Source organism: Neohoeflea coraliihabitans (assembly GCF_019334345.1).
GTDB classification, from domain to species: domain Bacteria; phylum Pseudomonadota; class Alphaproteobacteria; order Rhizobiales; family Rhizobiaceae; genus Pseudohoeflea; species Pseudohoeflea coraliihabitans.
This window is the reverse complement of the sequence record NZ_JAHWQX010000003.1, coordinates 1-57671: the sequence shown is the minus strand read 5'-3', so window position 1 is coordinate 57671 and position 57671 is coordinate 1. Positions and strand designations below refer to the sequence as shown.

Here is a 57671-nt window from a genome sequence, read left to right as displayed (position 1 = left end):
GATCGGCCTCCTTGTAGGCCAGCAGTTCCTCGGCCGTGAAGCGCTCATGCACCTCGCAATGCCCTTTCCATGTGAGGATCTTCTTGTCTGTCTGCTTGGCGACATTCAGCGCCAGGAATTCATCGGGAATGCACAGCACCGTGTCCGAATCAAAGCTCTCGACGACCGCCACCGCATTTGACGAGGTGCAGCAGATATCGGTCTCCGCTTTCACATCGGCCGACGTGTTGACATAGGTCACCACCGGCACGCCCGGATACCGCTCCTTGAGCAGCCGCACATCTGCTCCGGTGATCGATTCCGACAGCGAACACCCGGCCCGCATATCCGGAATCAGAACGGTCTTGTCAGGATTGAGCAGCTTCGAGGTCTCGGCCATGAAGTGCACGCCGCACTGCACGATGATCTCCGAATCAACCAAAGTCGCCTCGCGTGCCAACTGCAGCGAATCGCCGACAATATCGGCCACGCAGTGGAAGATCTCCGGCGTCTGGTAATTATGCGCGAGGATCACCGCCCCGCGCTCTTTCTTCAGGCGGTTGATCGCGTGCACATAGGGCGCATAGACCGGCCATTCGAACTCGGGAATGTGGGAGCGGACCCGCTCGTAAAGATGCGCGGTCTCGCGCGCCACCTGCGGCGTATAGCTCAGGTCGGGGCGGGCGAGAACGCCAAAGCGCTGCGCAGCCGATGCCGGTGCGCCGGTGTCTGCAGCGGGTGTGACCCTGTGTTCCATCAACGCCATGCCGCCCCTCCTGTCTGTCTGGCTCTCACCCATTTTGCTCAAACTGAGCATAATGGGTGGCAAAAGAAACCGGCCAGTGCCGGTGCGGCAATGAGATAGGCATTTTCACGGGCGATTTCAAGTGGGGTGAGGCCCCGCGGCCTCGTCTGTCGCCGAACCGGCCTGGCCCTCGATCTGTCTCCGGCGCGGAATGCGCTTCAATCGGCAGCGATGCCGCCGGACTTGTCCGGCTGTCCGCCGCTTCGCCCCGGGCCCCGCCCCTGTCGCAGGAGGATCTTCTGGTAGAAGCGGCCGATCGCCAGGAGCGCCAGTCCGAGACCGATGAATGACAGGGCCCGCAGCGCGCCATCCAGCGCCGCCATGTCGAACAAGAACACCTTGAGCACCGTGATCAGCAGAATCACCCCGGAGGCGATACGCAACGGCAAGGACCGCCTGATCAGACCGGCGCTCAGCAGCACCGCACCGAGCGCCAGCCAGACCAGGGAGTAAGTCCACAATTCCGCGTCGCTGGAGCCGCCAAGCAAGCTCATCCTCTCCCCGACAAAGCCGTGCCGCACCATCAGCGTCGCATAAAGAAAGATGAGCAGCCCCGCGGCAGATCCATACCCGATGCGGTACCACCACGGGCGCACGCCCCGCGACGCCAGAGCAACGCCCCCTGCCAGCAGGCCAGTAACCAGATAGGCCGGCAGCAAAAGGTTGAACACGGCGCCCTCGCCGACCGGGGCGCCGGTCAGCACCGGGTTGTAGCGGAAGGCCAGACCGCCGATCAGCATGACAAAACCAAGCCCGCCGGCGATCAGCGCCGCCCGGTCATATACCGCGGCGCCGCTGCGCATCGCGGTGAACTGCAAGCCGAGCGCGAAACCCAGGGCGGCGATCGACTGCACCGCCATGTCGGCAAGCCCGAACGGCGCGAAAAGCACATTGCCGTCAGCTATGAAATGCCGCAGTTGCAACGCCACGAACAGCGCCAGGAAGGCGAGCCCGATGGCCGTCTCGCCCGATGCCCAGCGCCGCAGCCGGAGACTTGTTGCGCCCCGGCGAAAGACTTCACCGGCCCACAGGATCATCAGCGACGGCAGTCCGGCAATCAGCAGCAGCCAGTTGAAGAACGGCAATGCGCCGATCGCTTCCGCTTCGAATGGCGCATTGAAATAGATGCCGGAAAAGGACAGCGCTGCGAGCACGACGGCGACCATCGGCATGGCTGGGAAGGGACGCCATTTATAGATCCAGGCCACACCGGCGCTGGTCACCGCCATCGCCAGCGGCAACCAGTATCGGCTCAGCGCAAAGCCGAGCGCCAGCGACAGAAGTGCAACGGCGGCGATAGCAAGGGCGGCCGGCGCCGGCGCCCTGTAGTCGCGCGGTGCTTGCCGCAGAAACGCTTCCGCAAGCAGCACCGCAGCGGCGGCCAGGATCAGTCCGCCCGCAGCCAGCGGTGTGCCGATCTCCAGATCGGTGCCGCGCAGATAAGCACCGCTCAGCCCGAGAACGGCAATCAGGGCTGCAGCGATGGCAAGCTGCCCTGCTCGCCGCGGAGCCAGACGCACCACGCTCCAGGCCAGGGCCACAGCCGCAATCAGCAAGGGCACCAGACCCGACGCCAGCCATGCGAGATAGCCAGAGATGTCGGCGCTTCGCTCGCCCGCCAGCGCATCGCCGCCGAGCGCCGGCGAGATCGCCGGATACACCGGCAGCGAAAGCGCCAGTCCGAGCACCGGCAACCCGATCAGCGGCGCAGCGCGACACAGCGTCGGATAGAGCCGGCCCAGCGCCAGGAGGAGCGCACCGAAACCGAGCGCCAGCACCATGGCCAGTTGCGGCGATGCCGTATCGAACGAAACGGTGGCGATCACGGTGAGAATGGCAAATGCGGCAAAAGCCGGCCGGTCCTGGCGCAGCGTCTCCGTCTCCTCCACCTGCCAGGAGGGTGCTCCGCCGAACCCGAGCGCGTAGAGAACACCGAGTCCGATGAGCAGCAGGACCACGGGAGTCATCGGCGCGCTGCCGATCGTGGCAAAAAAGACAAGCACCAACCAGACCAGCGAACCCACCACACCGCCGTGAAGCAGCCAGCGCCACTGCCGGATCCGCGCCGTGGCCGTCACCGCCGCCGTCACGCCCAGCACGTGGATCAACGAATAGGGCAGATTCGGATCGATGGCATCGAGAACAATCGGTGCGCCATATCCGCCCAGCAAGCCGATGGCTGCCAGCTTCGGACCATGCAGCGAAGCAAGAACAAGACAGAGGATTGCAATGGCCAGCATGCACAGCGTCGCCGGCCCGGGAGCGATGAAACCGTAGATGGCCTGCGCCGCATACAGCGTTCCGAACGCCGCGATCGCACCGGCGCCGGTCAGCGCGCCGGGAATGTCGGCGCTGAAAAATGGCGGCAGGGATGCGCGCCGGTCCCGCCGCCTTAGCCCTTCGCCGCCGGCAAGCAATGCTGCGCTGAGCAGCACGCCGGCGACGATGCGTGCTTGCGGTCCGAGCAGCCCAGCCTCGATGGTGTAGCGAACCAGGAACAGCGCACCCAGCGCCACTGCCACGCCGCCAAGCAGCACGGTCCAGCGCCCGCCGATCAGTTCCTCCAGATCAACGCGCCGCAGATCGTCCCACCGGCGGCTAACGGCGCTTGCAAGCGCCGGCCTGTCAGCCGGTCGGGGCGCGTGCGCCGATATATTTCCGCCCGCCGGCAGCGGCGGTGGTTCGCTCGCTCCGGTTTGCGTTGCCACGATGTCCGGGTCCGGCGGCGACGCTTCGGTGGCTGCCGGATCAGGAGCGGGGAGCCGGGCGTTTAACTCGCTGACTGCGCGCTCCAGGCGTCCGATCCGCTGCCACGACACAAGCGCCAGCCCGCAGAAGGACACGCCGAGGAGCAGCAAGAGGACATACAGGATCATCACATTCCGCCGAAACTGTCGTCCGGGACGAAGACTGCCGGACGCGTCTTGCACATTTGCGCGCTTGCGCCGCCGCACGCAACCGCGCGGCGGCGAGAAACGCATCCATCAACGCGATTGAACTTTCAATGCAACAATTCGACTTGAGTTTGCCATGGCAAATCCTAAAGTGACGCCGCTTTCCGCCATTCAGGAGCCGACAATGTCCACCGCCGCCCCCACCACGCCCGTTGCCCCGCAGGCGGGCCCATCGGCATTGCCCTGGCTGATCATCATCGCCGGCAGCCTCGTCGCGCTGCTGACCTTCGGGCCGCGTTCGGCAATGGGCTTCTTTCAGCTGCCGATGCTCGCCGAAAAGGGCTGGGACCGCACCACTTTCGGCCTGGCGATGGCCATCCAGAATCTCGCCTGGGGCTTCGGTCAGCCGCTGTTCGGGGCACTTGCCGACAAATACGGCACCGGCCGGGTGATCGCGCTGTCCGGGCTGATGTATGCCGCGGGACTGATTCTCATGGCTTTTTCGCCATCGGTCATGTGGTTGCATATCGGTGGCGGCATGCTGGTCGGCCTCGGTGTCGCCGCCGGCTCCTTCGGCATCATTCTTGCCGCTTTCGCCCGCAATGTCGCGCCTGAGCAGCGCTCGCTGGCTTTCGGCATCGGCACCGCCGCCGGCTCCGCCGGAATGTTCGTCTTCGCACCGCTCGGCCAGGGGCTCATCGAGACCTTTGGCTGGTCGGAAGCCCTGCTGTGGATGGCGGCTCTGATGATGCTGTTGCCGTTTCTGGCCATCCCGCTGCGCGGCAATGCCGCCTCGGGCCGCCAGTCGCGCGACGAAGTGGCCCAGAGCGCCGCTGCTGCCCTGCGCGAGGCGGTCGGCCACAAGAGCTACCTGTTGCTGGTCTCGGGATTCTTCGTCTGCGGCTTCCAGGTTGCGTTCATCACCGCGCATTTTCCCGCCTATCTCGGCGATATCGGCATCGATGCCTCCTATGCGGTGATCGCCCTGGCGTTGATCGGCTTCTTCAACATCATCGGCTCCCTGGCCTCCGGCTTTATCGGCCAGCGCGTTTCCAAGCCCTACTTCCTGGCCGTCATCTATCTCGCCCGTTCGGCGCTGGTCACCGCGTTCCTGCTGCTGCCGCAGACCGGGCTGTCGGTGACCGTCTTTGCCATCCTGATGGGTCTTTTATGGCTATCGACCGTGCCCCCGACCAATGCGCTGGTGGCCATCATGTTCGGCACCCGCCACCTCGGCATGCTCGGCGGTCTTGTTTTTCTCAACCACCAGATCGGCTCGTTCCTCGGCGTCTGGCTCGGCGGCTATCTGTATGACCGCTTCGGCTCCTATGACCCGGTCTGGTGGCTCGGCGTCGCTCTCGGGCTGTTCGCCGCGCTTGTGCACTGGCCGATTCGCGAAGCGCCGATCGAGCGGGATGCCCCTGCCTTACCCGCCGGGTGACGCGGCCTGTGCTCTCGTGCCACCGGGAGCCGGGAACGGCGCTGCAGACAACAAAAAACCCCGCTTGTCAGCGGGGTTTCTGCAAGGAGGTGGCACCTCCTGAAATCTGTCAGATCCCGATCAGAGACCAAGGCCCTCGAAGCGCTTCTTGAACTTCGAAAGGCGACCGCCACGGTCCATCAGCTGCTGGTTGCCACCAGTCCAGGCCGGGTGCGAGGTCGGATCGATTTCAAGATTCATGGTGTCGCCTTCGGCGCCCCATGTCGAACGCGTCTGGTATTCGGTGCCGTCGGTCATGACCACCTTGATCATGTGATAATCCGGATGAATGTCGTTCTTCATCGCCTTGTCCTGACATTGTCTCTCGGCCAGATCCGGCATCGGATGTGGGAAATGGGCCGGTTGCTTGTGTGGAGCGGCACAGGAGAAGGGCCGCAGCTTCCAAATTCGATGGCGAGCCTATACATGATGGACTGCCGTGATACAAGGCCCGCGATCGGCGAATTTGCCTCGCCATTGCCGCGACAGGAGACCCCGTGAGTAAGATGCAGCCCGGCCGTGCCTCCGGCGGCGTGTTCCGCCGCCAGTCCCCCGCTTCCGCCACACCGGCCGCTGCCACTCCGAATCCGGACGCCGCGGACGCGCGCGCACCGCGTTCAGTGCGGCCGCTGGCCCGGCTGTTCCCCTATATTCGCCGCTATCCGCATCTGGTCGCCGGGGCCGTGGTGTTCCTGGCGCTTGCCGCCCTGACCACGCTGACATTGCCCATCGCCGTGCGCCGCATGATCGACCATGGCTTTTCCGCCAGCGATGCCGGCTTCATCAACACCTATTTCACGATGTTGCTGGTCATCGCCGCCGTGCTGGCGCTCGCTTCCGCCTGCCGCTACTATTTCGTCATCACGCTTGGCGAGCGCGTCGTGGCCGATATCCGCCGCGATGTCTTTGCGCATGTCACCGCCCTTTCCGCTGCCTTCTACGACGTCAATCGCTCCGGCGAGATCGTCTCGCGGCTGACCGCTGACACCACGCAGATCAAGTCGACGGTCGGCGCCACCGCTTCGGTCGCCCTGCGCAACATCATCCTGTGCGCCGGCGCCATCGTCATGATGTTCATCACATCGCCGCGCCTGTCGGCGCTGGCGCTTGCCGCCATTCCGCTGATCGTCTTCCCGATCGTCGGCTTCGGCCGCCGTGTCCGGCGCCGCTCGCGCATCGCTCAGGACACCCTGGCCGATGCCATGACGCTCGCCGGCGAGGCGATCGGCGCCACCCGCACCTTGCAGGCCTTCAACGCCGAGGACGAGGCGCGAAGACGCTTTGCCGGCGCCGTCGACGCCGCCTTTGCCGCCGCCCGCAGCGCCATCAGGGCGCGCTCCATTCTCACCGGATTTGCCATCGCCATCGCTTTCGGCTCCGTGGTTGGCGTCTTGTGGTATGGCGCGCAGTCCGTGCTGGCGGGTGAACTGACCCCCGGCCGCCTTGGTCAGTTTCTGCTTTATTCCCTGTTCGCCGCCGGCGCACTCGGCTCCCTCTCCGAGGTCTGGGGCGAAGTCTCGCAAGCCGCCGGCGCTGCGGAACGCCTCGGCGAACTGCTCGACGAACACCCGGCCATCACCGCCCCGGCTGATCCGCAACAGATGCCTGAGCCGGCCCGCGGCGAGGTCGAATTCGACAATGTCGGTTTTGCCTATCCGGCGCGCCCTGACCTGCCCACCCTCGACGGGATCAGCTTCACCGTCGCCCCCGGCGAAACCGTCGCCATCGTCGGCGCCTCCGGGGCCGGCAAGAGCACGGTCTTTTCCCTGCTGTTGCGCTATTACGACGTCGCCACCGGCAGTGTGAAGATCGATGGTGTCGATCTGCGCCGCGCCGACCCGAAGCCGCTGCGCGACCGCATCGCGCTTGTGCCGCAGGATGTGACAATTTTCGCCAGCACCGTTGCCGAGAACATCGCCATCGGCCAGGACGGAGCCGACAGGGCAGCGATAATAGCGGCCGCGCGCGCCGCGCAGGCGCATGACTTCATTCAGAATCTGCAGAATGGTTACGACACGCCGCTTGGGGAACGCGGCATCACGCTGTCGGGCGGACAGCGCCAGCGGATCGCCATTGCCCGCGCCATCCTGCGCGACGCACCGGTGCTGCTGCTCGATGAAGCCACCTCGGCGCTCGATGCCGAAAGCGAGAAACTCGTGCAGGTGGCTCTCGAGGAGTTGATGCAGAACCGCACCACGCTTGTCATTGCGCACCGTCTCGCCACGGTGCTGAAGGCCGACCGCATCCTCGTCATGGACAAGGGCCGTATCGTTGAACAGGGCACCCACGAAACATTGGTCGCCCGCAACGGTCTGTACGCCCGCCTCGCCCGCCTGCAATTCGAAAGTGGCGCCGAGGCGATCGCCGCCGCCAAATAGCTGCGGGGCAATTTACCGTTCGGTCAATTTCAGCTCGATGCGCCGGTTGGTCGCCCGCGCCTCGGGTGCATCGCCCTCGGCGATCGGCTGGAATTCACCGAAGCCCGCAGCCACCAGCCGGCGCGCCGGCACGCCTTGTGAAATCAGGAACTTGACCACCGATGTGGCGCGCGCCGACGACAATTCCCAGTTGTCGGCGTACTGCCCGGTACCCGACAGCGGCACATTGTCCGTGTGCCCGTCCACCCGCAGCACCCAGTTGATCTCCTCGGGAATCTCCTCGGCCAGTTCGAGGATCGCCTCGGCAAGCTGCGCCATGGCCGCCTGCCCCTGCGGGTTCAGATCGGCCCCCCCCGAGGGAAACAGCACTTCCGACTGGAACACGAACCGGTCGCCGACCACCCGCACATCCTCGCGCCCGGCAAGAATTTCACGCAGCCGTCCGAAAAAGTCCGAGCGGTAGCGGTTTAGCTCCTGCACCCGCTGCGCCAGCGCCACGTTCAGCCGCTTGCCGAGATCGGCAATTTTTGTCTGCGAGGCTGCATCTTTCGCCTCGGATGCTTCCAGCGCATCCTCCAGTGCCGCCAGCTGGCTGCGCAGCGCGGCGATCTGCTGATTGAGCAATTCGACCTGGCTCAGAGCCCGTTGCGAAACCTGCCTCTCTTCATCGAGCGAGGCGCTCAGACGTCCGATTTTCTGCTCCGCGGCCGATACGGCGCCGCTCCCCGAATCCAGCAATTGCTGCAGCCGGCTGCGTTCGCTCTCGGCCGCTGAGAGCGACGCCTGGACATTGGCAAGCGCATCCTCGAGATCCTGGCTGGATGAGCGCTCCAGCGCCAGCAGCTCGGTCAGCTCGGCGATCTGGCTGTTAAGCCGGTTGAGCACCTGATCCTGCCCGGATATTTCCCGGCTGAGGAAGAACTGCGCCAGCACGAACACGACGAGCAGGAACATGATCGCCAGCAACAGGGTTGCCAGCGCATCGACAAAACCCGGCCAGTAGTCGATACCCCGCTCACGGCGGCGGTTGCGCGCTAGCGCCATCGGCTAGTCCCTCTCAACCTTGTCGGCCAGCCGATCGAGCGTCTCGCGCATTTTCACGGATTCCTGCTGCTGTGCCTCGATCCAGTCGCGCAACATCTGCTGTTCGCTGCGCATGTTCTTGACCAGACCCTGGATTCCTTCCGCCAGGCTGGCCATTGCCGCAGTCGTGCGCCGGCTCGACCCGCCCTCCTGCGCCAGTTCCTGAACCCGTTCGGACAATTGTTTGATATCGTTGCCCTTGCCGTCTCCGGTCACCGGCACCGGCCCATCGAAATCCAGATCGGTCAGGCTCGACAGCCAGTTCTCGAGTTCCGTGTAGAACCGGTTCTGGGCCCGTCCGGCCTGCAAATCGAGAAAGCCGAGGATGAGCGATGCGGACAGACCGAACAGCGACGAGGAAAACGCCGTACCCATGCCGCCGAGCGGCGCTGAAAGGCCGCTCTTGAGGGTCTGCAGAACGTCGCTGGTGCCGCCGCTGCCGGGATCGAGGGACTGGATCACCTGATTGATCGAGCCGATCGTGCCGAGCAGACCCCAGAACGTGCCGAGAAGGCCGAGAAACACCAGAAGCCCGATGAGATAGCGCGAGATGTCGCGTGATTCGTCGAGCCGCGTCGCGATCGAATCGAGAATGGAACGCAGCGATGTCGGCGACAGCGCCATTTCCTGCCGGCGTCCCATCAGGGCCCGCATCGGTGCCAGAAGCACCGGCTCGCGACCGACCTTGTCGGCACTGCCGGCCGCACGGAACGAGTTCACCCACCGCACCTCGGGCCGCAATCGCAGAACGTGGATGAAGACGAGAAAGACGCCGACCGCCAGAACGCCGAGGATCAGGCCATTCAGGCCGGGATTGGACATGAAGGCCGTCTGGACCTGGCGATACAGGATGGCAGCAACGAAACCGGTGAGGATCAGAAAGATCACCATGCTCCAGAAGAACACCATCGGACTTGAGAGCTTGTGCGGATCCGCACCGCCGCCATCATCCGAAATGCCCCAGCCCGAAAGCGAAAATTTCTCCATGCCGGTTCCGATCCCCATTCCCGCAACCCTTGCGGCTGCCATGACTTTTCGCAAATGAAGTCAGCCCGCTGCCGCCGGCCTATTCGCAGCGGAGCCTAACCGATATTGTGGCGCGAATGGAAGCACCTGGCATGCGATAAGCCGCGCTTTGGGCGCGATAACCCCCGCTTTGGGCGCAGATGCACACTCAGCTGGTCGGAACGGGCCGCTTGAGAATTTCCAGCAGGCTCTTGTGGATATGCTCGTTGCCGGCCACGATCCCGCCGCTCCCGAATATATCGCGACCGCCGCGCTTGTCGCTGACAAAACCGCCGGCTTCGCGGATCATCAGGATACCGGCCGCCATGTCCCACGGGGCCAGGGCATCTTCCCAGAATCCGTCAAACCGGCCTGCTGCGACATAGGCGAGGTCAAGAGCAGCGGATCCGACCCGGCGAATACCTGCCGCCTCCCCCATGACATGCCGCAGTTCCACCAGATACTTGCCATGGTGGCCGCGACCGAGATGCGGAACGCCGGTGCCGATGACGCAATCACTCATCGACTTGCGCGCCGCAACGCGCAGCCGCCGGTCATTGGCAAAGGCGCCACCGCCGCGCTCGGCGGTGAACAACTCGTCCACCGCCGGATTGTAGATCACCCCGGCGACGATGTCGTCATTGCGCTCAAGCGCGATCGACACAGAGAACATCGGGATTCCGTGCAGGAAATTCGTCGTGCCGTCGAGCGGGTCGACAATCCAGCGATGCGCGCCGTCGCTGCCCTTTTCCTCTTCGCTCTCCTCGCCGAGAAACCCGTAGGTGGGACGCGCCCGCATCAGCGCCGTATGGATGATCTCCTCGGCCTTGCGATCGGCCTGGCTGACATAATCGGCCGGGCCTTTCATCGACACCTGCAGGTTCTGCACTTCGCCGAAATCGCGCGCCAGAGACCGCCCGGCCTTGATCGCCGCCTGTACCATTACGTTGAGAAGGGCCGAACGCGCCATGCAAATTGTCCTTGGAAGAACGGGTCAGAAAAGGTCGGATGCCGCTCAGTCGGCGCGGCGCAGATAGGTCAGTTCATTGGTATCGACGACAATCTTCTCGCCTGATGAGATGAACGGCGGCACCATCACGCGAACACCGTTTTCCAGAACCGCCGGCTTGTAGGACGACGTCGCCGTCTGTCCCTTGACCACCGGATCGGCTTCGGCAATGGCGAGCGTCACCTGATCGGGCAGCGTCACGCCGATCGGCTTTTCCTCGTAGAGTTCGACCGTCACCATCATGCCGTCCTGCAGGAAGGCGCGCCGGTCGCCGACGAATTCTTTCTGCAGTTCCAGCTGATCGTAAGTCTCGGTGTTCATGAACACCAGCGCATCGCCTTCCTCATAGAGAAACTGGAAATCCTTCTGCTCAAGACGCACCCGCTCGACCGTCTCGGACGCGCGGAACCGCTCATTGAGTTTCGTCCCGTCGATCAGGTTCTTCATCTCCACTTGATTGAAGGCGCCACCCTTGCCCGGCTTGACCGCCTGGGTCTTGACCACGGCCCACAGCCCGCCATTGTGTTCGAGCACGTTGCCCGGTCGAATTTCATTGCCGTTGATTTTCATGAGCCTGTCCGCGATTGAAGTTGCCGCCTGTGTCCGGCACCGGAAGATGCGGAACGGGAGTGTGCGGCACAAAGCCACGCACCAGCGGGTGGAATGACGGCTTCAAGACCACAAAAGCCGCCGCTTTTCAAGCCTGCCTGCGCATTGCAGGATCTGTCCCGGCACTAGCGGCGGGCAAACCGGTTGGCCCGGTCGAGCGCCGCCTTCTGTTCCTCGGCGGTGAGCCCGAGGTAAAAGTCCTCAAGCTCCGGATCCGTATAGCCGGCCCGTTTCGACAGGATGTACCACTTGGCAGCTTCAATCGGGTCGGGGCGCGTGCCGATCGCATGGATGTACAGAACCGACAACCGGTTCTGCGCCGCCACATTGCCGCGCAGCGCCGCGGTCTGCATCCAGCGGAACCCGCGCTCGTAATCCTTTTCCCCGCCCACGCCATCAATCAGCCAGATCGCCAGATCGAGCTGCGCCGTATCGTAGCCGCCCTGCGCTGCCTTGCGCATCCAGCTGCGTGCCTGGGCTCGCTTTTCCTCCGGGATCCCAAGCGCGTTCATGTAGCTGCGGGCCAGCGCATATTGTGCATCCGGCACGCCCTGCGCCGCGGCTTTCTCGAAATAGGGCAAGGCCCGTTTCAAGCCGACGTCGCCCGGATGCTGCGCCAGGAGGCTCTGGGCATGGTTGAATTGCGCGAAGGGATTGCCGGAATCGGCCGCCTGTTTCATCAGGGTGCGCGACCGCTCGGCATCTAGCGGCACATGCTTGCCCTCAAGCAGCATGATCGCCAGCTTGAACTGCGCCGCGGCATCCCCGCCCTTGGCGGCCTGCTCGTACCAGAACGCCGCATCGTCCATGCTTCGCGCCACGCCGAACCCTTCGGCGAACAGTTCCGCAATCAGTGTCTGCGCCGCCGGATCGCCCAGTTGCGCGCGCGGTACGGCAAGATCCATCGCCGTCAGGTAAAAGCCGCGCTGATAGGCGCTGTAGGCGCGCTTGGTGGCGTCGATCCTATCATCCAACAGGGCCAGAGCCGGATCGTCGGTCGGGGCCACCAGCACCGGCCCGCGGCTCGCCGCCACCCCCGAACCGTCCGCATCACCCTCATTTTCCGGCCCTACGAACCGGGCCGAGATCGCCTCGCTTTCCGCGTCCTCGGCCTCTGGTGCCCCGAGCCGGTCGGACTTCAGGGCTTGCGGTGGACCGAGCCGCTGCGACAGGGAGCGAAAATCAGGCCGGATGTCGTTCTCACCATCGGAACCGGGAGAACCGGCGCGTTCCGACTTGCCGATCTCCGGGCCAAATCGTCCCGCTAAGGGACTGTCGGCAGTCTGCGCAAAAGCGAAATCACCGCGCAGGCTGAACAGCGGCACGAGCAGTGCGACAACAAGGATTCGATCTCGGATCATGAAAACCCACTAATCGTCAAACCGTGGCGCTTTTTCGTCAAGCATGCGATTGATCAGCGTCACCTGGCTGCCGGCGGGCGTATCGGCAGCAAACACAGCCTTGCCGAACGCGATGAATTCCGCTCCGGTCGCTGCCATCTCCTCGCCATGCTCGATGCTGTTGCCTCCCATGAGGATGCAGGGAATATCAACCATCGACGCCCACCATTCAGCCAGATCGACATTCTTGCGATGCGGCTCGGGCTTGATATCGCCGTCCGGCCGGCCGAAAAACAGGAAATCCGGTTCCAGATCACCCATCGACAGCGCCTGATGCCGGTCGCGCGCATTGCCACCGCCGACGATCATCGCCGGCGTGTGTTTCTCCACCGCCGCCGCCAGATCGTCAAAGCCGCCGGCGATGAACAGACCGTCGGCCCTCACCCGTCCCGCGATGCGGCTGTCTCCGTCAATCAGCGCCGCCGCTCCCGCCGCCTGGATCACCGGCACCGCCGCGGCACACAAGTCCTGGAACAGCCCTTCTTCGATTGCCCGTTGCGGCACGATCACCGAAGCCACATCACCTCCGGAAAGCGCATCTTGCAACTGGCTTGCCAGCTCTTGCGGCTCAAGCGTTTCCGGGGCCACAAGGACAAGACGACATCGGTTCTGGATATCGGTCATGGTCGGGCAGGTCCTCATAACGGGGGCGGAAAAATCAAACTGGCGCCGCTTCCGGTGCTGGCAAAACAGTCGGCTTGGGGATAAACCGGCAGCCGGCAACTTACAAGCAGGCGCATGATCTCCGACCCCGTCTTTTATCTCTATGCCGTGCCGGCGGTGTTTCTCGTTGGCCTCTCTAAGGGCGGACTCGGCGGCGCCATGGCGCTGATCGGCGTGCCGCTGATGGCGCTTGCCATATCGCCGGTGCAGGCCGCCGCCATCATGCTGCCGATTCTCATTCTCATGGACATCATCTCGCTGTGGATCTGGCGCCGCCACAATGAGGCGACCACCTTGCGGATCATGCTGCCCGGCGCCGCTCTCGGCATTCTTATTGCCTGGCTGACCGCCGCCTGGGTCACCGAGGATGCCATCCGTCTGATCGTCGGCGGCGTCGCGCTGATCTTCTCGGCGCAGTATTTCTGGCGCCGGTATCAGGATCGCCGCGCCGACAGGACCGTGCCGACCGGGCCCCGCCCGCACCGGCCGCTTTACGGCGCCTTCTGCGGCACGCTTGCCGGCTTCACCAGCTTTGTCTCGCACGCCGGTGGCCCGCCCTACCAGCTTTACACCCTGCCGCTGCGTCATGAACCAAAGGCCTTTATCGGCGCTTCGGTGCGCTTTTTCGCGGTCGTCAACGCCCTCAAGGTCGTGCCCTATTTTGCCCTCGGTGAATTCGATGCCACCAATCTCAAGACCGCAGCGGTTCTGCTGCCGCTGGCCGTCGGCGCCACCGTTCTCGGCGCCGTGGTTGTCCGCCGCATCCGCGCCGAACATTTCTATCCTCTGATGTATGCGATGGTGCTGGTGACGGCCTTCAAGCTGATTTATGACGGACTGGGCGGCTTGTGAGGACAGATCGCGTCTGACCGGAGGAGCGCCGCTGGCCGAAGCAAGGGAAGGGAAACCCGTGTCCAATCCGTTTGAAACCGATCTCGATCGCAACCCGGCCAACTACCAGCCGCTCAGCCCGCTGACCCATCTCGAACGCGCCGCGCTGGTCTTTCCCGATCACACCGCCATGATTCACGGCACGCTGCGGCGCAGCTATCGCGCCTTCTTCGCCCGCTGCAAGCAACTCGCCAGCGCGCTGGCCGATGAGGGCATCGGCCGCGGCTCTACGGTCTCCGTGATGTTGTCCAACACCCCGGCAATGCTCGAGGTGCACCATGCCGTGCCGATGACCGGGGCCGTGCTGCACGCCCTCAACACCAGGCTCGATGCCACCATCCTCGCCTTCCAGCTCGACCATGCCGATTGCAAGGTGCTTATCGTCGATCGGGAGTTCTCGGAACTGGTGCGCAACGCGCTGGCCCAGGCGAAGGTCAAGCCGCTGGTGATCGACTATGACGACCCCGACTTTCCCGAGGACGCGCCTTTTGCCAAGGGTCCGTGCATCGGCACCCGTGACTACGAGGAGTTCCTCGCTGGCGGCAGCGAGGATTTCGAGCGACGCGCCCCGGTGGATGAATGGGACTCGATCTCGCTGAATTACACCTCCGGCACCACCGGCAATCCGAAGGGCGTTGTCTATCACCATCGCGGTGCCGCCCTGATGGGCTACGCCAATATCATTGCCTCCGGCATGGCCCGCCACCCGGTCTATCTCTGGACCCTGCCGATGTTCCACTGCAATGGCTGGTGCTTTCCCTGGACGCTGGCGGTGCTCGGCGGCACCCATGTCTGCCTCAGATGGGTGCGCGCCAAGGCGATGTACGACGCCATTGCCGATCATCGCGTGACGCATCTGTGCGGCGCACCCATCGTCATGTCGACGCTGATCAACGCACCGGATGCGGAAAAGCGCGACTTCTCCCACACGGTCAGCTTCAACACCGCCGCCGCACCGCCCCCCGAATCGGTACTCTCACAGATGGCCGATGCAGGTTTTGAGGTCGTCCATCTCTACGGCCTGACGGAGACCTACGGTCCGGCGGTCGTCAATGAATGGAAAGCCGCATGGGACGAGCTCGACCCGGCGGCCCGCACCCGCATGAAAGCGCGGCAGGGCGTGCGCTACCCGGCCCTCGAGGACCTCTCCGTGCGAGATCCGGAAACCATGCAGCCGGTGCCCTCCGACGGCGAGACCATCGGCGAGGTGATGTTCCGCGGCAACATCGTCATGAAGGGCTATCTGAAGAACCCGGACGCCAGCGCCGAGGCCTTTGCCGGCGGCTGGTTTCATTCCGGCGATCTCGGCGTCATGCATCCCGACGGCTATATCCAGCTCAAGGACCGCTCGAAGGACATCATCATTTCCGGCGGCGAGAACATCTCATCGATCGAGGTCGAGGACGCGCTCTATAAGCATCCGGCCATCCAGTCCTGCGCCGTCGTCGCCCGGCCCGACGAAAAATGGGGCGAGACCCCCTGCGCCTTCGTGGAATTGAAACCCGGCGCGGCGCTCAGCGCCGACGAGGTGATCGCCCATTGCCGCAGCCTGCTGGCGCGCTTCAAATGCCCGCGCACGGTCGTTTTCCAGGCGGTACCGAAGACTTCGACCGGCAAGATCCAGAAATACATTCTGCGTCAGCAGGCGCGCGAGGGCCTGTGAGCACCGCTTTCACCCGCTTTGCAGAGCATCACACCGGTTCATTTCGCAGTGCACAAAAAAGCTTGTCGCGGCACGATGAATCTCCTAGCCTGCGGGCATGGGAACAGATGCATTTGCGGCCATAGCGGACCCCAATCGACGCCACCTCCTCGAGGAGTTGCGCCGCCGCCCCTGCACGGTCAATGAGCTGGCCAGAGGGCTGCCGATCAGCCGGCCGGCCGTCTCCCAGCATCTCAAGACATTGCTCGACAACCGCCTTGTCACGGTGCATGCCAACGGCACCCGGCGCGTCTATGCGATCAACGAGGACGGGTTCCTGCATCTCAATATCTGGCTTGACCAGTTCTGGACCTGACGGCGGGATATGGCCGGCAAAAAACCGCCCGCTGATGGCGGGCGGCTGGCATAGTTGTGCGGGGGACGCGGAACTTGAAAGAGTGTTGCACTTCGACCGATAGCGGTCATATGCCTGTCGTGAAGCGGAACTAGTGTTGGGTTGTTCCAGACTTCAACCGGACGATTTCGTCCTTAATGCGCAATTTGTCACGTTTAAGAGCGACGATTGTCGTATCGGCCGCAGACGGACTGCTCAGCTCACTGCGCAGTTTCTCATCCAGTTGGCCGTGTTTTTCCTCAAGCGTTTCAAGATGCGCTTCGATTGACATAGGCAACTCCCTTGTAGGTCGCGCCGGTCCGAAACCAGCGCAACTGGTTGATGGGCAGGATCAGTTTGCCACCAAAAACTTCTGTTGTCGAAGGCGAAATCTCGCCTGCTGGATAACTTCCCGTTAAAACTGTTTCATGATAGGTGCAGCTCAGTTTTGTCGCCTTTGATGCGATGCCGTCAGGGCGTCGGCTTTCCATTGGCGACCGTAAGACAGGGTGCGGGATCTATGTCCGATCAGGAACAGGCGGAACTGAGAATGATGGTGGCGCGGTTGCGCCACGAGCATGAAGACTACGACGCCGCAATCAACGCCATGCTCAAGGTCGGATGCGACCAGTTGCGCATCCAGCGCATGAAAAAGAAGAAGCTGGTCATCAAGGACAAGCTCTCGCAACTTGAAGATCAGATCATCCCTGACATCATCGCCTGAAGGTCGAGGCTCAGCACGGCTTGCATTTGCCGTGCTGATCGTCAAGAAAGCCGTCACCATCGCTTCCGTCGCACAATGCGGGTGATCGGCAGCAGTCCCGCGGCAAACGATGGCGCGGTGCAAGCAACGAGGATCCGGTGAAAAGATGACCGCCCTAAACGCCCCCCCGGTCGCCATCATCATGGGAAGCCAGTCCGACTGGCCAACCATGAAACATGCCGCCACGACGCTCGACCAGCTGGACATTGCCTATGCGCCGCGCATTGTCTCGGCGCACCGCACGCCCGAGCGCATGTATGATTTCGCCCGCACGGCGCGCGACCAGGGATTCAAGGTGATCATCGCCGGAGCCGGTGGCGCCGCGCATCTGCCCGGCATGACGGCGGCTCTCACGCCGCTGCCGGTGTTCGGTGTTCCCGTGCAATCGCGCGCCCTGTCCGGCGAGGACAGTCTGCTGTCGATCGTTCAGATGCCCGCCGGCATTCCGGTCGGCACCCTGGCCATCGGCAATGCCGGCGCCACCAATGCCGCCCTTCTCGCTGCTGCCGTGCTTGCCCTGTCCGACCCGGCCCTGGCTGACCGCCTCGATGCCTGGCGCGCCGCGCGCACCGCCGCTGTCGCCGATCATCCGGTGGACGAGGCCTAGATGGACGCGCTTCGGCCCGGCGCCACGATCGGCATTCTCGGCGGAGGCCAGCTCGGCCGCATGCTGGCCATGGCCGCCGCGCGCTTCAGCTACCGCACCATCATCTTCGATCCCGATGCCGCCGCCCCGGCAGCGCAACTTGCCTCCGCGCATATCTGCGCCGGTTACGACGACCAATCCGCCCTCGACCGCCTTGCCGAGGCGTGCGACGTCGTGACCTATGAATTCGAGAACGTCCCGGTCGAGACGGTGCGGCATCTGGCTGGAAAAGTGCCGGTGCGCCCCGGCGCGCGCGCCCTCGAGACGGCGCAGCACCGCATCCTCGAAAAGGAAATGGCCCGGCGGCTCGGCGCCGAGACGGCAGCCTTTGCGCCTGTCCAAAACCGTGCCGATCTTGATGCGGCGATCGCCAGCCTCGGTCTCCCGGCCATTCTGAAAACCACCCGCTTCGGCTATGATGGCAAGGGGCAGGCGCGCCTGACCTCCCGCGAGGATGCGGCCGCCGCTCTTGAGGCCATGGCTGGGGGCCCGGCCATCCTTGAATCCTTTGTGCCGTTTGACCGCGAAGTGTCGCTGATTGCAGCGCGCGGGATCGATGGCACGGTCACGGCCTTCGACCTTGTGGAAAATGAGCACCGCAATCACATCCTGCATCGCTCCACGGTGCCGGCCAGCATTGATGCGGCGGCGCGCCAGGAAGCAACGCGCATTGCCGCGGCGATTCTCGCGGATCTCGACTATGTCGGTGTCCTGGCGGTCGAATTCTTCGCGGTTCCCGCCGAGACCGGCCATCGCCTGCTGGTCAATGAAATCGCGCCCCGTGTGCACAATTCCGGCCACTGGACCGAAGCGGCCTGCGTCGTCTCGCAGTTCGAACAGCACATTCGCGCCATCGCCGGTCTGCCGCTGCAGCCGGCCTTGCGTCACTCCGACTGCGTCATGCAAAACCTCATCGGCGAAGAGGTCGACCGTCTCCCCGAACTGGCCGATGATCCCGCCATATTCCTTCATCTCTACGGCAAGAAGGACGCGCGACCGGGCCGCAAGATGGGGCATTTTACCCGGCTGGTCGGCAAGAGCTGAGCGCCGCTTCCAGCTTGCCTGACATCCGCCGGCGCGGTTGACATCGGGCGGCATCGAAGCTACATGCGTGCCAACTTCAAGCGTGCCCTCGCGGCGCGCTTTTGATTGACCGGGCGACAGGCCCAGCAGATTGCGGACAAAGACCATGAAGATCAAGAATTCGCTGAAGGCCCTGAGAGCACGTCACCGCGACAACCGCATGGTGCGTCGCAAGGGCCGCATTTACATCATCAACAAGCAGAACCCGCGCTTCAAGGCACGCCAGGGCTGAACCAGGCCGGCCTCGGCCGTGTTTGACTGATTGCCGCCGGGCGCAGCGCGACATGTGATGGCGTCGGGACCGGCAATCGGCCCTGCCACCGGCCTTGCAATTGATGCGTTTGCTCTTTGAATTATGGCGCTGACGGCCTATCTTGCTGTCATGCGCCTTTTCTCGTTGTCCCCTCACGCCGCCCGGATCGCCCTCTCCGCGATCATCCTGCAGGCTTTGCTGCAGCTGCAGCCCGTATCGTTTGCCGCCGCAAGCGCTGACGAAACGCCCGCAACCGCGGCGGAAGCGCCAGACCGCACAGCCGAATCAGGAACGCCGGCGTCCGCGCCTCAGGCCGGAAACGAGGCGCTCGACGCGCTGTTTGCGCAATTGCGGCGGGAGAGCGATGGCGCTGCCGCGCGCCAAATCGCCCGCCAGATCGCCGTGCACTGGAACGATTCGCAAAGCGCCACCGGCAATCTTCTGATGCAATGGGCCACCGAAGCGATTGCCCGGCAAAACGCCGGGCTTGCGCTGGATTTCCTCGATCAGGTCACGGTGCTGTTCCCCGAATTCGCGGAGGGGTGGAACCGCCGCGCCACCCTGCATTTCATGAATGGTGATCTGCGCCGCTCGATGGCCGACATCAACCGCGTATTGAGCCTTGAACCACGGCACTACGGCGCCCTTGCCGGTCTTGCCGCCATTCTCGAAAGGACCGATCGCGATGCATTGGCGCTTGAAGCCTGGAAGAAGATCCTCGCCATTTATCCGGCCAACCGCGCTGCTCAGTCGCGCGTCGTCGAACTGGAAGACAAGCTGACCGGCCGGCGTATTTAAGTGCGCTTACAGCCCGCGAAACTTTTTTGCCGCCTTGGCCGTTATTCCCCTGACCACACCCCGCTCCTGACTGCTTTCGGCTCTGGTCTCCGGCCGGCAGCCTCCTCGTTGGAATGTCCCGCTCATGTCCTTGATCGCCCCCGCCCTCGGCCGCGCCCTGATTGTCTCCGCAGCCGTTGCTGCCCTGCTTCCGGCCACCACAATTTCCGGCCGCACGGCGCCGGCGTCTGCGACCTATCCGCCGATCGGTGACATGGTCGATGCCGGAGGCTATAGGCTGCATGCCGTCCATGTGCCGGGTCCGGATGACACCGTCCTGCCGCCGCTTATCTTCATCCATGGCGCCAGCAGCAACCTGCGCGACCTGATGAACGTCTTCCGCCCGCAGTTCGAGGGCCGCGCCGAATTGCTGTTCGTCGACCGACCCGGACATGGCTGGTCCGAACGCGGCGGCACGGAAAACGCCACGCCGGACGGGCAGGCCCGCGCCATTGCCGCCGCCATGCAGGCCTTTGACATCGACAGCGCGATCATCATCGGCCATTCCTTCGGCGGTGCCGTCACCGCCAGCTTCGCCCTCGCCTTCCCCGAGCGCACCGCAGGCCTCGTCTTTCTTGCGCCCGCCACTCACCCCTGGCCCGGCGGCGTCGCCTGGTACAATACCCTGACAGCATTGCCGGTGATCGGCTGGGCCTTTGCCAATCTGATTGCCGCGCCGTTTGGCAAATCGCGGCTTGCCGATGGCGTCGCCTGCGTCTTCGCGCCCAATCCGGTGCCGGACAATTACATCGACAATGCCGCCATTCCGCTGCTGTTCCGGGCCGAGAATTTTCGCGCCAACGCCACCGACATCGCCGGGCTGAAAGACTATGTCAGCCGCGTCGCGCCGCGCTATTCGGAAATCGCCAAACCGACCGTGATCATCACCGGCGATCGCGACGGCGTCGTCTTACCGGAGATCCATTCCGAGGGCCTCAACAAGGCGATCGCAGGGTCCGAACTGGTCTGGGTCAAGAATCTCGGTCACAAGCCGGACTATGTGGCAACCGACCTGGCCGTCGCCGCAATAGAGCATGTGGCCGGCCAGCCGCGCGATCTCGCGGCAATCGCGGCCGCAGTCGAGGCCCGCATAGCAGGCGACAATGCGCACTGCCCCGGTGATGCGGAAATCGAGAAATAGATCCGGGCGGAAGGCAGGGAAAGCTGGCTCAGTGTCCGCTCATCCCGTCCGAACCGATATAGGCGATGCGCAGCATGTTGGTGGAGCCCGGTGTGCCGAGCGGCACACCCGCCGAAATGATAATGCGGTCGCCCGCCTTGCCGAATTCCTCGCGGAAGGCGATCCGGCACGCCCGATCGACCATGTCCTCGTGATCGGTCGCATCTTCGGTGACAACGCAGTGCAGGCCCCAGACCACCGACAGCCGCCGCGCCGTCTTGATCACCGGCGACAGCGCGATGATCGGCACCTGCGGGCGTTCACGTGCCGCGCGCAGTCCGGTCGAGCCGGACGATGTGTAGCAGACGATCACCGACAGGTTGAGCGTTTCGGCGATTTGCCGCGCCGCCAGCGATATGGCATCCGCGCCCGTGGATTCGGGTTGCGGCCGCTGCGCATGAATGATGCCGGAATAGTTCGGATCGCGCTCCACCCGGCGGGCGATTGACGCCATCGTCGAGACCGCTTCGACCGGATAGTCGCCGACCGCCGATTCCGCCGACAGCATCACGGCATCGGCCCCCTCGAACACCGCCGTCGCCACATCCGAGACTTCGGCACGCGTCGGCACGGGAGCGGAGATCATCGATTCGAGCATCTGCGTTGCCACCACCACCGGCTTGCCGGCCCGCCGGCAGGCGCGCGTCAGTTGCTTCTGCAGGCCCGGCACCGATTCGATCGGCATCTCGACGCCGAGATCGCCACGCGCCACCATCAGCGCGTCCGACAGTTCGATGATTTCGTCGATGCGGTCGAGCGCCTGAGGCTTCTCGATCTTCGACATCAGACCGACGCGGCCGCGCGCGATCTTGCGCACCTCGGCCAGGTCGTCGGGCCGCTGGATGAAGGACAGCGCCACCCAGTCGACATCATCGGTGGCCAGCACCGCATCGAGATCCTTGCGATCCTTGTCGGTCAGAACCCCGACCCCGAGCTCCGTATCGGGCAGGCTGACCCCCTTGCGGTCGGAGATCTTGGTGCCGCTGACCACCGTGGCGACGATCGACTTGCCGTCGGACTTCTCCGCTTTCAGTTGCAGCCGTCCGTCATCGATCAACAGCCGGTCGCCGGCCTGCACCGCCTCGAGAATCTCGGGATGCGGCAGGTAGACGCGCGCGTTGGTTCCAGGCTCATCCTTGTTGTCGAAGGTGAACGTCTGACCGACCTTCAGCGTCTCGCTGCCATTGGCGAAGGCGCCGACACGCAGTTTCGGCCCCTGCAGGTCGGCGAGGATACCGATCGGTCGACCGAACTTCTTCTCGACAGCGCGGATCCGCCCGATCAGCGTGCGCATCAGATCATGGCTGGTGTGGCTCATATTGATTCGGAAAAGATCCGCGCCGGCATCATGCAGCTTGCCGATCATCTCTTCGTCCGAAGAGCCGGGGCCAAGGGTTGCGAGGATCTTGACCTTGCGATGTCGTTTCATCAGTTCTGGCTTTCCACCGGTGCCGGAGCTTCCGACAACTGGACCATCCAGCTGCGCTGCCGCCCGGTATCATATTCCGTAAAGCCCGACCGCTGAAAGCCGCGCGCGAAGCAGTCCTTGACGCCAACAATGCGAAATTCGTTGTCGGCCACGCACATGTTGATGGCGCCGCCCCAGCGGCCGCCGCCGGCCGCATCCTCCGCATAAAGATAGTAATAGCGTGACTGCAGCGGTCCCTCGATCAGCGTGGCGCAGGAATTGGCCGGGATCTGCCACCAGCCTTCGGTGACCCAGCCCTCTTCGGCCCGATAGCCGATGGCGCTGCCGACCAGGGATTGTGTGCCGTTGCAGACGCGAAAATCGGCCCGGGCCGTGCCGCTGCCCGCAAACAGAAACAGCCCCGCCATCACGGTCAGCATCAACGCACCGGCCGGCGTCACGAATGCCGCAAGCCGTCCGGAAAGCCACCCTGTCAGCATTGTGTCTTGGCCCCCTTCTCACTTAACGGAATGGCTGTTTTGCGACGCATGCCCTTTAATGTCAACGCGCCTGCGACAGGCACCTTGGAAGAATCTCATCGCATGTGCGGTTTCGCTGCCGCGACGCTTGACCCCATGCCCGCCTTCGGGCAGGTGTCAGCGCAAATCGAACCATGTCAGGGAGAATGTCATGTCCGACGCCGGCGCCACCGCCCGGGACCAGTTGCGTTCCTATGTCGAGCGAATTGAACGCCTCGAGGAGGAAAAGAAGTCCATCGCCGACGACATCAAGGATGTCTATGGCGAAGCCAAGGCCATGGGCTATGACACCAAGGTGCTGCGCAAGGTGATCGCCATCCGCAAGCAGGATCAGAACGATCGCATGGAGCAGGAAGCGATCCTCGACACCTATCTGCATGCGCTGGGCATGGCGCCAGAACCGCAAGGCGCCGAGTAAGCTTGCCGGGGCGGCCAGGCTGCTCCCATGCAAGATTACTCTTTGAATAGAAAAACCCGCCAGTACGGCGGGTTTTTAACGGTCGCAGTCTGCCGAACCAGGGGCGCGGCCGAGGGCCTCAGCTCGACGGGCCGAAGCGCGCCACCTGCATGAAATTCACCGCGGTGCCGGTGAACCGGTCGTGGGGCAGATCGCCGCCGCCGCGCGTGAAGCCAGCCGCGTAAACTTCGGCCGGGGCCTCCTGCAACTGGCTGGCGATGAACCGTTGGCCGCCATCATCCGTGTGCACGCCGCCAAGCGAGCGCTGCCGCCCCATCGCCCATCTTGAAATGATCTTCTCGGTCAGCTTCGGCTCGGCCGTACGGGCAACCACCTGCCCCTTATTGGCATCAGCCACGCCGGGCCGGCCACCCTTGCGCGGCGCTATGCCGGATGCAAATGCCGAGACGATGCGTCCGCCATTCGGCACACTGGTCGCCATGCGCCGCATGTCGGCATCTTCGGATGCGGACAGCGCCGCAACTTGCACCGGCTCGTCAGCCGTTGATTGCGATGCAACCGCCGGAGCCGCAGTCCCACCCGCCTCGCCGCTGGATGCGGCAGGGGCGACGTCACCGGGCCGGCGGATCGGCAGCGGCACGAAGGCGGCCACCTCGGTGCCCGTGTCGGAAGCGGCAGTGTCGGAAGGCGCGCTCAGCGTCGCCGCCACCGCAGGTGAGGTCACAGCATCTGCGTCGGCCGGCGCCAGGGCGGCGACTTCGGTTCCCGCATCATCAGGCCGCGGCGGCCGCGGCGAACGTTCGGCCAGCAGTTGCGGGACCGGGACACGCAGCGAATCGAGATCGGGAAACACCTCGGCACTCGCCGCTACGGGATCCTGCGGCACGGCTGCAGCGGCAGCGGCAAACGCGTTGACCTGCGCCTCGGCGGGAAGATTGGCGGGCGGCGCCACCAGCGCCGTCTCGGTGACAGGAATGGCAGCCGCCGGCTGCGGTGCGGGCCGGCTGGCCGGAACCGGCGCCGTCTGCGGCAATGGCGGGAACAAGCCCCCGGCTTCCTGCGGCGCGGCAGCAACAGCAGCGGTCTGCACCTGTGGCGCGGCGGGACGGACGGACGGCGTTGGTTCCTCATCCTCGTCGCCACTGCCACCAAACAGGGCGGCCAGAAGATTGCCGCCACCCGACCGGCCCGAAGATCCGCCGGAACTGGCAATGGCGCCGCCACGTGCCTTGTACTCCGCCAATGCGCGCGAATAGCCCGGCAGACGCTTGCCATCCGGCGGCAGATGCAGGGTCTTGCCGTCCGGGAAGAGCTGCACGAGTTCCTGCCGGCTCATGCGCGGCCAGGCGCGCACCGACGCCACGTCAAGATGCACGAAGGGCGAACCGGATTTCGGATAATAGCCGACACCGCCGCCCTGCAGTTTCATCGCAACGGCACGCAGCTTCGAAAGCTTGACGCCGGGAATGTAGAAATCCATCGCCTTGCCGAGCATATGCTGGCTTTTCTTCGCCTGGCCGCCGCGCGTGCGCCGCAGCATCTCGTTGGTTGCCGGCGACCGGTAGGCGCTGACCACATGCACATAATCGCGCGCGCCGGTCTGGCGATAGACTTCCCAGATCAGATCGAACAGGCGCGGATCCATTTCCGTCGGCTCGTTCCGGCGCCAGTCACGCAGAAAGCGGTTGAGTTTCTTCAGGCCGGCACGGTCATACCGACCATTGCGCTTGAAGACGATCTCGGCGCGCTCGTTGGTATGCGTGTAATATAGCTTCAGCGAACGCGTTTCCGCCTGCGCCGTTGCCGGCACAGCGGATACGGCAAGGCCGGCCAGGATAATCCAGAATCCCATCTGCACAGCCAGACCGACGGGACGCGGCACCCGGCGCAGCAACGCAAATGCAGCTATCAGATTGAAACCTGTCTTCAAAATGTGGTTTTCCTGATTGTCCCTAGCGCTTGCCACCAAAGGCCCCGCCTACTACGCAATTACTCGACATCCTGCGCCGCTCTATGCGCGGCAAATGCGGTAACACCATGGCACTTCAAGCCAATCGCCTCTCGCTGCCGCCGCATCTTGCTGGCAAGACGTCTCAAACTGGCACTATAGTGAACAGTCCTTTAACGAGTCGTGAACTCTGTCGTGTTCCCATCTTATCAGGGAATTAGACCATGTCGACAACGCGTCAAGCCCGCCCCGCCGATTGGCGGGCCGGTTGCACATTCAAGAGGACGTCAGAACGGTCGATCGCGCCGGCGTTCAGCGGCTTTTGCCAGGGTCCCGCCCTAGGCGGCAACCCGCAGAGGATCGCCCGGATCGATCTGGTAATCCTTCAATTTGCGGTACAGCGTCGAGCGCCCGATACCAAGCCGGCGCGCAACCTCGCTCATCTGTCCGCGGTAAAAATGCAGCGCGAAACGGATGAGCTCTTCCTCGACATCAGCCAGGGGGCGCACATCGCCTGTCGGCGAGATGGCCGCCAGGGCGCCCGCCATGTCGCTCCCTCGCACCGCCGGATGTTCACCCGCCGATACAGCCGAAGCATCCTGCCTCGTATGCGGACCGGCCTCTCGCGCCGGATAGGCTGACCCGATCCAGCCATCTTCCGGCTGCAATGCCGGCGCCTGCGCCTCGTTTCTGCTCGCTTCGCTTCTCGCCGCCTGCCCGGCGCTCACCCGGTCCCGGTCCGCTAGTTCCGAGACGCGATAGCTTGTGCAACTGTCAGAGACCTGCGGAAACAGATCGGCCGTCAACCGGTCCGTCTCGCTCAGAACGACGGCCCGATGCACGGCGTTTTCCAGTTCACGGATATTGCCCGGCCAGTCGTGCGCGGTCAGCAGCGCCATGGCATCGGCGGTCAATGTCAGCGTCGGCGAACGGCCGGTGGCCTCGGCAAAGCGGCGCGTGAAGTGGCGGGCCAGTTCCGGAATGTCCTCCTTTCGCTGGCGCAACGGCGGCACGTGGATGGGAAAGACGTTCAGCCGGTAGTAGAGATCTTCGCGGAAGCGCCCCGCCTTAACCTCTTCGATCAGATCCTTGTGGGTGGCTGAAATCAGCCGGATATCGACTTTGCGCTTGGTTCGCGATCCGATTGTCTCGATTTCACCATCCTGGACCGCGCGCAGCAGCTTGACCTGCACATCGGTTGGCAGATCGCCGATTTCATCAAGAAACAACGTGCCCTGGTCGGCCTCGGCGAATTTTCCCATATGGCTGTCGACGGCGCCGGTGAAGGCCCCCTTTTCGTGACCGAACAGGATGCTCTCGACGAGATTTTCCGGGATCGCCCCGCAATTGACCGTCACATAGGGCTTTGTGCGGCGCGCGCTTTCGGACTGGATGGCTTTGGCGATCAGCTCCTTGCCAACACCGGATTCGCCTTCGAGCACAACCGGAATGTCGGACACCGCCGCGCGCCGCGCCAGGCCGAGAATGCGGTCCATCGCCGGGCTGGCCACGACGATGTCGTCAAACCCGCCGACCCTTTTGCCGCCGGCCCGCTCCGTATCGCCGCCCTTCGCCCCACCGGACGAACGCACGGCATTGCCGATCGCCAAAAGCAACCGCTCCGGGGACACCGGCTTGACCGCAAAATCATGAGCCCCGGCCCGCATGGCGCGAACCACGGTCTCGATGCCGCCCTGTCCCGTCTGCACGATCACCGGTATGTCCGGGGCGTTTTCCGCCATCCATTCGAGTACCGCGATACCGCCAACACCCGGCATCACCAGATCGAGAACGACCACGTCGAAGCCCCCCGCCGAGCGCTTGATCATCGACATGGCACTTTCGCCGTCCTCCGCCAGATCGACCTTCAGGCCGCTGCGCTCGCAGGTGCCTTTCAGCAGGCGCCGCTGGACGGGATCATCATCGACTATGAGGACATGGCTGGGCACGGCGTATCCTTTGCTTGGCACGTCAAACACCTTGTGTTGTATTCACGCATCCTTGCAGAAAAGCCTGAAAGGCGGATTTCCGGAAACGATTGCATTTTAGGTTTTCGTACCGCACAACGCCCGCATGTCCGTGTGACCGCGAAAGGAGCGCCCGATGGCGCCAAGCCATGTCTTCTCACGCCAGCTATCCACCGCGCCGGAACCCGCTGGCAGCACCGATCTGGGTGATCTGCCCGTCTGGAATCTGAGCGACCTTTACAAGAGCATCGGCGATCCGCAGTTGAAGGCGGATATGGCGCGTATGGCGAGCGAAGCCCGCGCCTTCGAGGACGCCTGGAAAGGCAAGCTGGCCGAGGCTGCCGGTCAGACGGGGAAAGCCGGACTTGGCGCCGCCATCGAGCGCTATGAGGCGATTGAGGAGGTCATGGGCCGCATCATGTCCTTCGCCGGCCTGAACTATTTTTCCGACACCACCGACACGGCGGCCGCCAAGTTCTACGGCGATGCCCAGAGCACCATCACCGATATCTCCACTCATCTTCTTTTCTTCGGGCTGGAACTGAACCGTCTCGACGATGCGGTTATCGCCGGCGCTGTCGACAACGACCCGCGTGCCGCCCGCTACAAGCCCTGGCTCGACGATCTGCGCCTGGCGCGGCCACACCAGCTTGAAGACCGCATCGAGCAGCTGTTTCATGAAAAATCGATCACCGGGCACAGCGCCTGGAACCGGCTCTTCGACGAGACGATGTCGGCACTGCGCTTTTCTATCGATGGCGAAGAGCTGGCCATCGAACCGGCACTGTCGCTGCTGCAGGATCCCGATCGCGAGGCGCGCCGCAAGGCGGCCGAGGCGCTCGCCTCCACCTTCTCCGACAACATCCGCACTTTCACGCTGATCACCAACACCCTGGCCAAGGACAAGGAGATCTCCGACCGCTGGCACGGCTTTGCCGACATCGCCGACAGCCGCCATCTCGCCAATCGCGTCGAGCGCCCGGTGGTCGAGGCGCTGGTCCAGGCCGTCACCGAGGCGGCGCCGCGCCTGTCGCATCGCTATTACGCCATCAAGGCCAAGTGGCTCGGTCTGGAAAAGCTGGAATTCTGGGATCGCAATGCCCCGCTGCCGGAAACCCCGACGCGCACCATCCTCTGGGACGAGGCGCGAGAAACCGTGCTCTCCGCCTATCACGGCTTCGCGCCGGAAATGGCTGATATCGCCGGACGCTTCTTCGATCGCCGCTGGATCGATGCGCCGGTCCGTCCCGGCAAGGCCTCGGGCGCCTTCGCACACCCGACCGTTCCGTCGGTGCATCCCTATGTGCTCGTGAACTACATGGGCAAGCCGCGCGATGTGATGACCTTGGCGCACGAACTCGGCCATGGCGTGCACCAGGTCCTGGCCGGCGGCCAGGGGCCCCTGATGGCCGCTACGCCGTTGACACTGGCCGAAACCGCATCGGTTTTCGGCGAGATGCTGACCTTCCGCAGGCTGCTGTCCGAGACGACCGACCCCGGCCAGCGCAAGGCGATGCTCGCCCAGAAGGTCGAGGACATGATCAACACGGTTGTCCGCCAGATCGCCTTCTACAAGTTCGAGCGCGAAGTGCACACGGCGCGCCGCGAGGGGGAATTGACCGCCGAGCAACTCGGCCGCCTGTGGGTCGATGTGCAGGCCGAAAGCCTTGGCCCCGCCGTGCGTCTGTCGGAAGCCTACGAGACCTTCTGGGCCTACATTCCGCACTTCGTGCATTCGCCCTTCTACGTCTATGCCTATGCCTTTGGTGATTGCCTGGTCAACTCGCTCTACGCCGTCTACGAGCGCAGCCCGGACGGTTTCCAGCAGCGCTATTTCGACATGCTGCGCGCTGGCGGCACCAAACATCATTCCGAACTCCTCGCCCCCTTTGGGCTGGACGCCGGCGATCCAGAGTTCTGGGGCCGCGGCTTGCAGATGCTCGAGGGCTTCATTGACGAAATCGAGGCGCTCGACAGATGACGCCGGGCGCCGATGCAGCCGCGCCCTTCGCCATCGGCCTGACGCCGCTGGCGGACCGCCCCTGGCTGCTCGTCGACGCGCACCTCCCGGCGGTCCTCGCCGAAAAGCGCCGTGTGGCAGCCAGCCATCCGGACAGGGTCTTCGCCGCCGAGCCGGCCACCCTGCCGGCGCAGCGCGAGGTGCTGGACCGGGTGCTGGCGCATCAGTGCGACCGCCATCCTGTTTTCTTTCGCCGCGAGGGCGAGCACGTTCATATCGCCGGCGTTCCGGACAGCGTCGATCTCGATGACGGTCGCCCCCCGCTCGCCCGCGCCGCCGATCTGTGCGCCGAGGACCTCGTGATCATGCGCAGGGACGCGGGAGAATGGCGGCTGGCTGCCGCCGCCCTACACTTTCCCTCCTCATGGCGGCTGGCCGAGAAGTTCAGCCGGCCGCTCGACGATGTGCATGCGCCGGTCCCCGGTTTCGGCCGTGGCAGCCGCAACGCCACCCTGATCGCCCGCATCTTCGACAATCTTGCCGCCGGCGTTCCGGTCCTGCGGCACAACTGGTCGATCTATCACAATGATCGCCTGCATCACCCCGAGCCGCATGAGAGCGTCGGCGCGCGGCATGTGGCCGGATCGCTCTTCCTGCGCGAGGAACGCCAGACGCTCAGCCGGCTCGACGCCGCCCACATTCTCTTTACCATTCATGTGGCGGTCACCCCGGCCGGCGCCCTCGCCGCCACCGCAGCCGGGCGGCGGCACGCCGCCGCCATCGCCGCCTGGCTCGAGGGCCTCGAACCCGCCGAACGCGCCTATAAGGGCCTGGGCCAGGATGCCGGTCCGGTCGTCGCGCGACTCAATGAAATCGCAGCCTCGGCGGTTTAAACTGCAAACGAACGCCCTTTATTGTCCGGGTAAAGTGTGATTAAGGCGCGGGGGCCGCGCTTTCACCCGCCCGTGCCCCGTGCCCAATTCAACCAACCGACCGATGGAGACCCGCCATGGCCGCGCCCGATTATCCCGTCTACGCCGAAATTGCCGGCCCCATCGTCATGATCGGCTTCGGCTCGATCGGACGCGGTACGCTGCCGCTGATCGAACGTCACTTCAAGTTTGACAAGTCACGCATGGTGATCATCGATCCGCATCCCGAGGGGGACAACGAGAAAATCGCGGCCGAACATGGCGTGCGCTTTCTTCGCCAGTCCGTCACTAAGGAAAACTACCGCGAGCTGCTGACCCCGCTTCTCACAGCCGGCGAGGGTCAGGGCTTTTGCGTCAATCTGTCGGTCGACACCTCCTCTCTTGATCTGATGCGTCTGTGCCGTGAGCTGGATGTCCCCTATATCGACACGGTGGTCGAACCCTGGCTCGGCTTCTATTTCGACAATGATGCCTCCAACGCCTCGCGCACCAACTACGCGCTGCGCGAGACCGTCCGCGAGGAAGTGCGCGCCCATCCCGGGAGCACCACCGCCATCTCCTGCTGCGGCGCCAACCCCGGCATGGTGTCGTGGTTCGTCAAACAGGCCCTGGTCAATCTGGCCGCAGACAAGGGGTTGGCCATCGAGGAGCCGGCTGCCGCCGACCGCAAGGGCTGGGCCGAACTGATGCAGCGTCTCGGTGTCAAGGGCATTCATATCGCCGAGCGCGATACCCAGCGCACCCGCGAGCCCAAGCCGCTCGACACTTTCTGGAACACCTGGTCGGTCGAGGGTTTTGTCTCGGAAGGCTTGCAGCCCGCCGAACTTGGCTGGGGCACACACGAGAAATGGCGTCCGGAAAACGCCCGCGATCACGAGGGCGGTTGCGGTGCGGCGATCTATCTCGAGCAGCCCGGCGCCAATACGCGCGTGCGCACCTGGTGCCCGACGCCGGGAGCGCAATACGGCTTTCTAGTCACCCACAACGAATCCATCTCGATCGCCGATTTCTTCACTTTGCGCGATGACCAGGGCAATGTCGTCTTCCGCCCGACTTGCCATTACGCCTATCATCCGGCCAATGACGCCGTTCTTTCGATGCATGAAATGTTCGGCAATGGCGGCAAACCGCAGCCGGTCATGCACGTGCTCGATGAAGATGAGCTGGTCGACGGCGTCGACGAGCTTGGCGTGCTTCTCTACGGTCACGACAAGAATGCCTACTGGTACGGGTCCCGCCTGTCGCTGGAAGAGACACGCGCGCTGGCGCCCTATCAGAACGCCACCGGTCTGCAGGTGTCCTCGGCGGTGCTGGCCGGCATGGTCTGGGCCTTGGAAAATCCCGGCTCGGGCATCGTCGACACCGACGAGATGGATTACCGGCGCTGCCTTGAAGTTCAGCGCCCCTATCTCGGTCCGGTCGAAGGTCATTACACGGACTGGACACCACTCGATGGCCGTCCGGGCCTGTTTCCCGAAGATCTTGATCAGGACGATCCCTGGCAGTTTCGCAACATACTGGTCAAATTCTGATCCACGCCCAGACCATTGCCCCCGCCGGTGCCGCGCAAGCCTTGCTTTCGCCGCGACGGCGCGGCATGGTCAAAACATCGAACCCATGGAGAGGGGGAAGCCATGAACAGACTGCACCTCGCCGGCGCCGCCGCGCTGTCGCTGACATTGATCGGCTGCCAGGCGATCAGCTACGCGCCGGGCTACAACAGTGGCGGCTTCAACCAGCCGCGTCGCGCCGGCATTGAAGGCCAGTGGGTGGACCCGAACGGGATTGTCTCGAGTTTCTACAGCGGGCGCTTCGAGACGCGGACCACGGACACCAATTCGCTGTTGGCGCAAGGCTCCTATACCCAGGTCTCACCCTCGCTCGTCGAGATCGAACTGACCTCGCTGCTGCGCAACACGACGTCCAAGGTGAACTGCGCACAGGTCTCGCGCGACCGTCTCAACTGCACGTCCTCGAGCGGATCGCAATTCACGTTGAGCCGCCGCGCCTGACGCCTCGGACATAAGAGGAAGCCGTGACGAAATTCCTCGACGCCCTGGAAACCCGGTCGCCGGACAAGCGCGAGCGCGACACCTTTGCCGCTCTCTCCGCCCTGATGGCCGACAAGCTGCCGCGTCTGCCGGCGCTTGCCAACTGGCTGGGTCATCCCGAACCGCAGGCCTTCGACAGCCGCGAGCACCTGGCGACGCTGCCGGTGATGCGCAAAGCTGATCTCGTCGACATGCAGAGCAAGGCGCCGCCGTTTGGCGGGCTCGCCGATCCAGAGGCTCTGCGCGGCAACCGGGTGTTTCTCTCCCCCGGTCCGGTCTGGGAACCGCAGGGCCAGGGGGCCGATCCATGGCAGTCGGCGCGCGCCCTGCATGCTGCCGGTTTCCGTGCTGGTGACATCGTCCACAACGCCTTCTCCTATCACCTGACACCCGGGGCCTTCATTCTCGATGAGGGCGCCCGGGCTCTTGGCTGCCTGGTGTTTCCCGCCGGCACCGGCAACACCGAGCAGCAGGTCGAAGCGGCGGCGACCCTCAAGCCGGCCGGCTACACCGGCACCCCGGACTATCTCAAGGTCATTCTCGAAAAAGCCGACGCGATGCAGCGCGATCTGAGCTCCATCACCCGCGCTTTGGTCTCGGGCGGCGCCCTGTTTCCAGCCCTGCGCACCTATTACACCGACCGCGGCATCGCCACGCTGCAATGCTACGCCACCGCCGATATCGGCGTCATCGCCTACGAGACGGCGGACGAGACCGGCAGCGCCCTTCCCGGCATGCTGGTCAACGAGAATCTGATCGTCGAGATCGTCCGCCCCGGCACCGATGATCCGGTGCCCGACGGTGAAGTCGGCGAGGTGGTGGTCACGACGCTGAACGCCAGCTACCCGCTGGTCCGCTTCGGCACCGGCGATTTGTCAAAAATCCTGCCCGGCCCCTCCCCCTGCGGCCGCACCGGACAGCGCATTGCCGGCTGGATGGGCCGCGCCGATCAGCGCACCAAGGTCAAGGGCATGTTTGTCGATCCCAAGCAGATCGCCGCGCTGGTTGCCGAATTTCCGCAGATCGCCAAAGCCCGGCTCGTCGTCAGCCGGCAGGGCGACGCCGATGCAATGCGCCTTCAGATCGAACCGGCACCCGCGGCAGAGCCTGATGCGCAAGCCATCGCCGCCGCCCTTGCCAGCCACACCAAGATGAAGGGCGAGGTTGAAATCGTTGCCGCCGGAAGTCTCCCCAATGACGGCAAGGTGATCGCCGACGAACGCGACTACGACGCCTGACCGAGCCCCTGCCTTGCAGAATGGCATTGTGCTTGCGGGACGGCCTTTTCGCGCTATTTTGCATTCACGAACAAACGACCCTGTTGATCTCCTGGAGGAACACATGAAAACCCTGTCCGCTCGCCTGCTTCTGACGGTCTCCGCTTTCGGTTTTGCTGCCGGTTCGGCACTCGCGCAAGACGAGGCGGCGCCGAAGATGCCCGAACCGCTCGCCGGAGCCATGGAAATCAGCCAGTCCGCGCCCAAGATCGAGGTCGAAACGCAAGGTCAGGTGGAAGCCGAAGTCTCGGCCGGCTCCGGGGAAGACGCCGTGACCGAAGAGGACGCGTCGACCGATGCCTCGGCAACGGCAGATAGCACCGCGGACATGGAGAGCGACAGCGACGCCAGCGCTGATGCGGGCGCCGAAACGGATGCGGACATGGCCAGCGATGCGGATGTTGTCGAGGCCATGGAAGAGGCACCCAAGCCCCTGGAAGAAGCCAGCGACATCACCGAGACGGCACCGGAAGCCGTTAAGGAAGCCATTGCTGCGGAGGAAGACAGCGAGGGCAGCATGGACGCGGAAACCGACGCCGCAGACACCGACGCCGAAGACGCCGGCGCAGAAGACATGTCCAGCGAAGCCGATGCGTCCGCCAGCACCGAGGCCGAGGCGTCCACCGAAGACAGCGCATCTTCCGACGACAGCAGCAGCGTGACGCTGCCGGAACTTCCCGAAGGCGCGACAACGATGAGCTCTTCCGCTCCCGAAGTCGAAGCCGAAACCGAAATGGAAAGCAGCACCGAAACCGAGATGGACGACACTGCCGAAGCCGATGACTCTATGTCTGCGGACACGGATGCCGAAGGCGAAAGCGCCAGCACTGCGATGCAGGAGGCAGCCGGCGCGGATGCGTCTGAATACACCGTCAAGCGGGGCGACAATCTCTGGAACATCGCCAGGTCCGAATACGGCGATGCCCGTAAATGGACGCTGATTGCCGAGGCCAATCCGGCCGTGAATCCGGATGATCTGGAAATCGGCACCACCCTGGTCATCCCCAAGATGCAGTAGGCCAAAAACGCAATGGGCTGCGCGCCGCGCCGTCAAGGCTGCGGGACAGCGCCGCCAGGATCGAGACAGGGCGCCTTTACGGCGCCCTGTCTGTTTCCGAGCTGCGGTCGCCTGACTGTCATACGGTCTTTATATGGCGCCGGCATGTATCTCCTCGAAAACGAACCTCACCGTCGAGGCCGCTTTGAACGAGGGTACCATGACCAAGCACACACAACCGAAAACCGATCTGATCAACCTGACTGACATCCGCGAGGCAAGCGAGGACATCGGCCGCAACCCGTCCGCCAACCCGACGATGGGCGATATCATCAACGGGCGCCTGTCGCGGCGCGGTTTTCTCGGCGGTGCCCTGGCAGTCAGCGCCATCAGCGCCGCCGTCAGCCCGGTGGCCCTGATGGCCGCGCGCGAGGCCCACGCCGCTTCCGGATCGGCCTTCACCTTCGATGAGGTGACAGCCGGGGTCGATGAAACCCACCATGTTGCCGAGGGCTATGACGCCGACGTGCTGCTGCGCTGGGGCGACAAGGTGTTTGCCGATTCCCCGGAATTCGATCCGGACAACCAGACGCCTGAAAGCCAGCTCCGGCAGTTCGGCTACAACAACGACTATGTCGGCTTCATTCCGCTCGATGGCGCCGATGATCGTGGTCTGCTGGTCGTGACCCACGAATACACCAATGCCGAACTGATGTTCCCCGGATTCGCCAGGATCGTGAAGGTCGAGGAAGACAAGGAAAAGGGCATCGAAGCCAGCGAAAAGGTCGAGCTTGGCGAATTCACGCGCACAATTGTCGACATCGAGATGGCGGCGCATGGCGGCACCGTGATCGAGATCCGCCGCGATGAAGACGGAAAATGGCACCCGGTCCTCGACAGCCGCTACAACCGGCGCATCCATCTTGGCACTGAGATGGAGCTCAGCGGGCCGGTCGCCGGTCATGACCGCGTCAAGACGAACGCCGATCCCTCCGGCAAACTCGTCAAGGGCACATTGAACAATTGCGCCGGCGGCGTCACGCCTTGGGGCACTTTCCTCATGGCCGAGGAGAACTTCCATGGCTATTTCCGCGGCGCCCTGCCGGAAGGACATCGCGAAACCGCCAACTATGAACGCTATGGCGTGCCCGCCGGCTGGTACAGCTGGGGCGAGCACCACGAGCGTTTCGACGTCAGCAAGGAACCCAACGAGGCCAACCGCTTCGGCTGGGTCGTCGAGGTCGATGTGCAGGACCCGAACGCAAAGCCGAAAAAGCGTACCGCCCTCGGCCGCGTCAAGCACGAAGGCGCTGAAAGCGTCGTCAACAAGGACGGACGCGTCGTCACCTATTGTGGCGACGACGAACGCTTTGACTACATTTACAAATTCGTGACCGCCGGCACTTTCGATCCGGACAATCGCGCCGCCAATATGGATCTTCTCGATGACGGCACGCTCTACGTCGCCAAGTTCAACGAGGATGGCACGCTGGACTGGATGCCGCTTGTCTTCGGTGACAACGGCCTCACCGCCGAGAACGGTTTTGCAAGCCAGGCTGACGTTCTGGTCGAGACTCGCAGAGCCGCCGATCTGCTCGGCGCCACCAAGATGGACCGGCCGGAAGACGTTGAACCGAATGCGGTTACCGGCAAGGTCTACTGCATGCTGACCAACAACACCAAACGCCAGCCTGGCGACGAGAACGCCGCCAATCCGCGCGCCGAGAACGCCTTCGGCCATATCATCGAGATCACCGAGCCGGACGGCGACTTCGCGGCAACCCGCTCCACCTGGGAAATCCTCCTCAAATGCGGCGATCCTTCCATCGCCGAGGTCGGGGCCTCCTTCAATCCGGCAACCACCGAGAACGGCTGGTTCGGCATGCCGGACAACTGCGCCACCGACGCCGATGGCCGTCTCTGGGTCAGCACCGACGGCAATTCCGAAAAGAAGACGGGCCGCACGGATGGCCTCTGGGCGGTCGATACGGAGGGGGCGGCGCGCGGCACATCGCGGCTGTTCTTCCGCGTACCGGTCGGCGCCGAAATGTGCGGTCCGGTCTTCGACCCCAGTGGACAAACGCTGTTCTGCGCTGTCCAGCACCCCGGTGACGAGGGACTGGCAACCTATGAAGCGCCCGCCACCCGCTGGCCCGATTTCCGCGATGACATGCCGGTGCGCCCCGCCGTCGTGACGATCACCAAGAAGGGTGGCGGCAAGATCGGCGCGGCCTGACCCGCCCTACCGAATGTACGCAATTGGAAGGCGCCCCGGGTGGGGCGCCTTTCGCCGTCCACGGCGCATCAGGAACGTCAGGACTTGCCGGATCGGCTCAGCCGTTCGATTGGAAAGATCGCGCAGGTCTCGGTGCCATGCGCCAGCAATCTGCCGGTGCCGTCGCGCAGGAAAGTTTCCGACGTGGCGATGGTGCGTCCGCGATGCACCACTTTGCCCTCGCAGCTCACCTCCCCCATTCCGGCCAGCAGCGGCCGCACCAGATTGACCTTGAACTCCACCGTCGTGTAGCCCTCGCCCGGCGCCAGCGTCGTCATCACAGCGCAGGCCAGCGCCGAATCCATGATCGTGCTCGCCCAGCCGCCATGCACCGTCCCGAGCGGGTTGAGGTGATCTGCGGCCGGCGCACCGGCAAACACCACCCGCCCCTCATCAACCTCCGTCAGCCAGATGTCCAGGGTGCGGGCGATCGGAGGATTGGCCAGGCGCCCCTCAAGCATGCCGCGCATCACCGAAAGCCCGCCTTCCTCGGCGACCGTCGCAAGGGGAATGACCCCGACTTCGCGACCGCGTCGATCGACTTTTGCAGTGTCTTGTCTCACAGGTTCTCGTCCTCGGGTGTGGTTCTGTTGTCTCGATCGGATGCCGGCTTGGCGCCAAGCTGTCTCTGCACCGCCGTCTCGAGCCCGGCGCGCGCCGCCGGTTCAGGCAGGCCGCGCGGTTCGAAGACATGCCGGCGCAGAAAATAGCCAGTCAGCGCGAACGCCGCGGCCAGGCCTTCCGCCGTGTCGCTGGCGGCATCGCCGCTGTGCAGAAAGCTCGGCAGGGCGAGCAGCTTATCGGCCCACGCCGCGCCCGCATCGGCCGACACCGCCCGCCCGGATTTCGGCGACACGAAGATCAGCCGGTCACGGCTGCCGGTCGCCGCGCAGCGCGTCAGGTCAAGTCCGAAGCCGAGATCCTCGAGCACCGCCAGTTCGAAGCGCACATACATCGAACCCGCCAGGGCCGGGTCATCGAAACTGTCGAGAATGATCGCGAATGCATCGTGCAGCCGCTGGTGCGAGTCGCGTTCGGGCAAGAGCCGCAGCAGCGCCGCCATCGCCTGCACGCCGTGCACCCCGATGGCGCTTTCCATCAACCGGCCGGCCCGCGCCACCAGCGGCTCGACCTGATACTGACCGAGATGCTCGTCGAGCCGCGCCCGCCAGACCAGCGATACGGAATTGCCCGGCTGCAGCACCGGCTGCATCCGCCGCGACCGGCCGCCGCGGATAATCCCCATATGACGCCCATGCGACCGGGTCATCACCTCGGCGATCACCGAGGTCTCACCATGTTTGCGAAGCCCGAGAAGAATGCCCTCGTCACGCCATTCCATGCCTCATCGGCTCCTCAACGGGGGAATTCGAGGCCCATTTCGCGATAGCGCTCGGGATCATCACCCCAGTTCTGCCGCACCTTGACGAACAGGAACAGGTGCACCTTTTGCTCGAGAATCTCGCCGATTTCCTTGCGCGCCATCTGGCCGATGGCCTTGATCGCCTCGCCATTCTTGCCAAGCACGATCTTGCGCTGGCTTTCACGCTCGACATAGATCACCTGCTCGATGCGCACCGAGCCGTCCTTCCTCTCCTCCCAGCTCTCCGTTTCGACATGCGACGAATAGGGCAGTTCCTGATGCAGCCGCAGATACAGCTTCTCGCGGGTGATCTCGGCAGCCAGCTGGCGCATCGGCAGATCGGAAATCTGATCCTCGGGGTAATACCACGGCCCTTCCGGCAGACGCGCCGCCAGGTAGCTGCCGACGTCGGTGACCCCCGAGCCATTCAGCGCCGAGATCATGAAGGTGCGTTCGAAACTGACCTTTTCATTGGCGGCGGCAGCCAGCGCCAGCAGCGTGTCGCGCTTGACCTGGTCGATCTTGTTGAGAATCAGCACCATCGGCTGCCGCACGTCCTTGAGCGCCTCGAGCAGCTTCTCGGCATCGCCCTTCAGGCCCCGTTCGGCATCGATCAGGACCATCACCACATCGGCATCCTTGGCCCCGCCCCAGGCGGTCGTGACCATCGCCCGGTCCAGCCGCCGGCGCGGTGCAAAGATGCCCGGCGTATCGATAAAGACGATCTGTGTCCGCTCGATCGTGGCGATGCCGCGCACGATGGCCCGCGTGGTCTGCACCTTGTGCGAGACGATCGACACCTTGGCGCCGACAAACTGGTTGACCAGCGTCGACTTGCCGGCATTCGGGGCACCGATCAGCGCCACGAATCCCGAGCGCGTCGGCGCCTCGGTGTCACCGGCGCTGCCGGAACCGCCATCATTTTCTGCTGTCGGTTCGCCGCTGTCATTCATCGCCATCGTCCTGTTTCCAGATGCCCTCGCGCCGCAAGAAAGCGCCGGCTGCCGCCTGTTCGGCCATCCGCTTCGAGCGGCTTTCGCCATTAGCCGACTGGCCATCCTTGACCTCGACCACAACCTTGAACACCGGATCATGATCCGGGCCGCTGCGCTCGGCAACCCTGTAGACCGGCGTCGAACCGAACTTCTGATGCGACCATTCCTGCAATTCGGTCTTCGCATCGCGCTGCGCCGAGCCGCTTTTCAGGGCCCGCTCGCTCCACTGCGCCGCCACGAACCGCCGGGCTTCCTCCAGCCCCGCCTCGAGATAGATCGCCGCGATCAGCGATTCGATCACATCGGCGCGAACATTGGCCAGGCGCTTGCTGGTGAGTTTCTTCACATCAGCGCCGGTTCGGATGAATTCGTGCAGCTTCAACTCATCGGCCACTTCGGCGCAGGTCTTCGCCGACACCAGATGATTGAGGCGCACCGACAATTCGCCCTCGTCGGCATCACCGAAATGCTTGAACAGCAACTCGGCGACGCACAGGCCGAGCACCCGGTCACCGAGAAATTCGAGGCGTTCATAATTGCCGCCGCCACCATCGCGCAGGCTCGAATGGCTCAGCGCCCGCAGCAAGCGGTCCCCGTCCGTGAACCGGTAGCCGATGCGCGCCGCAACCGCGTCGACAATCTCGTCAGCCGCTTTTTTCGGGGCACTCATCTTTGCGCGGATTTGAAGAAGCGGTCAAAGCGCAACTCGCTTGGCCACTTCCAGATTTCCAGCGGCGAAGTGTCATCGCTGATCGAGAAAAAGATGATCGTCGCCCGGCCGATGAAATTTTCCAGCGGCACATAGCCCACGGAAAAGCGGCTGTCGGACGAATTGTCGCGATTGTCGCCGAGCATGAAATAATGGCCGTCCGGCACGACGAATTCGCGGGTGTTGTCGCCGGGCGAATTCGGTGTCAGGTCGAGCGTGTTGTAGCTTACCCCGTTCGGCAGCGTCTCGCGATAAAGCGGCACGCCCTCGCCCGCGCTGCCGTCATCGGCCTCGAACGTACCGACCTGCTCGCGCTCTACCGGCTCGTCATTGATGAACAGGCGGCCCTCGCGCATCTGCACGCGATCCCCCGGCAGCCCGATCACCCGCTTGATGAAATCAACGCTTGGATCGCTCGGCAGACGGAACACGGCGACATCGCCGCGCTCGGGTTCGCTGCCCCAGATCCGGCCATCGAACAGATCCGGTGACATCGGGATCGAATATTTCGAATAGCCGTAGGAGTATTTCGAGACGAACAGATAATCGCCGATCAGCAAGGTCGACATCATCGACCCGGACGGGATCGAGAAGGGCTGGAACAGCAGGGTACGGATCACCAGCGCCAGGAGCAGTGCCTGGATCAGAACCTTGATATTTTCCCACAAACTGCTGGAACTGGACTTGGCTTCTTCCGACACGTCCGATCTATCCCTTTTCGAGGGCCGTGACGGCGACGTTCCACCGCCCGGCTTCTGGCATCAAATGCGCGCCCGGCGCGGATTGCGGCCTGTCTACTCCTTTGCTCGCGCAACGGCAACCGCCTTCGCGCCAAGCGGACCGCTCCCCGGCCATTCAGCTATCCAGGCTGTGCAAATGGCTCAGGCCGGGCCCGCCTTAGGCTCCGCGACCGCCTCGATGATCACGAAGGCCTGTGCCAGGGGAAAATCGTCGGTAATCGTCAGATGGATCACCGCTTCGCATCCGGCCGGCATCATCGCCGCCAGACGTGCCGCGGCGCCGCCGGTCAGGCGCATGGTCGGCTTGCCACCCGGCAGATTGACCACGCCCATGTCGCGCCAGTACACACCCTGGGCCAGACCGGTCCCTAGCGCCTTGGAGCAGGCCTCCTTGGCGGCAAACCGCTTTGCATAGGAGGCGGCGCGCAGCCGTCGACGGTCGGACTTCTGCCGCTCGATTTCGGTAAAGCAGCGCGTGGTGAACCGCTCGCCAAACCGCGCCAGCGTCCGTTCCACCCGGCGAATATCGATCAGGTCGCTGCCGATACCGACAATCATCTCTCAACTCCTTGCAGCATGCGGCGCAATGATCGCCCTCAGGCCGGTGATCCGTTCGACAGGCGCGACAAGCGCGCCCGCGCCTGCTCTTCCAGCCGCGTGCGTCGCCGCAGCTGGAAGGTCTTCACCGACCAGTAGGTGACGAGATAGAAGATCGAACCGACCACCAGGCCGAGCGGCAATGCACCGATCAGCATCGGCTTTAACACCGGACCCCAGATCTGGCTCATATCCATGTGCCTGAGCAGGCTGTAGAGGTCGATATGATCTCCGGCCCGCCTGCCCTCGACGCCGATCATGAAATTGCCGGTCTTGTAGGTCGCAGCCCAGATGAACGGAAAGCTCAGTGGATTGCCGAAACCGGTGCCGAGCGCTGCCGCCACCAGGTTTCCGCCAATGACATAGGCCAATGCGAAGGACAGCAGGAAGTGAAACCCGAGCAACGGCGTACAGGATGTGAAAGCGCCGGCCGCGACCCCGGCTGCGATGGCATGCGGCGTCGCCGTCAAACGCAGCACGCGCTTGATGAAATACTGAAACGAGCGCGAGAACGAGCGGCTGGGCCAGAGCGCAATGCGCAACTTGCCCCAAAATCTCAGAGGTCGGCGTCGGCGAAACAGCATGGATCCGGTATTCTAATCCTTTATGTCAACGATAAGACAGAGGCGGCGCAATCAACGGCTCTGTCCGACTATGACGCATGCCACCCAAGATTCTGTAAACATTTTAAGCTTCCGCGCCCACCCGGCCGCGATCCCGATGACGATAAGCGCCACACCGATACTGGGACCTATTCGTAAAGACGCTCGACGCTGGACACGCATTCGAGATTCTTCAAACGCGTGATCAGCAGATTGAGATGCTTGAGATCCCAGACCTGAAGATCAAAGATCATGTCGGTGAAATCTGCCGCGACCTTGCGCATGGTCATTGATTCGATATTGGTGTCGTTGTCGGCCACAAGCGCGGTAATTTCTGCCAGCGTTCCGGGTGCATTGATCCCCGAAACCCAGATACGCGCCGGAAAACGGTTGCGATTGTGCTCGTCGATATCCCAGCGAATGTCCACCCAGCGTTCCGGTTCGTCGTCAAAGGCGGTCAGCTCGGGAGACTGTATCGGATAGATGGTGATGCCGGCGCCCGGTTCAAGAATGCCGATGATGCGATCGCCGGGCACGGCGCCGCCGGTGCAAAAGCGCACGCTGGTGTTGGCATCGACCCCGCGGATCGGCACGGCCGATGTCTCCCGCCCCCCCTTGCGTGTTCCCGCCTTGCGTTTGGAAAAGCCCGGCAGGCGGAAAATCATCCCGGCGCGGTTGCGCAGGTTGAACCATCCTTCATCCGTCGGCTTCTGCTTGACGACGCGGCTTTCCTGATGGTTGGGATAGATGGCCCGCAGCACGTCGTCTGAAGAAATCTCTCCCCGCCCGATGGCGGCCAGCACATCGTCGGTTTCCTTCTGGCCCAGCCGGTGCAAGACGGGCCCCAGTTCATCGCGCGAAAACACCTTGCCCGACCGCTCGAATGCGCGTTCGAGGATCCGCTGCCCGAGACCGGAATACTGTTTGCGCACGGCCGTCCGGGTGGCGCGGCGGATGGCTGCGCGCGCCTTGCCCGTCACCACCACCTCTTCCCAGGCCGGCGGCGGCACCTGCTTGTCTGATCTCAGAATCGACACCTCGTCGCCATTGGCCAGGCGAGTCACCAGCGGCATGACCCGGCCATTGATCTTGCAGCCGACGCAGGTGTCGCCGATATCGGTGTGCACCGCATAGGCAAAGTCGATCGGCGTGGCACCGCGCGGCAGGGCAATGAGTTGTCCTTTCGGGGTGAAGCAGAAGACCTGGTCGTGGAACAGTTCGAGCTTGGTATGCTCGAGAAATTCCTCCGGATTGTAGCCCTCCGACAACGCTTCGATGGTTTTGCGCAACCAGGTATAGGCCCGCGAGTCGCCCGAACGCAGCTTGCCGTCATCGCTGGCCACGCCGTCCTTGTAGAGCGCATGCGCCGCAACGCCCATCTCCGCCACCCGGTGCATCGCATGGCTGCGGATCTGCAGCTCGACGCGTTGCCGCGAGGGACCGACGATCGTGGTATGCACCGAGCGATAGTCGTTCTGCTTGGGGGTCGAGATGTAATCCTTGAAGCGGCCCGGCACCACCGGCCAGCGCATGTGCACGATCCCCAGCGCCCGGTAACAGTCTGCGGTCGAGTTCGTCAGGATGCGAAAGCCGAAAATATCCGACAATTGTTCGAAGGACAGCGACTTGGTCTGCATCTTCTTGAACACCGAATAGGGCTTTTTGCGCCGCCCCCTGACCTCGGCTTCCAGACCCTCCTGCGCAAACAGGCCGCCCAGTTCCTCCTCGATCGTCCGGATCAGACCTTCCTTGCGGCCGGAAATCTCGTCAAGCTTGTTGATCACCGTCTCGTAGGCTTCGCTGTTCAGCGTCTTGAACGCCAGTTCCTCGAGCTCCTCGCGCATGTCCTGCATGCCCATGCGGCCGGCCAGCGGCGCATAAATGTCCATCGTCTCCTCGGCGATGCGCGCCCGTTTTTCTTCCGGCACGTACTCCAGCGTACGCATGTTGTGCAGGCGATCGGCCAGCTTGACGAGCAGCACCCGCACATCGTCGGAGATCGCCAGCAGCAATTTGCGCAGGTTCTCCGCCTGCTTGGCGCGTTTGGAAACCAGGTCGAGTTTCTTGATCTTTGTCAGACCCTCGACCAGACGGCCGATGTCCTCGCCGAACAGACCGTCGATCTCCTGCCGGGTCGCCGAGGTATCCTCGATGGTGTCGTGCAGCAGCGCCACGGCGATCGTCGATTCGTCGAGCTTCATCTCGGTGAGAATCGCCGCCACTTCCAACGGATGCGAAATGTAGGGATCGCCGCTCGCCCGCTTTTGCTTGCCATGCTTCTGCATTGCGTAGACGTAAGCCTTGTTGAGCAAGGCTTCATTGACGTCCGGCTTGTAGAACTGCACGCGCTCGACGAGCTCGTACTGGCGCATCATGGGAAATCGGCTCCGCAGAGGTCACAAGTAAAAATGCGCCGAAGGAGAACCGCCGGCGCATTCACTCGTGAAATTGAGTGTCGAAACAGTGTTCCGATCAATAATCGTCGCTTTTCTCCGGCGGGACAAGCCCTTCGATGCCGGCCAGCAGTTCCTCTTCCGACATGGACGAGAACGAGATGCCTTCATCGGCGGGCTCTTCAGCCGCCGGCGCTTCTTCGGAGGCCGCTTCCGGCTGCACCAGGCTGGTGGCGTGATCGGGCTCCGGCTCATCGACTTCCACATGCTTTTGCAGCGAGTGAATCAGATCTTCCTTCAGATCGCCGGGAGACAGGGTCTCATCGGCAATCTCGCGCAGGGCGACAACCGGGTTCTTGTCATTGTCGCGGTCCACCGTGATCTGGCTGCCCTGGGACACCTGGCGGGCACGATGGCTGGCCAGAAGCACCAGTTCGAAACGGTTTTCGACCTTGTCGATGCAATCTTCGACTGTGACGCGGGCCATGGCCTGTCCTTCTTAAACGGTTTTTTCGGGATCAACCTGCTCGGTAAACGCCTTACGCGGCAATTTCAAGGCCACGGCAGGTTTTTTGCGCAGATATCGGCCCGCATCGATGCGAAAATGGTTATAGTAGCCTACGGGACGTCACCCATTTATTTACGTATTGCAAGGTACGCGCAGGTAGCATACGCGATACCCCCTTGGACCGAAATCCTTACAGGACACGCACTTAGCCAGCTTTTTGCTGAAATCCGACCTTGTCCCTGACCGAAACCTAATCCCTTCCGCCATTTCAGGAGCCTCCAATGTTCGATTCCCGCGAAAAGATTGCCCTCTTTATAGATGGCGCCAATCTTTACGCCGCCTCCAAGAGCCTCGGATTCGATATCGATTACCGACGCCTGCTAAAGGCGTTTTCCCAGCGTGGCTATCTGTTGCGTGCTTATTATTACACGGCGCTGATCGAAGATCAGGAATACTCCTCTATTCGTCCGCTGATCGATTGGCTGGACTATAACGGCTACCGCGTCGTCACCAAGCCGGCCAAGGAGTTCACCGATTCCGCCGGCCGCCGCAAGGTCAAGGGCAACATGGACATCGAACTGGCCATCGATGCCATGGAACAGGCCGCGGTCGTCGATCACATCGTCATTTTCTCCGGCGATGGCGACTTCACCACGCTGGTCGAGGCGTTGCAGCGCAAGGGCCGCAAGGTTTCGGTCGTCTCGTCCCTGGCCACCCAGCCGCCGATGATCGCCGACGATTTGCGCCGCCAGGCCGACCACTTCATCGACCTGGCTTCACTGAAAAAGGAAGTCGGGCGCGATCCGTCGGAGCGTCCGATGCGGGCACCGGCCGCAGCGGCCGAGGACGACGCCTACGAGGACTGAGATGGCCCGCCCGGACCGTGCACACCGCAACCCCGATAAATCCGGCAACCCGGCCCGCAGCATCTCCGACGCCGTCATCGAACCGCCGCACGACTGCGCGCTGTGCCCGCGCCTGCGCGCCTATATTCTCGCCACGCGGCGAGCCCATCCCGATTGGCACAACGGGCCGGTGCCGACCTGGTATCCGGCCGACGGAGCAGACACCACCGAACTCCTGATCATCGGCCTGGCGCCAGGCCTGCGCGGCGCCAATCGCACCGGCCGCCCCTTCACCGGCGACTACGCCGGCGATCTTCTGTATGCGACACTGATCCGCCACGGTTTTGCCAGGGGCACCTTTGCCGCCCGCCCCGATGATGGCCTGCAGCTGGCCCGCACGGCGATCACCAATGCCGTGCGCTGCGTTCCGCCGGAAAACAAGCCGGTCGGCGCCGAGATCAACACCTGCCGCCAGTTTCTCAGCGCCAGCATGGAGGCCCTGCCGCGGTTGCGGGCCATCGTCACGCTGGGCAAGATCTCCCACGACAGCACGATCCGCACGCTCGGCGGGCGCCTCGCCGCGCATCCCTTCGGCCATGCTGCCGAAACGGAGATCGATGGCCTGCGCATTTTCTCGAGCTATCACTGCTCACGCTACAACACCAACACCGGCCGTCTGACACCCGAGATGTTCGACGCGGTCTTTCAGAATGTGGCGCGCTTTTTAGGCTGAGCGGCCGGACGACTTGGGGTCGGGACTTAGCCGTTGTCGCGCAGCAGACGCGCCTTCTGGCGGTTCCAGTCGCGCTCCTTGGCGGTCTCGCGCTTGTCGTGCAGTTTCTTGCCTTTGCCCAGCGCCAGCTCGAGCTTGGCCATCCCGCGATCGTTGAAATACACCTTCAGCGGCACAAGCGTCATGCCATCGCGCGCCACCGCCGCCGCGAGCTTGGCGATTTCACGCCCCTTGAGCAGCAGCTTGCGCCGCCGCCGCGGATCGTGGTTGAAGCGGTTGCCCTGCAGATATTCCGGCACGTAGGAATTGATCAGCCACATTTCGCCGTCCTCGGCGCTGGCATAGGATTCGCTGATATTCGCCTTGCCCTCGCGCAGCGACTTGACCTCGGTGCCCGTCAGTTGCAATCCGGCTTCGAGCGTCTCGACGATCTCGTAGTTGAAGCGCGCCTTGCGATTGTCGGCGACGACATTGCTGCTGGACGGTTTCTTCTTTGCTGCCATCAGCCGGTCAGACCCGCATGCGTCATCGCCGCATCGAGCATGGCGGCGGTCTCCGGACCGACATCGACCAGCGGCGAGCGGACGGTTCCTTCCATATAGCCGAGCCGGCTGAGGCAATATTTCGTGCCGCAGACGCCGGGCTCATGGAAAATCGCCTTGTGCAGCGGCATCAGGCGATCCTGCAGTTCGAGCGCCCGCGCGTAATTGCCGGACAGCGTCGCATCCTGCATCTCGGCGCACAGCTCCGGCGCAACATTGGCGGTCACCGAAATGCAGCCGACACCGCCCATCGCATTGTAGCCGACCGCCGTCGCATCCTCGCCGGAGATCTGCACGAAATCCGCGCCGCAGGCCATGCGCTGTTCGGCGACCCGCTCGAGCCGCCCGGTGGCATCCTTGACCCCGACGATCGTCCTGAAGTCGCGGCTGAGCGCCGCCATCGTCTCGACGCTCATGTCGACCGCCGAGCGTCCCGGAATATTATAGATGATGATCGGCAGCCGCGTCGCATCGGCGATCGCGCCGTAATGGCTGTACAGCCCCTTCTGCGTCGGCTTGTTGTAATAGGGCGTGACAACGAGGATCCCGTCCGCCCCGGCCGCTTCCGCGTGGCGCGCGAAATCGACGGCTTCGACGGTGTTGTTCGAGCCGGCCCCGGCGATCACCGGCACCCGGCCGCCGGCCGTCTCGACGCAGAGATTGACCACCCGCTTGTGTTCCTCGTGGCTCAGCGTCGGCGATTCGCCGGTCGTACCCACCGGCACGACGCCATGGCTGCCGGCGACGATGACCCGGTCAACATGCGCCGCGAACGCCTTTTCATCCACCGCCCCGGTTGCGGTGAAGGACGTGACGAGGGCAGGAATTGACCCTTTGAACATGGCAGTCTCCAAGATAACGCACACGAAAGCCGCCCCGGCCAGAGCGGCCGGAATTCGGACAGTCCTGCCGTTACAGGAATTTCCCCGAATGCGAAAGGTTTGCCGTCTGTTCAGCGGCAGATTTGGCCGCCCGAACGGGCCAAAAAGGGACACCCGGCCGCCGCTGACGCCACCGGCGGATTTGCCTGAAATCAAAATTCTGCCGGATTGCCCCTGTTTATCGGGGACCGCCGCCGCGAAATCTCCCGTTAACGCCCCTGTTAACACCCCTGCGCGACACTGGCGGACGGGGCTGATCAAAGGCTTGCCGCCGCGGCACTGTCCAGGAGACCATATGCCGAATCGCCGTCATTCAACTTGCATCCGCCTGCCGGCGTCCGTGCTGTCGCTGCTTGTCGCGCTGGCCATCGTGCCTGCCCTGCCTCCGATCGCCGGCGCCCTGGAAGTGCCGATGCCGGTGCCCGTCGCCAAGCCGCAGCTCGATGCCGACGGCAAGGTGGTGATCGTCCCGACGCTAAAGAATGCTCTGGCGGCGCTCGATGATGGCGATCTCGAGACGGCCCTGAACATTCATGCGGCAATGGCCGAAGACGCATTCGACCGCCGCGTCCTGAGCTTCAGCCTGGCGCTGTCCAGCGATCGCCGCATTGATCTCGAGACCCTCAGCGCGCTGCGCGAGGATTTTGCCGACTGGCCCGAGGAAGAACGCATCGCCGCCAACTTCGAACGTGCCCTTTACCGCGGCAATCCGGACGCCGCCACGACGCTCGCCTATTTCGGTGAACGCCAGCCCGAAACCCTTGCCGGCCGCATTGCCCTGCTGCGCGCCCTGCGCAAGGCGGGACGGTCGAAGCAGGCCGAGGCGGGCGTGCGCGCCCTGTGGGCCGACATCGATCTCGACCCCGCGACCGCCACGGTGTTCAATCGCGAATTCAGCGACTATCTCCAGCCCTCCGACCATCTCCGCCGCATGCAGCGGCTGCTGTATCGCGATCGCATTTCCGCGGCGCTTGCACCGGCGCGCCTCGCCGGAGCCGAATCGCTCTACCAGGCCTGGGTGCAGACCATCCGCTCGCCCAAACGGGCCGAAGCCGCCATCGACAAGGTCGATGCCGCCTTCGCCGATGACCCGGCGCTTCTTTACCTGCGCATCCGCAGGCTGCGCCAGATGGATGATATCGAAGCGGCGGCAGCCCTGCTTGAAACCATGCCGGAGGATGATGAGGCGCTTGTCGATCCCGAGGAATGGTGGGTCGAGCAACGCATTGTCGGCCGCACTCTGTGGGAGGCCGGAGATCCCGAGCGCGCTTACCGCGTCTTTGCAGCGCATCGCGCCAGCGAACCGAAGATTGCCGCCGAGGCGGAATTCCATGCCGGCTGGGTCGCCCTGAGCGGCCTGAACGATCCCGACAAGGCGCTGGTGCATTTCAACCGGCTCTCGGCCATCGCCACGACCCCCGCCACGCGCGCCCGCGCCGCCTACTGGACGGCGCGCAGCCTTGAGGCCGCCCCGGCCGAGACCGGCGATGAGACGAAATCAAAGGCCCGCCACAGCCTCGCGCAAGAGCATTATGCGCAAGCGGCAAAACACCCGGGGAGCTATTACGGGCAACTGGCCACGGCAGCCCTCGGGATCGACACGCTTGATCTGCCCGAGCCGGACGTGTCCGCCGCAGATGAGGCCCAATTTTCCGCCCGTCCCGCCGTTCGTGCCTTGAAGCGTTTGCAGGAACTGGGCTTTGAAGAGCGCGCCCGCCGGCTCTATCGCAGTCTGGCGCAAACCCTTGAAGACCCGGCGGAGATTGCGCAACTGGTCGGACTGGCGCAGCAGCGCGATGACCATCGCCTGTGCCTGCAGATCGGCAAGATCGCCTATAATCGCGGTCTCGACGTCGCCCCGCTCGCCTTCCCGCTCGGTGCCCTGCCGGCCGATGCCGACACCGCCGGGGCCGGGCGCGCCCTCGCCTATTCCGTGGCCCGCCAGGAAAGCGCCTTCAACGTCGCCGCCGTCTCGCCCGCCAATGCCCGCGGCCTGCTGCAATTGCTGCCCGGAACCGCCCGCGCCGTGGCGGGCCGCAATGGCCTTGCCTATTCGCCGAACCGTCTGGTCTCCGACGCCGCCTACAATGCCACGCTCGGCACGCTGTATCTCGACGAGCAGATCGACCGTTTCGACGGCTCCTACATCTTGACCTTCATTGCCTATAATGCCGGCCCGCGGCGCGTCGGTGAGTGGATCGAGCGCTTTGGCGACCCGCGCGGCATGCCGCTCGCCGACATCATCGACTGGGTCGAGAAGATTCCCTATCCCGAGACCCGCAACTACGTTCAGCACGTGCTCGAGAATTACCAGGTCTACAAGGCCCGCCTCGGTCAGCCCGCCAACCTTGCCGAGGATCTGCGTTTCGGCCGCCGCGGCTGACCCCGCGGCGCTGTTCACGCTTTTTGCCAAGCATGGCGGGGGCTCCATTGCCGCCTTCCCGCTATCGGCGCACCGGCAAATGGCCTATGCATCAGCCTTCAACCTGAAGGAGACCGGCCATGCCTGCCGCCCGCGCCGAAGATGTCTGGTACCAAAGCAGTGACGGACTGCGGCTCTACGCCCGCAACTACGGCACGTCCGAGCCGTCCGAGGCCTCCCGCCTGCCGCTGATCTGCCTTCCCGGGCTGACCCGCAATCATCGCGACTTCGCCCGCCTTGCCGCAATGATCGCTGCCGATGACAGCATCGCCCGGCGCGTCATCGCCTTCGATTACCGCGGACGCGGCCGCTCGGCGCGCGCCGATCCGGCCACCTACACCATTGCCCAGGAAACCGAGGACCTTCTCACCGGCCTTGCGGCGCTTGGCATTGATCGCGCCATCTTTCTCGGCACCTCGCGCGGCGGGCTGATCCTGCACGCCCTCGCCGCCACACACGCAGAACTTATCGCAGCGGCAATCCTCAATGATATCGGCCCGGTCATCGAGACTGCCGGCCTGGCGCAGATCAAGGCCTATCTCGCCGCCGCCGACGCCAGCACGGCCCCGGGCGACTGGAATGCTGCCGCCACGCGCCAGCGGGCCGTGCACGCCAAGGCCTTTCCGGCACTGGGCGCCGCCGACTGGCGCCACTTCGCCGAATGCGTCTATGTCGAAGGAAAAGATGGCACATTGCGCCCGGACTATGATCCGAGATTGCTCGAGCCGCTGCGGACCATGAATTTCGATGCGCCGCTGCCGACGCTCTGGCCGCAATTCGACGCTCTTGCCGAAGGCAGGAAGCTGCTGATCCTGCGCGGCGAGAACTCGACCCTGCTGTCAGAAGAAACCGTCAGCGAGATGCTGCAGCGCGCCCCCGGTGGCGAAAGCTATACCGCCATCGGCCAGGGCCATGCGCCGTTCCTGCATCTCGGCGGGGTGGGCGAACGCGTGATGGATTTCCTGCGCGCCATTGATGCGAGCAACGCCACCTGACTGCCACTGGCTGTCCGCGCCCCTCCATCATATGACGGGGAAAGCGAAAACGAAAAAACCCGGCAGCGCGAGCTGCCGGGTTTCTTTTAACTGAACCGTGGGTTCAATTAGAACGAACGCTGGACGCGGACGCCGGCACCGAAGTCGCCGTCATCGTCAGTGCCATCGTCGTAGAAGCCGACTTCCGGGGTGATCGTCAGACCCGGAACCAGTTCATAGGCAACGTTGGCCACAATCGACCATTCATCGTCAAGAGCCGAGTTGCTCTCAGCCCAGCCAGCCTGGAAGTTGAAGCTGGCGCGGTCGGAGAACGCATAGGAACCACCACCGTAAACGGCGAAGGTTTCGTCGTCACCGGCGTTAGCCCAAGTGGTGTACGCCGAAGAATTCTCACCGTACATGGCCATCACCCACATGGAGAGCTGGTCATTGAAGGTGACGTCGGCGCGCAACTTACCGGCCCAGCCACCATACTCGGTCAGACCAATGTCATCACGGCTGTCCCAGGCGATAACACCGGCAAGATCAACCATGCCGAAGGTCACGCCGAGACCGGCAACCACATGCGGCATGTAGTCGTCGATGCCCCAGCCAACGCGGGTAGCGCCGCCGGCAGTGTCAAAAAAGTTGTCGTTGCCCTGCTCAACCGCGATACCGGCGCGCCAGTTGGCACCCGAATAGGTGTAGCTGATCAGGTTGGTGTCGAACGGACCGTAGCCGCCGCCCATCGTATCGTGGATCACCGCGCCGGCATAACCGGTCCAGGTGGTGAAGAACGAATCGGACTTGCCAAGGCGCAGACCGCCGAGCTGGATCCAGGCATGGTTCAGGTCGTAGACGTTTTCATTGACGTAGCCGTCAGCATCGTCTTCGATCGGGTTGTCACGATCGGTGGCGCCAGCGGTGCGCCAGTCGTAACGCAGCTCAGCATAGGTGCGCAGGGTGCCCAGCTCGGTCTCGGTGGCAGTGTTGACCTGCAGCGAGAAGCGGACGTCCTGGTCGTAGGTGCCGTCACCGGTGGCCGATTCGGCTTCCCAGAGATCACCACCGAAGATGTCGTAACGGACATAGCCGCCGATACGCAGGCAGGTTTCCGTGCCCGGGATGTAGAAGTAGCCGGTGCCGAAAGCGTCGCAGACGCGGACATATTCGACGGGCTCAGGCTCGATCGCGACGATAGCGTCGGCGGCGCGAGCACCGGAAACTGCAACCAGGGCTGCAGCGGAGCCGAGGAGAAGGCTCTTGATGTTCATGTTTGACCTCCAGTCAAAAGTTTAACGGGCTTGGGTCTTGCTAGGAGCTGTCCCCAACCCCATCCCCAAAAGACGAAGAAAGACGATGTCCGCCTTGGCTTCGAGATCGACCATACTCGCAGCCGCCGGGCTTGCAACGACGAACACGGCCCGGCAGGCCGCCGCACATACCCCTTCCCCCCACCCTGTTGCACAAATGACACGAATTCGGCGACTGCCAGCGGTTTTGTTAGGAAAGCATTAGGAATTGGCGTGCGTCTCACCGGCCAGAATCGCAGCTTTTGGCTGACAGGAGGGGGAATCAGCCGATTCCCGCGGCCGAAAAGACAGCCGCGCGGCACCGGGAGGGAATCAGACGTCGCCGCGCACGCTTTCAAGTCAGGTGGGGGCCAGGCGGGGGCCATGTCGGGCTGCTCATCAGGCAAGAAGCAGCGGCAATGATGCAGCTCTGTTTGACTGGTGCGCAGCGTCAAGTCCGGCTCTGACGCGCCGTTCCGCGAGCGCGCCTATAATAAGGTGCGCGCGAGACGAGGCGGCCGGAACACGGTCTTTTTCAGCACATCTCCAATGAAAACTTAATAATTTCAATGTTTTAGCCTGTTCTGGCCGGCGACGCCTTCATATTTGACTGGAGGTCAAACATGAACATCAAGAGCCTTCTCCTCGGCTCCGCTGCAGCCCTGGTTGCAGTTTCCGGTGCTCGCGCCGCCGACGCTATCGTCGCGATCGAGCCTGAGCCCGTCGAATATGTCCGCGTCTGCGACGCTTTCGGCACCGGCTACTTCTACATCCCGGGCACGGAAACCTGCCTGAGCATCGGCGGCTATGTCCGTTACGACATCTTCGGCGCTGATCTCTGGGAAGCCGAATCGGCCACCGGTGACGGCACCTACGACCAGGACGTCCGCTTCTCGCTGCAGGTCAACACCGCCACCGAGACCGAACTGGGCACCCTGCGCACCTATGCCGAGCTGCGCTACGACTGGAATACCTCTGAAGCCGAGGACCGTGACGATCCGAGCTCGGGCGCTGCCGATGGCTACGTCAACGACAACTCCTACGACCTGAACCATGCCTGGATCCAGCTCGGCGGTCTGCGCCTTGGCAAGTCCGACTCGTTCTTCACCACCTGGACCGGTTATGCCGGCGCGGTGGTCCACGATACAATGGGCGGCGGCTACGGTCCGTTCGACACCAACCTGATCAGCTACACCTATTCGGGCGGCAACTGGCGCGCCGGTATCGCGGTTGAGCAGGGCAATGACAGCTTCACCGACACGGACACCACTTCCGGCCAGGAAGGCTGGGGCATTCAGGATTACATGCCGCATGTGGTGGCCGGTCTTGGCGTCACCTTCGGCATGGTTGATCTTGCTGCCGTCATCGGCTGGGACAGCCGTGACGATTTCGGTGGTGAACTGTATGGCGGCCTTGCCGGTAAGGTTCGTGCCGACGTCACCTTCAATGACCAGCTCTCCATGTTCGTGATGGTCATGTACGGTGAAAACGAATCCGCCTACACCACCTGGGCCAATGGCCCCGACACCGACGAAACCCTCGCCATCTACGGTGGCGGCTCCTTCGTCGTCTCCGAACGCGCCACGTTCAACTTTCAGGCCGGCTGGGCGGACAGCAACTCGGCTGCTGACGACGAATGGTCCCTCGTCGGTAACGTCGCCTATGAACTGGTTCCGGGCCTGACGATCACCCCGGAAGTCGGCTTCTACGAAGCTAGCGGCACCGACGATGGGGACTTCGGCGCCGGCGTCCGCGTCCAGCGCACCTTCTAAGACCCTTTGACGACACGGGACCGGCGGCGACAGCCGCCGGTTCCCAGACCTGTATCCGCGGCGGCTTCCTGATCAAAAGCCAAGACAAGTTGTTCCAAATTGAAAACTGATGTTTATAGCGACAGTATTGTTGATTTGGATCATTATATATTGCTGTATAATCATAGTTTAATTGACGAGCGTGCAAGCAAACACGACGTCGAAATTGATTTGAGACGGTTGTGGACGGAGCATTCCGGTGCTCTGTGGGAAAATGGCAGGCACAAGAACTCCTGTCGCATTTTCATCGACGAGATCGCTCTCTTCCTGGACCGGCATCGCATCAAGGCGATCGACGATGCCGTGATCGACCGCCTGGTCGGTTACTTCCGCGAAAAGGGCAACCGCAACTCCACCATCAACCGCAAGCTTGCAGCCCTCTTCAAATTGCTGAAGAAGGCGGAAAGGGCGGGACAGATCGCACGTTTGCCAACCTATCTGCGGCTGCGGGAACGCAATGCCCGGGTGCGCTTCCTGACCGCATCCGAAGAGGCCGCGATGTTTGCCGCCATCGAGCGCCGCAATCCCGACCACGCCCGGCTGTGCCGTTTCCTGGTCGACACCGGCGCGCGCGTCGGCGAGGCTCTGGCCTTGAAATGGAACGATATTCACGGCGACACCGTCACCTTCTGGATCACCAAATCCGGCCGCAGCCGCTCGGTGCCGCTGACCCGCCGCGCCCGTCTCGCACTGGCCGCGATCAGGCGTTCCGATCCCAAGGGACCGTTCGCCGCCATCGCCTATCAGAATTTCAAGTATGACTGGAACAAGGCCCGCGTCGAATGCGGCTTTGCCGGTGATCCCAACATGGTGCCGCACATTCTGCGCCACACCTGCGCCTCGCGCCTCGTCCAGGCCGGTATCGACCTGCGCCGCGTCCAGACCTTTCTCGGTCATCAGACGATTCAGATCACCATCCGCTATGCGCATCTAGCGACCAATGACCTCGACCAGTGCGCCCGCGCCCTCGATGCGCTGCAGGAACCGAAAACCGCCGCGGCAGCGGTAAAACTCGATTACGGTAAAACCGGTTGATTAGCGCCGCGCACTCCGCTAACAAACGGGCCGCGCGGAGAGGTGGCCGAGTGGTCGAAGGCGCTCCCCTGCTAAGGGCGAAGAACCTTCCCCAGATGCAATGACTTAGCTTGATGCTGTGTCGTTTTTGTGCGGATCGGCTCCTACTCTGGGCCGAAGTAGCGCGGCACAGGCTGGCCTAGCCGCAACTGCTCCAGCCACAACTTTCGATCTTCAGCGACAACGCCAGCGCGGGTCACAATTGCGGAATCCATCGCTAGCGCGCGGACCTCTTCCGCGTCTAGGTGGACACCGGCCCCGTCCTTTGCTGCCCTCATGATCCGGTTATAGGGGTCCAATCGCACCGCCTTTGCTCCTTTGTTGGATTATCCCCAATCACCGTTACCCATGATCGAGCGCAACCGATCGAGATCAGCGGGCTCAAATACCAAGAAGCACTCAAAGTCATCGCCATCATAACTCATGTATTTTGAGCCGCTGGCATCCATAGGGAAAGACGCGCCGTTTTCCTGCATGTCGCGCAGGCGGTCGACCGCCTCGCCGCTATCGCCGGCATCCACCCAGCATGGATCACAGGCCCAAAAGCCCCAATACGTGTCGCCACGGATCGAAGCCTCTTTGATTTTCAATCCCGAGAACGCAAAGGCCGGGCCAAAGGCAAAGACCGTGCCGGGGGGCATGTCGAGGAATGCCGCGGCATCTAGAATTTTCATCGCCTTTGCTCCTTTACTGGATTGGGTGATCTTGAGGATCAACAAGACCGCGATCTATTCCGCAATAGATGCAGACCGGGCGGCAAGGGCCAGAGATCGCAACATCACGCCCACAGTGAATGCACCGACCGCCCCGCTCTCGCCCTTCCGGGCCGAGCCATCGCAGCCGCCAGGGCCAAGCGACGAGTGGCGCAACGCTGGTCGGCTGCATCGCCTCGCTCCTATCTGGATTCGACTTGCCAAAGCTCACGCTGGGCAATCTCGTGCCGGTCGACACGCGGACGGCTTGGAGTATTCCAAGAGCGCGGAGCTACTGACCCAATAAGCCGCCACCCGGAAGCGCGAAGAGACGCGCCGCCCTCCGACGACATGATGTATGTCCCAAGCCGCTGATACCCGAGTGCAAAGGCCGCTCTGGCAGCTGCGCCGTAGAGGAAAGAACAAGCATTGCGGGTGCCGTCTGTGCAAAGGCGCGTAACTTCGAGCGTTCCGCCGTCATCGCGTATGCGCGACACCGGGCGACCAACTATGCAGACCCCGACGACCTCGCCACCCTTCACCGCCGCGAGGCTGAACTTGTGCCCGATCACAGGCGGGTGATGCCTGTGATGCTTGGCAACAAAATCATTCGCTTCTTGCAGTGAGATGGCCAGTCGCTCCAACACCTTCGCTCCTTTTCAGACAATCTGCACATGGTTCACGATGAACCATATCAGGCCACCCAACGCGCCTATCAGCAACAGCGCGCCGCAGGCCATGCCGAAGAACGCGAAATAGACCAACCACGAAAAATCACAAATATAATCCGAACTCTTCATCGCCCTTGCTCCTTTTCAGACTTCGTCATCGCCGGGCAGATCCGTAACCTCCCCGGCATCCCATTGCTTCTGCCAGGCGAAGTAAGCCGCCCGGCTGATCGGCACGTCGGACAGGGGCTTGAGGGCTTCCCAAACCTCATTGCCGCGCTGGCCGAGGCGCAGCATCATGTCCGCCACTTCGACGCGCGCCGCGGTCATTGCGATGGGCCGGCCGCCTCGCTCCCCGCGCTCACGGGCACGGGCGATTCCCGCCTTGGTGCGCTCCACGATCAGGTTGCGCTCAAGCTCGGCAACGACTGCCATCATCTGCAGCATGGCCTTGCCCATAGGTGTCGTCATGTCGACCCGCTCGGTCAGGCTGAAGAACTTCAGGCCCCGAGATTCGAGAAGGGCAAGGGCTTCGATGATGCCTTCCAGCGTGCGACCGAGGCGGTCGAGCTTCCAGACGACGAACTCCGTTCCGGGGTGTTGCGCGAACTTCAGAGCGCGGATGAATTGCGGGCGGTCCAAGGTGCTGCCGCTCGCTCTATCCACGAAGATTAAGGCTTCTGGCACCCCGTAGGCACGCAGCGCGGCGACCTGCATGTCGGGGTTCTGGTCAGCGGTGGAGACGCGAGCGTAGCCGATCATCCGCCGGGGCGGGTTCTCGGATTTGGACGCTGTTTCCTTACCGCTTTTCGCCATCGTCGCCATCGGTCTGGATTGGGTTTTGAGACTTGATCCTAGCCGCCATTCTCTTCGAGATACTTCTCGATCGCGCGAGCAACGACAGCATTCTGCGCCGGCGGGAAATCCTGCCGCGCGATCCACGCTTTCAACCTTTCCACCAGTTCCGGCTCCAGGGTGAGCGTATAAGGTTGTCGCATCTTGGAGAGCGTGAGCGGTCGGGTATCGTGCGCCCGAACGTTTACGACCCCTTCGTGGGCAGCGAT

The 57671-nt window shown here is 63.5% G+C and carries 56 protein-coding genes (1 of these 56 running past the window's edge); 25 read left to right on the top strand and 31 right to left on the bottom strand.

What is annotated here, in order from left to right; all coding sequences use genetic code 11:
* Positions 1–736, bottom strand: partial view of a quinolinate synthase NadA gene (nadA, locus tag KY465_RS11360; protein WP_219202690.1) — the 5' portion only. It extends 338 nt beyond the left edge of the window; the window shows 736 of its 1074 coding nt (coding positions 1–736); its start codon is at positions 734–736; the stop codon falls past the left edge of the window.
* Between the two features lie 206 nt (positions 737–942).
* Positions 943–3660, bottom strand: a complete 2718-nt coding sequence (locus KY465_RS11355; protein ID WP_219201833.1) for a DUF2339 domain-containing protein — start codon at positions 3658–3660, stop codon at positions 943–945.
* Between the two features lie 202 nt (positions 3661–3862).
* On the opposite strand from KY465_RS11355, the gene KY465_RS11350 reads away from it, so the two are divergent.
* Entirely contained in the window at positions 3863–5119 is a 1257-nt protein-coding gene (locus tag KY465_RS11350; protein WP_219201832.1) for an MFS transporter, read from the top strand.
* Positions 5120–5239: 120 nt separating this feature from the next.
* On the opposite strand, the gene rpmE is transcribed toward KY465_RS11350, so the two are convergent.
* Entirely contained in the window at positions 5240–5461 is a 222-nt protein-coding gene (rpmE, locus tag KY465_RS11345; protein ID WP_219201831.1) for a 50S ribosomal protein L31, read from the bottom strand.
* Positions 5462–5664: 203 nt separating this feature from the next.
* Between rpmE and KY465_RS11340 the strand changes: the two genes are divergently transcribed.
* Positions 5665–7536, top strand: a complete 1872-nt coding sequence (locus tag KY465_RS11340; protein WP_219202688.1) for an ABC transporter transmembrane domain-containing protein — start codon at positions 5665–5667, stop codon at positions 7534–7536.
* Between the two features lie 12 nt (positions 7537–7548).
* Here the strand turns inward: KY465_RS11340 and KY465_RS11335 are convergent, their stop codons facing one another.
* From KY465_RS11335 to KY465_RS11310, 6 genes are all read right to left on the bottom strand, one after another.
* Positions 7549–8580 (bottom strand): peptidoglycan -binding protein, encoded by a 1032-nt coding sequence (locus KY465_RS11335; RefSeq protein ID WP_219201830.1) that lies wholly within the window; start codon positions 8578–8580, stop codon positions 7549–7551.
* A 3-nt stretch (positions 8581–8583) separates the two neighbouring features.
* A complete protein-coding gene (locus tag KY465_RS11330; RefSeq protein WP_219202686.1) occupies positions 8584–9606 on the bottom strand; it encodes a MotA/TolQ/ExbB proton channel family protein in 1023 nt (340 codons plus the stop codon).
* Positions 9607–9793: 187 nt separating this feature from the next.
* On the bottom strand, positions 9794–10594 hold the full coding sequence (locus KY465_RS11325) for an inositol monophosphatase family protein (RefSeq protein ID WP_219201829.1): 801 nt from the start codon (positions 10592–10594) through the stop codon (positions 9794–9796).
* A 45-nt stretch (positions 10595–10639) separates the two neighbouring features.
* The gene (gene efp, locus KY465_RS11320) at positions 10640–11203 is read right to left on the bottom strand and encodes an elongation factor P (RefSeq protein ID WP_219201828.1); all 564 of its coding nucleotides are present in this window, start codon (positions 11201–11203) and stop codon (positions 10640–10642) included.
* 164 nt (positions 11204–11367) lie between these two features.
* The gene (locus tag KY465_RS11315; RefSeq protein WP_219201827.1) at positions 11368–12603 is read right to left on the bottom strand and encodes a tetratricopeptide repeat protein; all 1236 of its coding nucleotides are present in this window, start codon (positions 12601–12603) and stop codon (positions 11368–11370) included.
* A 9-nt stretch (positions 12604–12612) separates the two neighbouring features.
* Positions 12613–13266, bottom strand: coding sequence for a thiamine phosphate synthase (locus tag KY465_RS11310; RefSeq protein ID WP_219201826.1), 654 nt, complete (start codon positions 13264–13266; stop codon positions 12613–12615).
* Between the two features lie 114 nt (positions 13267–13380).
* Between KY465_RS11310 and KY465_RS11305 the strand changes: the two genes are divergently transcribed.
* From KY465_RS11305 to KY465_RS11295, 3 genes are all read left to right on the top strand, one after another.
* A complete protein-coding gene (locus tag KY465_RS11305; protein ID WP_219201825.1) occupies positions 13381–14157 on the top strand; it encodes a sulfite exporter TauE/SafE family protein in 777 nt (258 codons plus the stop codon).
* Between the two features lie 58 nt (positions 14158–14215).
* On the top strand, positions 14216–15859 hold the full coding sequence (locus tag KY465_RS11300; protein ID WP_219201824.1) for an acyl-CoA synthetase: 1644 nt from the start codon (positions 14216–14218) through the stop codon (positions 15857–15859).
* A 97-nt stretch (positions 15860–15956) separates the two neighbouring features.
* Complete coding sequence (locus tag KY465_RS11295; protein WP_219201823.1) at positions 15957–16214, top strand: ArsR/SmtB family transcription factor; 258 nt, start codon at positions 15957–15959, stop codon at positions 16212–16214.
* Positions 16215–16344: 130 nt separating this feature from the next.
* On the opposite strand, the gene KY465_RS11290 is transcribed toward KY465_RS11295, so the two are convergent.
* On the bottom strand, positions 16345–16524 hold the full coding sequence (locus tag KY465_RS11290; protein ID WP_219201822.1) for a YdcH family protein: 180 nt from the start codon (positions 16522–16524) through the stop codon (positions 16345–16347).
* A 228-nt stretch (positions 16525–16752) separates the two neighbouring features.
* Here KY465_RS11290 and KY465_RS11285 point away from each other — a divergent pair, with 228 nt between their 5' ends.
* From KY465_RS11285 to KY465_RS11260, 6 genes are all read left to right on the top strand, one after another.
* Entirely contained in the window at positions 16753–16956 is a 204-nt protein-coding gene (locus KY465_RS11285) for a YdcH family protein (protein WP_219201821.1), read from the top strand.
* A gap of 145 nt (positions 16957–17101) precedes the next feature.
* Positions 17102–17602: a 5-(carboxyamino)imidazole ribonucleotide mutase gene (gene purE, locus KY465_RS11280; RefSeq protein ID WP_219201820.1), complete on the top strand. Its 501-nt coding sequence runs from the start codon at positions 17102–17104 to the stop codon at positions 17600–17602.
* Positions 17603–18685: a 5-(carboxyamino)imidazole ribonucleotide synthase gene (locus KY465_RS11275; protein ID WP_219201819.1), complete on the top strand. Its 1083-nt coding sequence runs from the start codon at positions 17603–17605 to the stop codon at positions 18683–18685.
* A 145-nt stretch (positions 18686–18830) separates the two neighbouring features.
* Entirely contained in the window at positions 18831–18956 is a 126-nt protein-coding gene (gene ykgO, locus KY465_RS11270) for a type B 50S ribosomal protein L36 (RefSeq protein ID WP_219201818.1), read from the top strand.
* Between the two features lie 123 nt (positions 18957–19079).
* Positions 19080–19775 (top strand): tetratricopeptide repeat protein, encoded by a 696-nt coding sequence (locus tag KY465_RS11265; protein ID WP_255561628.1) that lies wholly within the window; start codon positions 19080–19082, stop codon positions 19773–19775.
* A gap of 124 nt (positions 19776–19899) precedes the next feature.
* Positions 19900–20955: an alpha/beta fold hydrolase gene (locus tag KY465_RS11260; protein WP_219201817.1), complete on the top strand. Its 1056-nt coding sequence runs from the start codon at positions 19900–19902 to the stop codon at positions 20953–20955.
* Between the two features lie 28 nt (positions 20956–20983).
* Here KY465_RS11260 and pyk read toward each other — a convergent pair whose 3' ends face one another.
* The gene (gene pyk, locus KY465_RS11255; RefSeq protein ID WP_219201816.1) at positions 20984–22423 is read right to left on the bottom strand and encodes a pyruvate kinase; all 1440 of its coding nucleotides are present in this window, start codon (positions 22421–22423) and stop codon (positions 20984–20986) included.
* Positions 22423–22902: a DUF1036 domain-containing protein gene (locus tag KY465_RS11250; protein ID WP_428982995.1), complete on the bottom strand. Its 480-nt coding sequence runs from the start codon at positions 22900–22902 to the stop codon at positions 22423–22425. Before KY465_RS11250 ends, pyk begins: the two co-directional genes overlap by 1 nt.
* A 190-nt stretch (positions 22903–23092) precedes the next feature.
* Between KY465_RS11250 and KY465_RS11245 the strand changes: the two genes are divergently transcribed.
* Positions 23093–23359, top strand: a complete 267-nt coding sequence (locus KY465_RS11245) for a DUF2312 domain-containing protein (protein ID WP_219201815.1) — start codon at positions 23093–23095, stop codon at positions 23357–23359.
* Between the two features lie 118 nt (positions 23360–23477).
* Here KY465_RS11245 and KY465_RS11240 read toward each other — a convergent pair whose 3' ends face one another.
* Both KY465_RS11240 and KY465_RS11235 read right to left on the bottom strand, forming a co-directional pair.
* Positions 23478–25289 carry a peptidoglycan L,D-endopeptidase MepK gene (locus KY465_RS11240; protein ID WP_255561627.1) on the bottom strand — a complete coding sequence of 604 codons (1812 nt, stop codon included), beginning with the start codon at positions 25287–25289 and terminating at the stop codon, positions 23478–23480.
* 356 nt (positions 25290–25645) lie between these two features.
* Complete coding sequence (locus tag KY465_RS11235; RefSeq protein WP_219202679.1) at positions 25646–27256, bottom strand: sigma-54-dependent transcriptional regulator; 1611 nt, start codon at positions 27254–27256, stop codon at positions 25646–25648.
* A gap of 154 nt (positions 27257–27410) precedes the next feature.
* Here KY465_RS11235 and KY465_RS11230 point away from each other — a divergent pair, with 154 nt between their 5' ends.
* The 7 genes from KY465_RS11230 to KY465_RS11200 all read left to right on the top strand — a co-directional run bounded on the left by KY465_RS11230 (position 27411) and on the right by KY465_RS11200 (position 36727).
* On the top strand, positions 27411–29255 hold the full coding sequence (locus tag KY465_RS11230) for a M3 family oligoendopeptidase (RefSeq protein ID WP_219201814.1): 1845 nt from the start codon (positions 27411–27413) through the stop codon (positions 29253–29255).
* Positions 29252–30127: a heme-dependent oxidative N-demethylase family protein gene (locus KY465_RS11225; protein ID WP_219201813.1), complete on the top strand. Its 876-nt coding sequence runs from the start codon at positions 29252–29254 to the stop codon at positions 30125–30127. The genes KY465_RS11230 and KY465_RS11225 overlap by 4 nt, the downstream gene beginning before the upstream one ends.
* A gap of 116 nt (positions 30128–30243) precedes the next feature.
* Positions 30244–31698 (top strand): homospermidine synthase, encoded by a 1455-nt coding sequence (locus KY465_RS11220; protein WP_219201812.1) that lies wholly within the window; start codon positions 30244–30246, stop codon positions 31696–31698.
* A gap of 102 nt (positions 31699–31800) precedes the next feature.
* Complete coding sequence (gene omp10, locus KY465_RS11215; RefSeq protein WP_219201811.1) at positions 31801–32178, top strand: outer membrane lipoprotein Omp10; 378 nt, start codon at positions 31801–31803, stop codon at positions 32176–32178.
* Between the two features lie 23 nt (positions 32179–32201).
* Positions 32202–33455 carry a phenylacetate--CoA ligase family protein gene (locus tag KY465_RS11210; RefSeq protein ID WP_346432631.1) on the top strand — a complete coding sequence of 418 codons (1254 nt, stop codon included), beginning with the start codon at positions 32202–32204 and terminating at the stop codon, positions 33453–33455.
* A 103-nt stretch (positions 33456–33558) separates the two neighbouring features.
* Positions 33559–34512, top strand: coding sequence for a LysM peptidoglycan-binding domain-containing protein (locus KY465_RS11205; RefSeq protein WP_219201810.1), 954 nt, complete (start codon positions 33559–33561; stop codon positions 34510–34512).
* 199 nt (positions 34513–34711) lie between these two features.
* A complete protein-coding gene (locus tag KY465_RS11200) occupies positions 34712–36727 on the top strand; it encodes a PhoX family protein (RefSeq protein ID WP_219201809.1) in 2016 nt (671 codons plus the stop codon).
* A 77-nt stretch (positions 36728–36804) separates the two neighbouring features.
* Here KY465_RS11200 and KY465_RS11195 read toward each other — a convergent pair whose 3' ends face one another.
* The 9 genes from KY465_RS11195 to rpoZ all read right to left on the bottom strand — a co-directional run bounded on the left by KY465_RS11195 (position 36805) and on the right by rpoZ (position 44652).
* Complete coding sequence (locus tag KY465_RS11195) at positions 36805–37329, bottom strand: PaaI family thioesterase (protein WP_346432630.1); 525 nt, start codon at positions 37327–37329, stop codon at positions 36805–36807.
* The gene (gene recO / locus KY465_RS11190) at positions 37326–38108 is read right to left on the bottom strand and encodes a DNA repair protein RecO (protein ID WP_219201808.1); all 783 of its coding nucleotides are present in this window, start codon (positions 38106–38108) and stop codon (positions 37326–37328) included. Before recO ends, KY465_RS11195 begins: the two co-directional genes overlap by 4 nt.
* Positions 38109–38122: 14 nt before the next feature.
* A complete protein-coding gene (gene era, locus KY465_RS11185; protein ID WP_428983017.1) occupies positions 38123–39082 on the bottom strand; it encodes a GTPase Era in 960 nt (319 codons plus the stop codon).
* Entirely contained in the window at positions 39075–39794 is a 720-nt protein-coding gene (rnc, locus tag KY465_RS11180) for a ribonuclease III (protein WP_219201806.1), read from the bottom strand. Before rnc ends, era begins: the two co-directional genes overlap by 8 nt.
* Entirely contained in the window at positions 39791–40534 is a 744-nt protein-coding gene (gene lepB, locus KY465_RS11175; RefSeq protein WP_219201805.1) for a signal peptidase I, read from the bottom strand. The genes rnc and lepB overlap by 4 nt, the downstream gene beginning before the upstream one ends.
* Positions 40535–40714: 180 nt before the next feature.
* Positions 40715–41131, bottom strand: coding sequence for a holo-ACP synthase (gene acpS / locus KY465_RS11170; protein WP_219201804.1), 417 nt, complete (start codon positions 41129–41131; stop codon positions 40715–40717).
* Positions 41132–41169: 38 nt separating this feature from the next.
* On the bottom strand, positions 41170–41754 hold the full coding sequence (locus KY465_RS11165) for a DUF2062 domain-containing protein (RefSeq protein WP_219201803.1): 585 nt from the start codon (positions 41752–41754) through the stop codon (positions 41170–41172).
* 167 nt (positions 41755–41921) lie between these two features.
* Positions 41922–44147, bottom strand: a complete 2226-nt coding sequence (locus tag KY465_RS11160; protein WP_219201802.1) for a RelA/SpoT family protein — start codon at positions 44145–44147, stop codon at positions 41922–41924.
* Between the two features lie 97 nt (positions 44148–44244).
* Complete coding sequence (gene rpoZ / locus KY465_RS11155; RefSeq protein WP_219201801.1) at positions 44245–44652, bottom strand: DNA-directed RNA polymerase subunit omega; 408 nt, start codon at positions 44650–44652, stop codon at positions 44245–44247.
* A gap of 302 nt (positions 44653–44954) precedes the next feature.
* Here rpoZ and KY465_RS11150 point away from each other — a divergent pair, with 302 nt between their 5' ends.
* Complete coding sequence (locus KY465_RS11150) at positions 44955–45539, top strand: LabA-like NYN domain-containing protein (protein WP_219201800.1); 585 nt, start codon at positions 44955–44957, stop codon at positions 45537–45539.
* A gap of 1 nt (position 45540) precedes the next feature.
* Positions 45541–46251 carry a uracil-DNA glycosylase gene (locus KY465_RS11145; protein ID WP_219201799.1) on the top strand — a complete coding sequence of 237 codons (711 nt, stop codon included), beginning with the start codon at positions 45541–45543 and terminating at the stop codon, positions 46249–46251.
* Positions 46252–46277: 26 nt separating this feature from the next.
* Here the strand turns inward: KY465_RS11145 and smpB are convergent, their stop codons facing one another.
* A complete protein-coding gene (gene smpB, locus KY465_RS11140) occupies positions 46278–46754 on the bottom strand; it encodes an SsrA-binding protein SmpB (protein ID WP_219201798.1) in 477 nt (158 codons plus the stop codon).
* Positions 46754–47635, bottom strand: a complete 882-nt coding sequence (dapA, locus tag KY465_RS11135) for a 4-hydroxy-tetrahydrodipicolinate synthase (protein WP_219201797.1) — start codon at positions 47633–47635, stop codon at positions 46754–46756. The genes smpB and dapA overlap by 1 nt, the downstream gene beginning before the upstream one ends.
* A 334-nt stretch (positions 47636–47969) precedes the next feature.
* Between dapA and KY465_RS18760 the strand changes: the two genes are divergently transcribed.
* Together KY465_RS18760 and KY465_RS11125 are read left to right on the top strand one after the other, a co-directional pair.
* The gene (locus tag KY465_RS18760) at positions 47970–50057 is read left to right on the top strand and encodes a lytic transglycosylase domain-containing protein (protein WP_219201796.1); all 2088 of its coding nucleotides are present in this window, start codon (positions 47970–47972) and stop codon (positions 50055–50057) included.
* Between the two features lie 119 nt (positions 50058–50176).
* Entirely contained in the window at positions 50177–51091 is a 915-nt protein-coding gene (locus KY465_RS11125) for an alpha/beta fold hydrolase (protein WP_219201795.1), read from the top strand.
* Positions 51092–51198: 107 nt separating this feature from the next.
* Here KY465_RS11125 and KY465_RS11120 read toward each other — a convergent pair whose 3' ends face one another.
* Positions 51199–52344, bottom strand: coding sequence for a porin (locus KY465_RS11120; RefSeq protein WP_219201794.1), 1146 nt, complete (start codon positions 52342–52344; stop codon positions 51199–51201).
* 641 nt (positions 52345–52985) lie between these two features.
* Between KY465_RS11120 and KY465_RS11115 the strand changes: the two genes are divergently transcribed.
* Entirely contained in the window at positions 52986–54134 is a 1149-nt protein-coding gene (locus KY465_RS11115; protein ID WP_219201793.1) for a porin, read from the top strand.
* Between the two features lie 210 nt (positions 54135–54344).
* Entirely contained in the window at positions 54345–55208 is an 864-nt protein-coding gene (locus tag KY465_RS11110) for a tyrosine-type recombinase/integrase (protein ID WP_255561626.1), read from the top strand.
* Between the two features lie 365 nt (positions 55209–55573).
* Here the strand turns inward: KY465_RS11110 and KY465_RS11105 are convergent, their stop codons facing one another.
* The 5 genes from KY465_RS11105 to KY465_RS11090 all read right to left on the bottom strand — a co-directional run.
* The gene (locus KY465_RS11105; RefSeq protein ID WP_219201791.1) at positions 55574–55921 is read right to left on the bottom strand and encodes a hypothetical protein; all 348 of its coding nucleotides are present in this window, start codon (positions 55919–55921) and stop codon (positions 55574–55576) included.
* A 221-nt stretch (positions 55922–56142) separates the two neighbouring features.
* Positions 56143–56586 (bottom strand): XF1762 family protein, encoded by a 444-nt coding sequence (locus KY465_RS18790; protein WP_346432629.1) that lies wholly within the window; start codon positions 56584–56586, stop codon positions 56143–56145.
* A 12-nt stretch (positions 56587–56598) separates the two neighbouring features.
* Positions 56599–56739, bottom strand: a complete 141-nt coding sequence (locus tag KY465_RS11100) for a hypothetical protein (protein WP_219201790.1) — start codon at positions 56737–56739, stop codon at positions 56599–56601.
* A gap of 15 nt (positions 56740–56754) precedes the next feature.
* A complete protein-coding gene (locus KY465_RS11095; protein ID WP_219201789.1) occupies positions 56755–57432 on the bottom strand; it encodes a recombinase family protein in 678 nt (225 codons plus the stop codon).
* A 29-nt stretch (positions 57433–57461) separates the two neighbouring features.
* Positions 57462–57671 (bottom strand): hypothetical protein (locus tag KY465_RS11090; protein WP_219201788.1); only part of this gene is annotated, 210 nt, incomplete at its 5' end.

Coding starts and splice junctions, on each gene's coding strand:
- KY465_RS11200 (WP_219201809.1), top strand. CDS start 34,712: ATGACCAAGCACACACAACCGAAAACCGATCTGATCAACCTGACTGAC.
- KY465_RS11275 (WP_219201819.1), top strand. CDS start 17,603: ATGGACGCGCTTCGGCCCGGCGCCACGATCGGCATTCTCGGCGGAGGC.
- KY465_RS11145 (WP_219201799.1), top strand. CDS start 45,541: ATGGCCCGCCCGGACCGTGCACACCGCAACCCCGATAAATCCGGCAAC.
- KY465_RS11115 (WP_219201793.1), top strand. CDS start 52,986: ATGAACATCAAGAGCCTTCTCCTCGGCTCCGCTGCAGCCCTGGTTGCA.
- ykgO (WP_219201818.1), top strand. CDS start 18,831: ATGAAGATCAAGAATTCGCTGAAGGCCCTGAGAGCACGTCACCGCGAC.
- rnc (WP_219201806.1), bottom strand. CDS start 39,794: ATGAGTGCCCCGAAAAAAGCGGCTGACGAGATTGTCGACGCGGTTGCG.
- KY465_RS11095 (WP_219201789.1), bottom strand. CDS start 57,432: ATGGCGACGATGGCGAAAAGCGGTAAGGAAACAGCGTCCAAATCCGAG.
- dapA (WP_219201797.1), bottom strand. CDS start 47,635: ATGTTCAAAGGGTCAATTCCTGCCCTCGTCACGTCCTTCACCGCAACC.
- KY465_RS11340 (WP_219202688.1), top strand. CDS start 5,665: ATGCAGCCCGGCCGTGCCTCCGGCGGCGTGTTCCGCCGCCAGTCCCCC.
- smpB (WP_219201798.1), bottom strand. CDS start 46,754: ATGGCAGCAAAGAAGAAACCGTCCAGCAGCAATGTCGTCGCCGACAAT.
- KY465_RS11120 (WP_219201794.1), bottom strand. CDS start 52,344: ATGAACATCAAGAGCCTTCTCCTCGGCTCCGCTGCAGCCCTGGTTGCA.
- acpS (WP_219201804.1), bottom strand. CDS start 41,131: ATGATTGTCGGTATCGGCAGCGACCTGATCGATATTCGCCGGGTGGAA.
- KY465_RS11315 (WP_219201827.1), bottom strand. CDS start 12,603: ATGATCCGAGATCGAATCCTTGTTGTCGCACTGCTCGTGCCGCTGTTC.
- KY465_RS11245 (WP_219201815.1), top strand. CDS start 23,093: ATGTCCGACGCCGGCGCCACCGCCCGGGACCAGTTGCGTTCCTATGTC.
- KY465_RS11225 (WP_219201813.1), top strand. CDS start 29,252: ATGACGCCGGGCGCCGATGCAGCCGCGCCCTTCGCCATCGGCCTGACG.
- KY465_RS11150 (WP_219201800.1), top strand. CDS start 44,955: ATGTTCGATTCCCGCGAAAAGATTGCCCTCTTTATAGATGGCGCCAAT.
- KY465_RS11350 (WP_219201832.1), top strand. CDS start 3,863: ATGTCCACCGCCGCCCCCACCACGCCCGTTGCCCCGCAGGCGGGCCCA.
- KY465_RS11260 (WP_219201817.1), top strand. CDS start 19,900: ATGTCCTTGATCGCCCCCGCCCTCGGCCGCGCCCTGATTGTCTCCGCA.
- KY465_RS11105 (WP_219201791.1), bottom strand. CDS start 55,921: ATGAAAATTCTAGATGCCGCGGCATTCCTCGACATGCCCCCCGGCACG.
- rpmE (WP_219201831.1), bottom strand. CDS start 5,461: ATGAAGAACGACATTCATCCGGATTATCACATGATCAAGGTGGTCATG.
- KY465_RS11160 (WP_219201802.1), bottom strand. CDS start 44,147: ATGATGCGCCAGTACGAGCTCGTCGAGCGCGTGCAGTTCTACAAGCCG.
- KY465_RS11205 (WP_219201810.1), top strand. CDS start 33,559: ATGAAAACCCTGTCCGCTCGCCTGCTTCTGACGGTCTCCGCTTTCGGT.
- era (WP_428983017.1), bottom strand. CDS start 39,082: ATGAATGACAGCGGCGAACCGACAGCAGAAAATGATGGCGGTTCCGGC.
- KY465_RS11250 (WP_428982995.1), bottom strand. CDS start 22,902: ATGCTGACAGGGTGGCTTTCCGGACGGCTTGCGGCATTCGTGACGCCG.
- KY465_RS11290 (WP_219201822.1), bottom strand. CDS start 16,524: ATGTCAATCGAAGCGCATCTTGAAACGCTTGAGGAAAAACACGGCCAA.
- KY465_RS11125 (WP_219201795.1), top strand. CDS start 50,177: ATGCCTGCCGCCCGCGCCGAAGATGTCTGGTACCAAAGCAGTGACGGA.
- KY465_RS11100 (WP_219201790.1), bottom strand. CDS start 56,739: ATGAAGAGTTCGGATTATATTTGTGATTTTTCGTGGTTGGTCTATTTC.
- rpoZ (WP_219201801.1), bottom strand. CDS start 44,652: ATGGCCCGCGTCACAGTCGAAGATTGCATCGACAAGGTCGAAAACCGT.
- KY465_RS18760 (WP_219201796.1), top strand. CDS start 47,970: ATGCCGAATCGCCGTCATTCAACTTGCATCCGCCTGCCGGCGTCCGTG.
- KY465_RS11285 (WP_219201821.1), top strand. CDS start 16,753: ATGTCCGATCAGGAACAGGCGGAACTGAGAATGATGGTGGCGCGGTTG.
- efp (WP_219201828.1), bottom strand. CDS start 11,203: ATGAAAATCAACGGCAATGAAATTCGACCGGGCAACGTGCTCGAACAC.
- KY465_RS11325 (WP_219201829.1), bottom strand. CDS start 10,594: ATGGCGCGTTCGGCCCTTCTCAACGTAATGGTACAGGCGGCGATCAAG.
- KY465_RS11165 (WP_219201803.1), bottom strand. CDS start 41,754: ATGCTGTTTCGCCGACGCCGACCTCTGAGATTTTGGGGCAAGTTGCGC.
- KY465_RS11335 (WP_219201830.1), bottom strand. CDS start 8,580: ATGGCGCTAGCGCGCAACCGCCGCCGTGAGCGGGGTATCGACTACTGG.
- KY465_RS11330 (WP_219202686.1), bottom strand. CDS start 9,606: ATGGAGAAATTTTCGCTTTCGGGCTGGGGCATTTCGGATGATGGCGGC.
- pyk (WP_219201816.1), bottom strand. CDS start 22,423: ATGAAACGACATCGCAAGGTCAAGATCCTCGCAACCCTTGGCCCCGGC.
- omp10 (WP_219201811.1), top strand. CDS start 31,801: ATGAACAGACTGCACCTCGCCGGCGCCGCCGCGCTGTCGCTGACATTG.
- purE (WP_219201820.1), top strand. CDS start 17,102: ATGACCGCCCTAAACGCCCCCCCGGTCGCCATCATCATGGGAAGCCAG.
- KY465_RS11355 (WP_219201833.1), bottom strand. CDS start 3,660: ATGATCCTGTATGTCCTCTTGCTGCTCCTCGGCGTGTCCTTCTGCGGG.
- KY465_RS11310 (WP_219201826.1), bottom strand. CDS start 13,266: ATGACCGATATCCAGAACCGATGTCGTCTTGTCCTTGTGGCCCCGGAA.
- KY465_RS11230 (WP_219201814.1), top strand. CDS start 27,411: ATGGCGCCAAGCCATGTCTTCTCACGCCAGCTATCCACCGCGCCGGAA.
- KY465_RS11220 (WP_219201812.1), top strand. CDS start 30,244: ATGGCCGCGCCCGATTATCCCGTCTACGCCGAAATTGCCGGCCCCATC.
- KY465_RS11265 (WP_255561628.1), top strand. CDS start 19,080: ATGGCGCTGACGGCCTATCTTGCTGTCATGCGCCTTTTCTCGTTGTCC.
- KY465_RS11295 (WP_219201823.1), top strand. CDS start 15,957: ATGGGAACAGATGCATTTGCGGCCATAGCGGACCCCAATCGACGCCAC.
- KY465_RS11305 (WP_219201825.1), top strand. CDS start 13,381: ATGATCTCCGACCCCGTCTTTTATCTCTATGCCGTGCCGGCGGTGTTT.
- recO (WP_219201808.1), bottom strand. CDS start 38,108: ATGGAATGGCGTGACGAGGGCATTCTTCTCGGGCTTCGCAAACATGGT.